This window comes from Providencia sp. PROV252, assembly GCF_033676005.1.
Lineage (GTDB): Bacteria > Pseudomonadota > Gammaproteobacteria > Enterobacterales > Enterobacteriaceae > Providencia > Providencia vermicola.
Window position 1 is genome coordinate 3,282,777 of record NZ_CP096294.1, and the last position, 54,361, is coordinate 3,337,137.

Consider the following 54,361-nt stretch of genomic DNA (forward strand, 5'->3'; position numbering starts at 1 on the left):
CAGGTTTTTGGCACTCTAATGCCATTTTTTCAATAATTGGCGTTAAAGTCGATAAACTTGAAGGCGGTAATTTCCAATGCCGAGATATTATCGGCTCATGGCTTAATGGTACATACTGTTCGATAGATTGTTTTATGAGAAACTCATTAGGCTTGTATAATATATTAACTAGCTTTAAATTATTTACAGAGTGATAGCCATGATAATCCTCCGCATTAATATAAAACAGATCTCCACAAGTAATTGGGTAATCAGAACCATTCCAATGATGTAAACCATTTCCTGAAAAAACAATAACAAACTCATTAAAATCATGACGATGAATAATAAAATCTTCCTGAGAATCTCGCTTTTCTATCGTCACAGTATTTTCAGGCCGAATAAAATAATCACCGCTGTTGAGAGACAGAATTTTTTGTATCATGGCCACCTCAGAAAAGAATATGGATGATCATGACGATCTTTGTTAATTGCTACAATGACGCAAGTCACGAGGTGTGAAATTATACTCGCTTTTAAAACACGTCGAAAAATACGCACTATCATTAAAACCATTTTCCAACGCAATATCCGTAATGGTTTTATCCGAAAAACGGATTTGATAATAAGCTTCTGATAACCGCAATTTTATTAAGTAATTTTGTGGCGATATACCTAAGTTATTTTTCATATAGCGATGAAAAGTCCGCAACGAGACCGAAAACTGAGTCGTTAAACTTTCCCAATCAATTTCTTCCGTAAAGTTTGCATTCAACCAGCGTAGCATTTGGATAATCCGTTGTTCATTATTCCCTTCACCTACATAGTTATAACGCCCCTCTTGCAGATTAACAATTAACTGCAAAAAAAGGCTCTCAGTATACGCAAGGTCAGAATCACTTTCATGGAGTTTAACGATGATCTGTTGCGCTCTATTGTAATGCTCTTTATTTAATAGCCAATGGGAAATGTTTTTTTCAGTATCCGCAGGGAAAAAATGACTGATATTATTTAAATAAGTAAAGCTGGAGTCTGAACGATATAACACGTTAGTTAAATTGAGATTAGAGACATTATCAAATAAGTGATAATCGCTGGATTTAATATAACACACCATACCTGGGCATAATGTATAAGGCCGCCCATTAAGTATATGTAGACCAATGCCCTGAGTTACCAAAAAAATCTCACTAAAATCATGTGTATGTTCAGGAAAAATAGGCTGAGGCACTCTTGGTTCAACCGTAATGTGCTGCTGTGGTGTGATAAAAAAATCTTCGCTATAGAGTTTCATGAAAGATCTCCGAGTAAACACTCCTCCCCCGTAGAACCTACCATGGACTTACTTATCATTCATTAGCCCATCGTAAATACCCTTATATCCCTATTCTAGCGTTCTCATCTAAAATCACCTTGAAATTACTACCAAGCAATCACAAGTTATTGGCTATATTTTCAAGAGTTCATCAAATAAATGTGCAAAATGTGACCTTGAATACACAAAGGCGACTTCATCTAAGATCGCAGTTTTGCAAAAGGGGACAATCACCAGCTAGTTAACTATCTGACTTATCAAAATAGGATTGGTTATCAATAAGCTGTAATCACATGAAAACATAACATTGTGTTTTCACTTTTCGAAATGGTGGCCTATGGCTTAGATGAGTGTAGAATTAATACTTTATAATCAGTCAATTACAGTCTATCTCAGTGTTCAAAAGCTACAAAGAAGATAAAGTAATTCAAAGTTGTTTAAAGTCGTTCAATCATATTCAAACTTGAACGTCACAACCACGTCCTATCATTCCCCTCTCATTTTTTGTATCACAATTTCGGCATAGCTCGTCACAGTAAATTAAACCTAGTAGTTAACAACGTACATATACTTAATTGATGATATATTAAATATCCCTTTAACTTCTAAAATATTGTCGTTACGTATCACTGCATCACCAAACCCGCCGAATCTAATATCAATTGCAATTGAGCACATCGTCCCCCTTCAACACAGGCAGCACATCGAAATTTGTCGTGTTTACTGGTGATAAAATTTCGCACTTCATCTGGTATTTAAACCAAAAACAGCCACTAAGGACTGTTTTAGTTTTATGTCATAGGCCGTGGTTACTCAATAAGAAAATTGACATCTAAACTTCCTCTATAACCCCCTGGTGCTATTTCCCCATTAACACATAAAGCAAAGTTTAGCCCTTGAATAAAATTTTTCCCTACCGTGCTATAAACTTGCTTGCTCTCTGTATATTTAATGGCCTGCGACGAGTCGGTAGTACAAACTTCATTACCTTTTGCTGCCGTTCCTACTGATGTAGCGATATAGGGCAAATCACCAGAATGGCCATCTAACGATTCTAATACCATGCCCGTTTGATTTCCGCTCACCAAAGCGTTATTTGGCTTAACAGACATGAAGTATTTACCTGTATTTGGGCAGCTTACATTAATTTGAGCAAGGGCATTCGCTAAATTTTTCGGGCTTGGATAGGTCCCCGCTAGCTGAGAACCAAAATTAATTTTAGTATTTGTAATTGGAGCAACTTTACATGTATCTACTGCAAATACACCTAAATCTTGATACTCATTAATGAATGTAGCATTCGATTGATTAACTGAAAAACCATCACCAGGGCCATCACGATGCGCCATGATTAACCTATCATCTGCAAAATAACGACCTTTTTTTAGTGGTTGAGGTGCATACGCAGAATAGCTCGTAATAATGCCTGTGAACTGCATAGGAGCAACTGAAGAATCTTGAATCCTATTAGCTAAATAGCCACTCACTCCGCTTTGAGGTTCCAGTCCAAAATTTAATGGATTTGGAAGCGAAGAACCAATAGGTACATGATACATTCTATCTGATGATGTCATTTTTGAGTTTTTCAGCGTAAAGGAAGCGCCTTCCCACATATAACCTGAATTTGCGTCACCAATAACTTTATACCGCAAATATTTCACACTAAATGTGCCATTTATCAGCAAGATTATTCTATTATTTTTGTCAAATTCATTAACTAGCGTAACGCCATATGCCCCTTCAGGTGGATAATAGGTGTATTCCCAGTTAGGGCTTCCTCCCTTCTTCCATGTTATCAATTCAATAAATGGGAAATTTGGATTGATCCTACTTGTTCCTGCTCGCTCTTGAAAATTAACCACCCTCAAAGGCGGTGAAACCTCTCCCAGATAACCTGTAGCTCCAACAGAAACGCGCAAATTATCTCCATACGAAACAGGAGCAAGCGCACTCATAGCGAGTACAGTCACACACACAAAATAACGTATTATCTTATTCATACCTTGCACCATAATTTTTAATCATTTTAAGTTGCATTAATCATATAACCCTTTTATTTATCTGAGTATGAAATACACGCATAAATTGTAACCAGAAATTACTCACACTAAGAGTTTAAAAGGAATTAAATGTCATCAATTGATTAAAAGTAGTGCATGTACTAAAAATAACAACTCTAATAAATAAATCTAACTTAACTCTCTTACCCATTAATAGACTGTGGGTATACACAGTAATACCTACTTAGTACGCATTGATACCTAAAAAACACCTATCTAGAATGAGAGTTTTTGAGGATAGGTGGCATGGAAAGAAAATATAAGCATCCGCAGATTAACCTCAGATTACTGACTGATTTAAAAGATAAAATTCAAGAGTTAGCTGAATGTAATAATCGGTCAGCAAATCAAAAAAATGGTCACAGCTATCGAATATTGGATATTGCGTCATTCTCATGTTGAAGTTTTAACGATTTCCGATGCGGCTGAGCTCATATTCCAACTTGAACGAGAGATGGAAGTCGTTAAGGAAAAATTAGGGATTAAGAAGTAGTCCCCACTATTGAGGGCTTTCTCTCACTCACGATAGTATTGATTTTTACGTCATTTGCGGCACACATGAGCGAGTTGGCTAATTCAGTCTGGCGTCCTACTTTCAGTTCTGCAAGAAATGGGCGGATGGGAGAGCATAGAAATGGTCAGAAGGTATGCACATCTTGCACCTAATCATTTAAGTGAGCACGCGAGACATATTGACACTATTTTTGATGATAACGACACAATTACGACACAAGGAGGAAATCAGGCAGGATTAAAATTAGCATAACTCATTGATTTTAAATGGTACCCCTACAGGATTCAATATAAATACATAATACACTGATTATAAACGCATTAAATTCATTCAATTTCGTATCATGCCCCCAATTATGCCCCCTTTTTATTTTGTGACTCAAAAATTAAGAGGTTCAGGCTTCAGTATTCCCAATGCCACCAGCATTGCATAAATATCATCAATGGCAATTTTATTGCAGATAATGAAACACCAACCAGAAATAACCTTACCCGTCTTTTCACGACTCCGTTTCAAACGGAACTGTAAAATTAACACTTGTGAGATTTAAATGACGGCAGTGATTATTTGCGCACCTCAATATGAGGTGTACAAAATAGAATAGGTAGGCTGGTGGACTTATTCGAACTGCCCCGATATTTTCGGGTTAGTTAAAGGTAGGCAACTAATTGTGGGTTAGCTTAAAGAGGTGAAATGCCCTCTTTAGATTTTTCGATTTCAAATCGACTTATTGATACTAACATTTACTAACCAGTAACTATCTGCGCCCCTGTTAGCTGATAACCATTAAACCATTCATAACGACCTGTAGCAGTTACTTTGTTTCCTTTCTGGCAGGTCATTAGCTCCAGCGCGTTAATATCGAATGCCACTATCTTTAATGGGTACGGGCTACGCTTGTCACTCTCAACCTGAATAGTCATTGTGGCCATAACTTTACCTGTGGCTGTTTTAACTCGCTCAGGGGCTTTTATTACCGTTCCTGATGAGGTGATCCTGATTGATTTTGCTTTTCTCATTTCTGGTTTATTCATCTTGATACCATCACAATATAAGCCAGTGGTTAAAATATAATGCTAGTGGGACTCTGGAAGATCGGATAATAATTCTAATTTCTAGGGGTGATCTAAACGTTAATTTATCCATGATGATACGGGATAATCCCGTATGTAGATATAAGCTGTTGATTATACTTAATTCCGTTAAATCGACGGAATCAAAATATAACTGATTGATAACATTTAATTCTGTCACAAAACCAGATTAACGCTCATTGGTCATCGTTTCAGTGACCAATGGTAATAGATGGCAACTCATTGTTTTTATTAAAAGTGGTCACAGTGACCTCTCGCCTTGCCACAACTCATTGATGTAACTACAAACGGTCAATTTGACCTCCTGAAATCTTAGCGTAACCTTAGTGTTAGTTTCCATTTGCTAAAGCGCGCTTTCACTGGAAACCATTGTGGAAACCTCCCCGTAACATCCCCGTTTAACCTTGCCGTAGTTCGTTATTGTCGCGACCTATCTTTCCCTCATTAGTGAGGGCAACATCAATTTTAAAATATTGCGGTAACATTTATTTTGGTTCCCTCATCAATGAGGGTAGCATAGTTTAAGTTATTGATATTTATTCAGAGTGATTATTTGCACTGTGGGATTAATCACCATCGGTAACCATTCCTGAGTGGTTACTTTTGGTGGTTACCAGAGTGGTTACTTTTATCTCATGGCCATGATTAGAATATTGCCAGCCAGTGACGAGCCTCCAATTTCAGAGCCTCATGACTCCTTAATCTCAAGGAGTCCTATTCGACCGCCTTAAGTGCCCTTGATTTCAAGGCAACCTATCATCGTTTCGGTGCTGGCTTAGTCCATTGGTAGGTTGGTGCTGTCATTCTGCGTCTGTGACGCTCTTTAGCCTGTATTGTCTGGGCTACACCTGTTCTAATTGCCAGCCTATCGCGTCCGTTAAGTGATTGCCCTTGCTGGTGGGCTAACTCCATCATAACGGCTTCTATTGCTTCACGTTGTAACATGGCTATACCTCAAAGGTGTTGTGATTATAGCTATACCTTGGTTGTGCTGAATTGGAACAATCAAAGCCCATCAATCCACTAGCATAAAACATGCTGTTTTGCTGGCAGCCAGAGTGGCAACCGTCAAAATGGCAACCACGCTCACAGGTTAAAATACGCTATCTCATGGCGAACCCAAAGTGACGGTCTCGGATAAATCAATAGGTTATGTTTTACAGTGGCAACCAAGTTATATCCGTCAAGACTAGTCAAAACTTATTCCCCTTGTTTTGCTGCGTACCATTCTGCGTACTTTTCCATAACATCATGATTTTATTTAATTATAGCGAAATGCGAGAATTAAACACATACCTACTGCGTACCTATTTAATTTTTGACGGGGCTTATAAATTTGTTTGACACGATGTCTGGTTTTGTCTGGTTCTGATGTCAACAATTGTCAACATTCAGTGGAGGGAGTATCCAGTAAAATATAGCCTTTTCGGTGGATACCAAAACGGATACCTTACAATCACTATAGCAACACCATAGTACCACCGTGGTTTATATTAGTACCATTTCGGTACGTTATTACTGCGATTCTTTTTGACATCAAAATAACTACACCGTGTTTTTTTTGGATGATTAGCTGTACAGGCTAATACTTAGCTACTTTGGCTAAAGGCACTAATTTGTGGTTTTGATATGAGAGCTTCATTTCAAGCTGTCCTCAGTATCAAGGGTAGCATTTCAACTGTCACCCTTTCCGACTATGGCCATAATCACAATCGTTAACCCTCCTCAATTTTGAGGGCATTGTTTCTATTGATAAATACAGGCTCAAAAATGAGCCGATTGATTCTATTGGTAAAATTATATTGCGCTCAAATTTGAGCTTTGCCATGTATTCAGTCAGTTACAAGACGCAATAATACGCTTTGCTTGTTTTACAGTAAGTTACCCTAACTTTGTTATATTAAGTTATACAATTACTCGTTAAATCCACCAGCAATTTTACATTTTCTAATCTGTATAACATCGTTATACGCTGATATAATAAACACTCACTGAGCTAATAACGGACTATTATCATGAGCAAATCTAATCTTATTGCCTTTCGTTTACCTGCTGAATTGCAAGCCCTGTTTAATGATGCTGTATCGAACTCTGGTACCGATAAAACAGCGTGGATAGTCTCAGCTATCAAAGAGAAGTTAAACCGCCCAGACAGTAATCCTGATGCTCGTATGCTGTCGCTGGTGGAACGCCTAGAATCGTCTGTGGCGTCTTTGATTGCTGGCAAGGCTGATATTCCACCTTATACCTATAATGAGTCTGCTGTCGTTTCTGTGGTTAATTTGGTGCTGTCAGAGGGTATAGATAACGGACGCATTATAGCTGAGCGAATTAACGAGGCTGGCTATCAGACTAAAGGCGGTAAAGCGTGGGATAAAGATATTTATTCAGCATGGAAGCGTCACAAGGATATTTCGTACAAGTTGAGTTTCTGATTGTTATAAGTAAATATTTATATCAAACATCTGTCACTTGTCTACTTGTAGCAACTTAAGGGATTCAAAATGAACAATACTGAAATCTATGGGATTGAAAAAATAAATAAAGCCTATCGTTTACGCCTACAAGAGATTGAGTCTTGCCATACTTCGGGGGAGAGAATGTCTCGGATAATGGCTTGGAATGCTTTTATCAATGACCAAGTTAGATTAGATGATACTAACTCTTCAACTGATAAAATAGCCAGTTTAAAGTATATGGAATCAATTGAGCTAAATGACGGAGATATTGGAATAAGTGAGCCTGAATTTATTAACTATTTTTTTGATGAAACTTGCGTTATCAATAAAAGGGTCACACAAAAGAAAGTTAAATTTGTATTTTACTTATTTCTTGCTTTAGCTGCTTATGGAATTTACGCCATCTTTTTTAAATAAAATCAACATCCGTAATTGCGTTTATTAACATCAAAGATAGTAATTTACTTGCGCACGAGACCTTATCAAAACTTATCATCTAGTGCGCAATTTACCGATACATTCCGATACATATCAAACTGCGAATGATTACTAAGTTTTACTAAGTTCAACGTGTAGTTTTATATAGTTGAAAACTGCGAACAACCTTAACATTTCTCAACAATGAACCATAACAATTGATAACAGGTCATCATTGAACAAAACCAGACAGAAAGCGGCTTTAATACTACATTCCCACTTCATGGCCAACTGGGAAATTCGCACTTTTGTTCGCAGTTTTAGTGCGCAATTTTGATATCAATTCGCAGTGTGATATTTCACTCAATATTATCTATTTATCGGTATGTTAGCTGCCATATCAATAAGTCTAAAACGTTAGGATTTGTTAGGATTAATGCGTGAGGTTTCGTGAGGTGGCATTGACTGAAATATGTTATCAAATGTTATCATTTACCCTTAAGAAACCTTAAGATTTTACCTGAAATAATCTTAGGATTTCTTAGGATTTTGGCATTAGAAAAACATTAAGAATTACTTTCGCGTTTAGCATCACCCATTGCTTTCTTAATTGCTGGTATTGCGCCTTCATAATTAAAATAGCCGCTAGATGGATGATACAAATAGGCTACTTTAACATTATCATTTAACGCAGTAACCCATTCACCTAACATAGAGCCTAACACTATAACTACATCGGGTTTCAATGATTCTACAACGGCTAAAAACGGTTTTTCTGCTGCTTCCCACATTTCAGTTGTTGGCCTAATTCGCCCTGACTCTCCAACAATACCCTGTACATAATTGTAGAAAGCTACATGTTCCCAAAAATTAGAACGTGTATCTTCTGATAGTTCATCTTCACTATATAGCCCTAATACAGCTTTAGTAATTTTAGTAAAAAACGCATTGGGATGATCTTGGGCATTATGTTTTATAACATGTTGAGTCCAGTCACTATCTGGCTCATCATCATTTTCAGCGTAATGTGACTCACCAAGTATGAGTATTTTTATACCAAACATACTGTTTTCATAATTAGCGCCAACCCAAGGATAGAAATTTACATTTTCCATTTTATTTATCACCCTAAAATCAAATAATTCTATCTACATTAGCACTCTCTACGATGTACATAAATCATCATTCCTAACGTGCCCGAAAATCATCATTCCTAGCGTGTCACTAAATCGTCAAAGGTTTACAGTCTCGCGTGCGCGTACTGCTCCGTTAATCATCAAAGTTCACGCTGTAGCTTCTCAATAATTGCTTGCCTCACAAACTCCGCACGATTGCCCCTAGTCACTCTATCGGCTCTAATGTGAATATCTACCATATCAATCACTGACTGCTCACACGTCACGATTAGGCGCGTTGTCGGCACATCATTAAAATAACGGTTGGTTTTCTTTTTGATTGTTTTCTGCATATTTCCCCCTCGCGCGTACTGGTATCTAAATCATCAAAGTTAACGCTTCAATTCTTCCTGAATATACTTAGCTAAATTGGGTAATTTTTCCTCTACACCTTTTTTCAGGAACTCTTTTTTAGCCGTTGGGCGCTTAAACTTCTGCTTAACTTTCGGGTCATGCACATACGCGGCATAGCTGGCGGAGTAACCAATACGCCCCGTTACTCTTGTGCCGTTAACTGTAACTGTACGAAATTGGCTATTAATCAATGTTGATGTATCGATAGGCGTATAGACTGCGGCTTGCGCTCCAGCATCGATAAGAAACCGCTGCATAGCGCGTGATACGCGTTGCTCTACATGTTGGCAATATTGCTGGAACGATTGATTACGACCTCTTCTCTTAGAGACTTTCACTTTTATCATTGCTGTACTCCAATAAAACTAAAGGGCAGAAATCTGCCCCATTAAAATTAAAAGCTGCCTCTTGCCTTTCTGCCTAACCCATAAGCATGACGTAAAGCATCATCTAATTTCCCACCGTTCATCACTTCATGAATAATTTCATCAAGCGTGATCGTGTTTGTCCTTGGGTCATATTGTGGCTGACCAAATTCAACCTGAGCACTCGCAACGGTGTTATTCACATTGATAACAACATTAGGCACACCACCGCCCCCAATATCACGATTAGGAATAACCTTACCGCCTTCTCCTGGTAAAAGGTAATTTCTCCCTGCGGCTTGGAATATTTCAGGCTTACCACCTTCACCAAATCGATACATTTTATTTGCATCGACCGCACCACCGTTATAACGCCCACCACCAAAGCCAATCATTGACATAGACGTAGCTTTCCCTGCGGCCTGTGCGGTTGTATAGGCTGATAATCCCGTTCCTGATGCGGCTCCGCCTGTTGCGATTGATGCCGCGATTGCTGCTGGTGTCCATGCCGCTAATGCTGCCGCCCCTCCTGCTGTTGCTGCCGCTGCGTTCGCTGCCTGTGAAGCAACGCCAATTGTTTTGGTCAGAATGAAGTTTTTAAGCATCTCCACACCAACCTGAGCAATGGAATTTACAACACTGTTTAGCATCGTATTACCTAACGAACGCAACGCCTCTGACGCATCCATTGAGCCAGTGATTAACCCTGTCATGACGTTTGAAACATTACCCGCCAGAGAATCAACCGCTGAAGCCAACATTTCATAGCCTAGGTTCTGCTGCCTCATTAGCTCCCATTGTGCCGCTAACTGCTGCTGTTGATACTCTTTCTCTGCTGCGGTTCTGAGTAGCTGATATTGTGCGTCAGTTGCCGCTTTGGATGCGGTGAACTGGTCATGGCTAATTTGTTGTTTTGCATAGGCTTCATTAAGTATTTGTAACTCTTGCGCCTTGTATTCTTTCATCATGGCCAACTTCTGAGTATGCTCATTAGCCAATGCCTGAATCGGGTCAAATTTAGCGCGGTTCTCCTCAATGTAATTCACTGAGGCATTGATTTTGATATCGGTCATTCCCTGATTAAATGACACCATCGCCTCACGCCCCATGCGCTCAAAATCTTCCTTGTTGATGAATCCCTCATCTAACAAACGCTTGAGGGTTTTCACTTCCTCACCAAAGGTATGCGCCAGTTTTAATTCTGGGGTGATTTCCTGAGCCGCAATAAAATCATTCACGCGCTGATTGAGGTCAAACAGTTCCGCTGCCTCTTTTGAGATAGCCGCTTTTTGTTTCTCTGTTGCCTGTGCTCCTAGTCGCTGAACAGCTTCATAGATTGCCATTTCGCGGTTAACATCGGCTGCGCCGCTTTCCAGTAATCCATAGCGTTTTTTCAGTGTGGCCAATTGCTCACTCTGACGTTTTATCGCTTCATTCGCTTGGTTGGCGGCTTTAGCTGACCTGTTACCTTTTGATTTACTGCTAAGTGCGGCTTCTTGGGCTTCACGTAACTTGCGTATGGCTTCAATAGCTTTCGGGAGTTCGGTATTGTAGGCTGCTGAACCTTGTTGTAATCCCATTTGCATAAGAAGTAACGAGGCGTTGTATTCATCCAGTGCCGGCTTACCGTCTTTCATGCCAATAGTGAGGGCTTGGGTGCGCTGCTCAATCTCAGTAAGCGAGTTAGCAAGGTTCAAACTGACCTTTTTATCAAACTCATCCGTTAATTCTTGGATTTTCTGTTTAAATATTTCAGAGTCTTTAACAAAGCCATCAGCAATCAATGCCTTTTCCAGCTCTTTGATAGCCTGCTCTTTCTTAACCGCTGCCTCGCTGCCTAATTCCAGTGATCGGGCTACTTGTTGGTTAGCATCAATAACGCCTTTAGCTTGGCGTTGGTAGATTAAATCGGCTCTGGTCAGTTCATCTGTTTGTTGCGCTCTAACCTTAGCAATATCAGCGGCTTTACCTTGCGATACCGTCCAGCGTCGAATATTTTGCTCACCTTCAGAAATAAGTAGCTCATATTGCTGCTGTTTTTTAGTCAGCTCCTTGATTGCGTCAACATAGCTGTCTAGCGCATAAGTAGAGCCTATTTCTCCATCTTGTTCTTTAAGTTTATTAACTGCCTTTTCAATTCTGCCAAGTTCTTCTCTATGGGCTCTGAGATCCACATTTACGGCTTCAAGGCTTTTTTTCTGTCCGTCTAACTCTGTGGTTGTTTCCGCTATTTTCTCGCCTAAGCGGTTAGCCACAACGCGCGCCTGTTTTGCTGACAGTTCGTCAATTTTGTCAATCCACTGATCTACCCTGTCGTTAAACTCTTTAGTTGCGGTGTCATCGTTCATGGCGTTATACAGCGCGTAAACACCTGCGGCAGCTAAAAAGAATACACCAGTAGGACCACCTAACAATCCCACTGCGCCCCGTAACCCTTGCATAGCGATAGACTGAGTTTTAGCGGCTTGTGCTGCGCGGTTATTGGCTACGGTCACTGCGTCCGTTGTGGTTGCTAGTGTGGCTTTCGCTTTTTGCTCTAATGCTAATGCCGCATTTAATTTATGGGTTGCGTTGGCTTCAACTTCTTTCGCTTTAGCAACTTGAGCCTCAACACGCGCAATTTCTTTCCCTGTTGTGGCTAAATGCGTTTTGATTTTGGTTTCTGTGGCGTGTAGGGCGTTGCTGGCTTTGGTGACGCGTTGTAGATTTTCCTCACTCGCTGCCATTTGATAGGTTATTTCGGCATCCTTGAGCTGTACCGCCTGCCGTGCTCTCAGTGACTCTAAATCACGCTGCTTGGCATCATTAGCTGCTTCTAGTGAATAAACGTGCTCTAACGCTGCCTGAGCCGCTTTTAACTCGGCTTGTGCGGATACTGTCAGATTTCTAGCGTTAATGACTTCTTGGGAGGCTGCGGCTTGTAATGCCTGTGCTTTCATTTGAATAGCGCGAGTATGTGAAACCTCGGCTTGTGTGGCGTTAATCGCCCCTTGAGTGTGCTGTAAGAGTGAAGAGGTCGCACTGCCAATGTTAGAAATATACCCCACACCTAATAACCCAGAGACATTACTAATTACCCCTGTAAACCGCGCATTCGCACTAGTCGCTCTATCTGTTGCGGCTGACGCTGCGCCAATTTGCCCCGTTAACTCGCTCATTTGACGTGATAATCGGTTAATTTCAGGCATTTTTAACGTACTGGAAACGGCCATTGCTGTTTTATCGAAACGGTAAAAGGCTTTCGACGTATCATCAGCCTGCTTACCCATTTCAGCCATTTTCCGCTTTGTTTCTCTAATCGCTTTATTCGCTTCAAGCAAGCTCTCAGTCTCACCATGTATGTCTATTGTATAACCTTCACCGTGATACGTCATAATTGTTCCCTCTAATTAATGCACGGCTGATAAGCCACTGACATTACCGTCACGTAATGCAAAACGTGTCATTTCGCCAATCACGTAAATACACTGATCTGTGATGGAGTATGGCTTAGTGAATACATTCAAATATGGGAGCAATAAATCACAGGCCTTACTCTCAACGTCGAACGACTCACCGCGAGACTTAACGATCGATACCGCATTATCAAATAGCCCTGCCGCCAGCAATTCAGGGATCACTTCGCCTGTAATGCCGTTATAAGTCACTAATGTTGTTCCCGTTTCCGCTTTTAGCCCATCAACATAAATCTGAGCTATGGTGCTTGCTAACTGCTGTAACTTTTCCATTAGAACCCCTCACGCTGTAAGGCATCACTTAATAGCCCTTGAATCAATTGGCTAATAGGCGCTCGTTGAATGAAAACATCTTTTTCACCCTGTTTTTCTTTAAATTTTTTAACGCGATCTACTATGTCGCTTTCAATTGACACTGCCTTGAAGGTTCTTTTTTGCTTATCCATGATTATTTACCCACCCTGTAATTATATACACTACAATTATAATCCAGAGCAAAAAATAAACAACAATATATTGCTATAAATAATCGAAAGTATAGAAATATTTCCTAATTATTTTGGCTTTGATGGTATTAAGACAACAAAAAAACCGACTCAAGGTCGGCTTTTGTTTTTTAGGTGTTTTCTAGTTTAGAGGTTTTGCATAGTTGGTTAGAATGGCTAATTTACCATCTTTATCTCTAATACCAACTGAAACTAACACTTTGTACCCTTCTTTGTCGTATTCAGCCTTTATCTTGCTACACCCTATTTTATTTAGGCAAGCAATAAAGTTTGATTCATCCTCAATTTTAATTATTTTATTTGTTGGATCACCATACGCTACATTCACCTCATCAACCGCATTGTTAAATTTCTTCATTACTTCTTGTTGGCTTGTTTCACCCAATGCCTCTGAGCGTAATACTTGAACCAACCCTAGTTTTTTATTAAATATTAAAACCGTTGATCCTGTAACTCCGCTTGGAGTATTGGTTACCTCACACACTGGGAACTTACATCCTTCACCATCTAAGTTTAGCTTTTGAATTTCCTCCACCGATTGCCCCCACTTAAATCCGTAGGGTGCTGGTGGACTGTTATCACATCCCGATAGAAACAAAGCCAATAGAGCCGTTATCATGATTTTTTTCATTTGGTGATCCCTTTAGTTGATAAGGCCAATTATACATAACCGCCTCGGCTTATGCTTTGGCGGTGTTCAACTAATAACTATCTGTAACGCCTAATCAGAGCCTTTCTAGCAATTTTGATTTGATCTGGCGTACCTGTAATAACCATGCGTCTAAAAATAAATCCTGAAGTTTTGACATTAACGTCAGCGATACGCCTGACGGCTTGCATGGCATATTTAATTTTATCAAGCTCAAAAATTGTATAAGCCAATTCAATTACATCTTGATTACCTTTGCTTCTGTAAATAATTTTCATAAGGCTCCTGTATCATTTCTTTAGCCACTCTATCAGTTTTTTCTCCGCTATGCTTTGTTGTTCTGGCGTAACCTCTCCGTTAGGTTGTCCGTGTATATCAAACCGATTGCCGCCCAGAGTAAGGGCTTTCAAATAAGCCTTGCGGCTGATGTATGACCGTAATCCCTGTTTAATGTGGCTCTCTGGGATATCCAGTCCTTTATCTTTAACCTCTGCAATCATGGCTTCCTTGATGCCAATCATTAGCGGCTTGGCTTCTAGTTCACTGAATAGCGTCCAATGCTTCGCTATACGGTCGATACGGTGTTGTTTCTTCTTCGCATGAACATCTGCCTTGTTTTTCTTCTTCGGTTGCTGTGGTGCTTCCTGTGGCGTTTTAGCTTGTATACTTTTTGATGCGTTCGTCGCTGGTGGATTTGTTACGTTATTGTTATTTTTTCTTAATGATAAAGTCACTCGGGTCATGATTTCTTTTTCCTCAAAAAAACTTTTCTATTAAATACGCGATCAGGTGTTGGTTCAGTCGGTTCAGTTGGTTCAATTTGTAAAGATGCTTGTTTTTAAAGTATTTATTTAAAAATACTGAACCAACATACCCATGATTTGAACCGACATTTTCTATGTATGAACCAACATCGAATTTAAAAATGCCATCCAGTGGAAAAACTCTTTAATTCTGTGTGTTGGTTCAAAATGCCACTTTGTCGGTTCAAAACAGCCTCTTGTTGGTTCAGTGTTGGTTCAATAAATGCTATTTTTCCCTTATAAATCAATAAAACTTATCTACTGAACCAACTGAACCGACACTAAAACGATAAAATCACGCACATGAAAAAAACATTATGAGATTTTCATCCCTCCGCTAGTTGTTGCTCAATTGTTATCTTCTTCTGTGCTATCTGGAGCGAACTGCAAAACGTAAACATTAAATTGCCGTCCGTCTATGCGTGGGCTTTTTCGTTGATAGCCTCTCCCACTGGTGGGTGGTGTTAACATGCCAGCCATTTTTAACGCCTCAGCAAATTGTTTGTAGTTAAACCCTGCCGCGATTTCTTTCTCAAAGGCGGACGGGAAGGTATAAAAGATTATCGGGTCATCCTCGTTACTGCCTTTCTTCCTATATCCTGCAAGGTCTCTAATAGGTAGATCCCTAACATCATAAGGAATTGGGGCAAATCGGCTTAATCCGTGAGCATTCAAAAACGCCTCAGCTTGTTCTTTGATTTGCTCATACTCTTTGTTTCCCGTGCCGAACTCTGCAACCCATACGTTAAATATTGCTTGAACTACATCCCTACAATCTTGTTCACTCCACCCCGTAATCACACGGCCCATAATCAAAGCGGCTTCAATCGTGGCGAATCGGTCGCTCGCTCGGTGTACCTGTTCCCCGTAGCTACTTGGAATTAACTTATTCCAGCGTTGCTGGGCGGCTCTGTAGGCTTCTTTAGCTTCGTCTTTATGATTCGATAGATACTCAATCCAATAACGTCCTGCTGCCCCGTAGCTATCACGACAATTCACCTTGATTAAATCCGCGTGGGCTTTCCCTGTTTCACATTCGTGTAGTTCGGTGGCGCGTTCTATGGGGATATTTAGTAATCGCACTAATTGCCCTGCGTTCACTTTCACACCTGAATTTAATAAAAAGGTTTCAATGTCTTTTTCCCCTGTACTAATGGCCACCGTCCGCCAGCTTTGAACCTGCCTATTGCCACCATCTTTCGCGCCTTGTATCTTGCCTTTGCCATTAAACAGCGTGTAAGCTGATTTATAGACGTGTTTAGGGTCTGCCCCTTGTCCAACTTCATCCAAATACAAAAGCCCGTCATTGTGCGCTACAGCCTCGTTAGTCATGCCGTATTCAGTGCCATACCACGTTAAACGCTGCAAATCGGGATCACCGTACAAGCTCACGGCCATATCTGCGGTGGTGCTTTTCCCTGCTGTCGATTGGGCGTAAATGTGAATACCAAAGCTGTCCGCCCCTGTGATACTCGTCATCGGTGCGGCTAAGGCTGCGCCAATCGCAAACATCATAAAACTATTACCGTTAGCCAATCGTGCAACATCATTCCGCCAGCTTTCTACTGTTCCGCTTGTCTGGTAGGCGGTAGCGGCTGCGCTTTGCCCGTTAAAAAATATCGGTTGCTCAGGTGTACCAATGATTGAGCCGTCTGGCATGATGTACGCGCCTTTGTGCCAGCCTGATTTATTGGTGATACTCCAATTCTCTTTGAATTTCTGGCGCAAGAGCCAATCAGATAAAGACTGTCTTAGCCCTGATTTAGTTGTCACAATTAGCCCTGCATTTTTAAGCGTTTTCCAGCCCTCACGCTCGCCAATATCCCCCATCGGAACAGCTTGAACGTTGTTATTGCCCCACTCGAAAATCAAATACTTTTGATTCAGGTCATTAACGCCTTTCGTAATGCGTTTTATGGCGTTAGATAACCATTGTTCATGATTGATGATCTCCCCTGTTTCTTTGTCCGCTTTAGGTGTAACCAGAAATACACCGTCGTCGCGTGATTCAATGCGTATTTTCATGGGGTCTGATTTAAGGGCTTTGTGGTTTACATCAATCTCAATCATTACCTTACTTCCTTGTTTATCCACTTCGGCATTAAATGCCTGTCTTGCTGCCTCAATGCCGTGTGATAAGCGATAATCATCCCAATCGGCTTTATCATCAGTAGGCGGTAAAACAGCAATACCATTAACCGCCTTAGCTGCCTTTTCAGCCGCTAGCTTTCCTGTGTTTGATTGGTCGGGTTTAATATCGTTGTCACCTGCAATGATAATCTGGCTCTCTGGGTACTTCGTCCGCATCACCTTAGCCACATGAATTAAGTTACCCGCATCAATTGCCGCTACTGTGTACGCTTCTGGTTGGATTAACTGGCACGTCATGGCGGTTGCCAATCCCTCAGCGATTATCACCGTAGAAACATTTACAGGCTCATTGATAGGGTAATAGCTGCCATTCTTCGCACTATCGAGTAATAGCCGTTTCTCGCCATTAGGTTTAATGGTCTGTGCGGCTGTGATTGTGCCGTCAGCGTCCATCAATGGAATAATTAGCGATCCATCTGTTAATAGGGTCACGGTGGTACTATCAAAGCCTTTAGTCTTGAGATAATCGGATTCACCCTGTTTAGCATTGGCAATTGTGCGGCTGTATCGCGCTGCAAAGCGTTTATGCTTCTCTACCTGCTCGTTAGCTTGGTTCTGGGCTTGCTGCGCTTTCAATGCGTCCTGTTGCGCTTTTACCTCATGGCTACGGTAGGCTGGTGGATTATCTGAACGGGTATCAATACCAATCATGCCAGCCACCTCATAAGCGGCTTCTGTCACGCTGCCCCCCAGAACACGCTGAACTAAGTCCAACCCATCACCCGAGCCGCACTGGTTACAAATAAACGTGCCGTTGCCGTCTTTGTCGTCAAATCTAAAACGGTCTTTACCGCCACAATGAGGGCAAGCGGTGTGCGTGTTTAGGGGCACTTCTGCCCCAAGGTTAGATAATATGTTTTGCCATTGTCCGTTAGCTTTCAGCTTCACCTCACGGATAACATCAATCGGTTTCATTGAAACGCCCCCTTATCGGCTAAAGAGTCGCCCATATCATTAATCATGCTTTGCCAAACCTCGCGCCCGTAACCCGTGATATAGCCATTAATCACGCACTGATCCATTAAACTAACGGCTGTTGTTTCCCACATAGGAACAGACTGTTTAAGTGCTTCCAGCAAATAACTATCGACGAGCATTCGAATACCTTTCACACCGTCAATAATGGCAACCTCAATGGCCTTATTGCCTACATTCATCGGAAACCAATCACCGCCATTACGTGTGGTTACATCGTGATAAATAGCGGCTGCGTAGCTATTCGCCAGTGAATTAACTTTAAAATTCTTCGTTATCATGTCATTACGTCCTTTTAATGAATGGTTACGGTGTTGCTAAACTCACCATCTTCTATCGCCCGAATGAGATCATCATGAAGAATAGATAATCCCTCGCGCCCTCGGTCTGATAGTCGGCAACCTTGTTTAGGCTCAAGATTGATAAAATCCCTATACATTCTTATGGCCATAGCAGGGGCATATCCTGATTCGTAATGCTCATAAGCTGCGCCCTCAACGTGGTTTGCCAATAACATACGTTCGCTTGCTGCATAAATAGTTAAGGCTGCGTGTTCATTGCGATACACTGCTGCGGTAATCTTTCCGCCTTTCCCGTTATCGGTTTGATGAAATCCGTTATTGTCGGCCTGTTCCATGACAAAAGAGGCGGCAACAATCCAACGCCAGAGAATGACGGTTTGCTCAATGGTGGATTTAAAAAAGCCTTCAACCTCACCTTTGCTAATGGCTAAAACCAACTCAAAACCCATTGATAAATGACCATCAAAACTACCGTCATTTAATGCGTCCAATGCCTCGGTATAGCTGATAGCTTCTTGGTTAGCTGCGTCAGTAATGAGAATTACACCGTGTTCGCTGTGCTCGAATGCGTTAATGTTTGTAATATTCATCGGTTCGCCTCCACTACCGCTAACTTATAAGCTCGCAACACATGCGAGGATTTACCTGTAATAACTGTTTTAATCACTAAACCGTGCTTTGTGCTGGCTCTTACATTGACTTTAAGTAGTACCGCATCCACAACCCGACGATGTTTTTTATATTGAAATAGATTGCTGGTTACGGTGATTTTGGCGACTGCGCCACTGTCAAAATAATTAAGTTTCATTATTTTCCCTCTGCCGCTTCGTTCATTTCATCCCTAATCGAATAAACAACAATCAACACTGCCCAGATCATGTTTCTGGTTTCGTCGCATTCCTCTGCGTCCAGCCACGTGGAAAGCAAGGTGATTAGCATTAATACTTTTGATTGGTGCGGCTCCAGTAACCTTTCCACTTCGCGTTTTTGTTCCTGCTTCATTACTTCACCTCACGCACATAGTTAATTCGGATATCGGTTAAACCGTCACGTTGCGCTTCTCGCATCACTTGCGATTGTGCGTCTTTCTGGGTGGTAGATATCACCTGCTTACAAATACCTAGCGTTAACCCTTTAGGTGTTGTGCCATATCCTGCGATTTGAAACGTTCTCATGAGCGATAATCCCCCATATCCTGAATGTGTAGCTGTGAGGCTTGCTCAATGGCAATTACCATTGGTTTAAGTGCTTTTTTCTCCTTACGACGTAGGTTCATGGCATAACTACCGCGCCTACCGTGACCTTGATAAGAGTCAGCTTCTAAACGGCTAATCAAGTTCTGAGCCTCACCAATTGGCATGGCTTCAAGTTCCGCCAGCGTGGGTATTTGAATGTGTTTAATTTCTGGGAATTCAGAGAGTCGGAAATAACTGTTAACCATTGAACGCTGAACCTGCCACGACAAATCATCAGTAAATGGCTTGGCAACCATCAAATAACCTGACTCAGTGATAAGCATTAGCTCTTTTGCTTTTCCGCCTATTTCCAGTTCGGGCAACTCGGTACGTATTACGTACTTAGTGAGCAAAAAGTAATCTACCCCATCAATGAAGTGCTTTTTATGCGTGTTGAATGTGCGCTTTGCTGTACCTTTCGGGCGTTGGTGTACCTCGTCAATCATGGCAAAGGTCACTACTCGCTTACCTTGATACATGAATGGGCTTAAGCTGGTGGCATTGATAGTGACCTGTCTCATTTCAGCACCTCCGCAAGCCTAGTGATTTCTTTCCCTTGAGCACATACAAGGCGATTAACTGCTCTCAGTAGAAAATGTGTATCTGTATCAGCCTCATTCTCTACAGCCGTTAACAGTGGGATTAACAACGCTTGGAGTTCTTCGTTGATATGCTCGACTTCTTCCAAGGTAGATAAGTGACCAACTTTTAATTTAATTGTTTTCATTTGGTCGCCTCCTCGAGGGATTCGCATATTTCTGCGTTGAAGTCATACGCAATAGAAACGAGGTCGATTAACTCACGCGAACAATCACTACTCACTTGCTCCAAGATAACGGCAAGCAATGAATTGTTTTGCTGCGCTTTGTATGCGGCTCTGTCTAATGGAATAGGCTTGCTCATGCTTCCCCCTCTGATACGGCTTCTTCTGCTGTCTTGCTGATAATTTCAATTAGCTGAATTTTTAGTTCTGCTTCATCACGTTGATTTGATAAAGACAAAGCGGCTTCTGCTAGGCGTTGGATTTTGTTCAATGCGTCAGATAGGCGTGAAATACTCATGCTTTCGCCTCCTGTGCCACAATTTCCTCTTGAAGAAATACACAAACATCACCTGATAACTTCGCCATAAGAGAAGCCAAAGTGGATATTTCACTGCCTTGTAACTGGTGAGGGTGTGATTCAATGAGTAGGTTAATTAACTCAACCTGATGCGCCTTTTCAGCGGCTTGATGAATAGTGATATCCGCCATAATTAAGCCCTCCCCGCATAGGTGTATTCGTTGCTGAACTGGCTTAATGGAACAATGACAGGACTATCAAAGCCGTCTCTCTGAAAGGTCACACGGTTGAATTGAACCGATAGAACTTTGACGGTTTCGCCATTATTTTTGTGAGTGTAGAAGTCATTAGGTTGAGGGTTACGCATGAGCCACCTCCTGAGCAGGTAAGCGACCAGCGAATGACAGAATGTAATCACGTACAAGCATCAGTCTTGCACTGTTCTCGTTCGGTGCTGTAACAGCAATGCGGCAAGGTTTAGCGGTAGTATCTGAGCGTTTAATGCTCAAAAACAGAAATTTGAATTGAGTTTGGGTAGGGGCTGCCATCATAACGATGATCTCCTTTAGTTTATCTAAGGAGTCACCACCAGAGGTGCAAATCTCTATAGGGGTGGTGACACTGACAGGGTTTGCACTACTGGTACTAAAGGAAACCAGCCAACCTTTCGGTTGCCCTGCCAGCATCACCATTGAATTTGGGCGATATAATACCGCAAATTGTAGGTGTGCATAGGCACAGACACAAAAAAAGACGCAAGGCGCGTCATGTGTCACCTTTAGTATATTCAGGGTGCAAATCCTGACACTAGATTTTGCTAGTGCGTTTTTACTATAGCCAAAAGTGAGTAGGAAAGTAAAGTGATTGTCATCAAAGTTTTTAACTAAGCATTCGTATTTATCTGTACTGACTGCAAAATGATCGCTATGTTGATAGTTCTCACTTGCTCGATATTCAATATCGACGTTTCCAAGGGTAGCCGATTGGCTGCCCTTTTTTATGGACTCCGAAAACTCAATTCTTTCGTTTTTTATGGTGTCTAATAACTCAATTCCGCCTCGTGTAGTGACCCAGATTAAACCTTGCCAATGAGGATAATTCTCCTCTTTAGAAAGGTGAGAAAAATCACCTTTAGCAAATGGTGTAAATTCTCCACGTTTTGAGTGACTCAAATTTGAGTAGCGCAAAATATCAGCGTATTTATAACCTGAGAAATATTCCCCAGATTTATTTCCCGTAAATTTGGGTGATTGATTGGCGTAAATTTTCGCTGATACATCGGCTAAAGTTTTAGCTGAGCACTGAGCCAAAATATTGACTGAGTAACCAGACGAAAGTTTGTCTGATTGACTATAACTTGAAGTTAGATTCAAGATGGATAAAAGGGCGTCCATTTTAACCGACTCCCCACCTGCCAGTAGGGGATCATTTGCTTGGTAGGTAATACCCTTTATTAAACATAGGGTAATCATTGCGCCACCTCTACACGTTGCGCTAACCACTTCTGAGATAAGCCGATTAACTTGTCCTTGCGTGCGTGATAGTCCATACCTAGCTCAATTAACGTTGTATTGGTCTGCTCAAGGTATGAAAGGTGCTCTAATTGCGTCTCGCTCATAGCATCACGAGGATTGCCAATAATACCGTTCTGTTTCGCCCATGCCTTAGCCGTAAGTCCACCTAATACAATACGGTTCAGCATGTTTGACTCAGTCGTGTAATGGTGCGGTAGTGTGTTTTTGCCTTGCTCCATACGTGCCAGCTCTAACGCTGAACACATCGGCTTAAAGTAACTGGCCACTTTTAGGCGTGATTTAAGTTGATGGCGTAATTGCTTGGTAATTGTTGGCGCGACTTTGTGTAGTGCTTCTTCACACTTGATAAAGTATTGACGGATTAAGCGGCCTTGTTCGGTACGCTCAACCATTGCTAATTCTTTAGCTGTATTTGTGGTAATCCAGTAATCAGACTCAGGGCGACCAACTTTATTAATTTCCACCCGTTCGGGTGTTAATTGGTCATTAATTGAACCATCACAATTAAAGTAATCAGTATTTTCTATAAATGTATATTGAGCCGTTCTGGATTTAAACCAGCTTGAAAATACACGTCCAACTCCTAACGCTTCATGTAATGAACGAGCACTAACTACGCTAGAAGATAATCCGCCTACTTTAATATGTGAAATAGGTAATAATTCAGCAAAAGATAATTCCTTAATATCGCTAGAGTGGTTTTCAGGGTGAGCGAATCCCTGACCCATTACGGTCATTTTATTTTTCATATTGTTATTTCCTTATTATTCGGTAGGGTACTGCGACAAAATTAATTCAGATTGTGATTTCGAAATGCCTTCATATCCGCCAGCATTGGCGCGTTGGTTGATGAGGTTAATTACCTTCTGCGCGTCTTTCTGGCTACGAATGCGATAACGATAATGTGATCCAATGCCGTCTGGGTTCGGTTCGTCAGTACGCTCTAAATTAATATCCAGCTTTCTTTCAAGTTCTGAAAAATAATTACGACCTGATGATAAGCGACAATATTTTAAAATATCATTTTCGGTAGAACCGTTATAAGCAGATAAAAAATATTTCCATGCTTTGATTTTTTTCGGTGGGTTCTTTGGTAGAATAGACAATGCTACGTTATTCTGAGAAGCCACCTGTGACGGGTGGTTTTTCTTTTCCATTATGCCACCTCACCAGTACGTGATTCAGCAATCTTATTTGCTACCCACTCATCCACTTCTGACTCAACGAAAGCAATAGAACGAGTACCGATTTTTACTGGCTTTGGAAATTCATTTCTTGCAATAAGTACATACAGCCACGCTTTAGCATAGCCTGTACGGCGCATTACTTCAGGTAAACGAATGAGATTTTCTTTTAAGGTTGTAATTGTTGGCATGATGCCCTCTGTTATCTAGTTAATGATACGCCTTAGTGGACGTCCGTAGATCTCAAGAGGGAATATACTTTTTTAGGTTGGAGGTTTTCGTAATATGACAAAAATAGTTCGTAATATTACGAATCAATATTTTTAAGCCAGCCAGAAACTGTATTTCCACTAGGCAAAGGAAGACCCTGAGCATCAAAATCTTTTCTTATTACCCCTACTGGACTTTCAATATGAGAGCGAGGGTTATCTGCAATATCTTTCCCGTATCTCACACAAGTTAATCCATATATATATTGAGCCATAGCATTAATAGTCTTAGGGGACTCTTTTTTATCTGCTTTACAGCCACCTTTATTTGTTAATTTTAAAATATTAGATTTTTTAATTACAGGCAATGCGCCACTCGGTACGCTTGTACAAGGCATAAGCTGATGAGCGTAATCGCCATTATTAACTAAATTGAGAAGATGTGTTAATTGCGCTATATGCTTGTCAACTAAGGGATTCAAACGATCTGCATGAGCTAATTTCATAGCCTCTACTATTTTTAAAGACTCACTAATATCAACTGGGGATAATACCTGATATAAGTCATTACCCTTGATTAATACAATCCCTCTTACGCCATATAAACTTCTCAGTGGTTCATTAAGCCCAACACCCTGGCTATAAAGGCATTCATTGAAGTGTTTAATTACACCGCAAAACATAGCATCCCACAGTCCATCAATTCTAACTATCTCATTATTTATTGGTATTGCATGCTGAATTAAAGTTTCTGGCATTACTGCGTCACTATTCAGCATTTCTAAATTAGCCTTTATCAATGCGTCAGGATCATCAAGTGCTACCGATAATGGAACAGTTTTCAATGAAACTTTTCTTGCGGGGGTGGGGGCTTGAAAATATATAGATGGGGAAATTGCTTCGTCTGCGACGAGCCTTGCGATATCACCAATAGATACTTGTATATCTTGTTTATCCGCTAAAAGCGTCACTATTTCTGAATAGCTTAACCATTCACGATATGCAGATATGTCCACGCCTCATCTCCCTGAGTTTCCATGTGGTCTATTACCGTCCACTAAATAATACTAAAGTAAAGTCTATCGTATATCTGCTTATTATCAAGTGTACTAATTAGATAGTAATTGTGGATAACTTCTGTAATATTTTAAATATTTTTTGTAATAACAAGCAGTTCCAACATAAAAAAACCAGACATTTTACTGTCTGGTTCAGTATTCGATCGCTGGCTACTTAAGCACGTTTAAAGTTACCGTGGACAACATTATCCCCGTTCTCTAATGCTCCCATGTAATCAGCGTACCATTGAAGCATTTCTCTACGTCCATCAATATACTGAGCATGGTTATACGTTCCACGAATAGAGTTCTTATCAACGTGTGCTAGCTGTGTCTCAATCCATGCTGTGTTATAACCTTGTTCATGTAGGATCGTGCTCATTGTGTGCCTGAATCCGTGGCCTGTGGCTCTACCATCATAACCAATACGTTTTATGACCTGATTTATTGCCGCTTCACTCATCGGCTTAGAGGCATCATTCCTGCCATGAAAGATATACTTAAACCGCCCTGTTAAGGTTTGTATTTCTCTGAATAATTCTAACGCCTGTGTAGAGAGTGGAACCATATGGGGACGACGCATTTTCATACGCTCTTTGGGGATTTCCCAAATAGCTTTATCAAAGTCAATTTCTGTCCATTCAGCGGCTCTAAGCTCAATAGTACGAACACCTGTTATCATTAATAGCTTTGTCGCAATTTGAGTGATCTTACTTCCACTACATACAGATAGTGCCTGTAAAAAATCAGGTAATTCATTAACGTTTAAATGGGGGAAGTGTTTTGCTTTTGGTGTAGACAGTGCGCCAGCTAATTCTGATGCAGGGTTATACTCCGCCCGCCCCGTCACAATTGCATAGCGGAATACTTGGTTACATGCCTGTCTTATCTTCTTTAGCTTATCTAACACACCACGCTTTTCTAATTTTCTAAGCACCTCTAGCATATCTAGCGGCTTAATTTCTGTAATGCTAGCTTTACCAATATAAGGGAAGATATCTTTCTGGAAGGCTTCTAATAAGTCATCAGCATAACCTTGCGACCAATTCGGCTTTTTATAGTCATGCCATTCAAGCGTGATTTTCTCAAAGCTATTATTGACCTGAGACTCTTTTTCTCGCTTTTCGGCTTTCTTTACCAACGATGGATCATCACCTAACGCTAATATGCGCTTGGCTTCTTCTCTTTTAGCCCTAGCTTGTGCGAGTGATATTGATGGATATACACCTAAAGCCAGCCTTTTCTCTTTACCAGCATATCTATATTTCATACGCCAATACTTAGAGCCATTTGGAGCAACTTCTAAATACATGCCCCCACCGTCAGAAAGTTTATAAGCTTTCTCTTTTGGCTTGGAAGTATCTACTTGTCTGGCTGTTAGCTTCATTTGGGGGCACCGATTTTCATTGAACGGGGTAATGCCCCCAATTATGCCCCCACATAGTTGTAGATTTCAATAGACGTGACTAGACCTTGGAATACTATGATTTCTTGTGATAACTGATTTTATAAGGGTTTTATAGACTGTTGTAGACTTTGAAATACTTGAGAATGGTACGCCCTACAGGATTCAATATAAATACATAATACACTGATTATAAACGCATTAAATTCATTCAATTTCGTATCATGCCCCCAATTATGCCCCCTTTTTATTTTGTGACTCAAAAATTAAGAGGTTCAGGCTTCAGTATTCCCAATGCCACCAGCATTGCATAAATATCATCAATGGCAATTTTATTGCAGATAATGAAACACCAACCAGAAATAACCTTACCCGTCTTTTCACGACTCCGTTTCAAACGGAACTGTAAAATTAACACTTGTGAGATTTAAATGACGGCAGTGATTATTTGCGCACCTCAATATGAGGTGTACAAAATAGAATAGGTAGGCTGGTGGACTTATTCGAACTGCCCCGATATTTTCGGGTTAGTTAAAGGTAGGCAACTAATTGTGGGTTAGCTTAAAGAGGTGAAATGCCCTCTTTAGATTTTTCGATTTCAAATCGACTTATTGATACTAACATTTACTAACCAGTAACTATCTGCGCCCCTGTTAGCTGATAACCATTAAACCATTCATAACGACCTGTAGCAGTTACTTTGTTTCCTTTCTGGCAGGTCATTAGCTCCAGCGCGTTAATATCGAATGCCACTATCTTTAATGGGTACGGGCTACGCTTGTCACTCTCAACCTGAATAGTCATTGTGGCCATAACTTTACCTGTGGCTGTTTTAACTCGCTCAGGGGCTTTTATTACCGTTCCTGATGAGGTGATCCTGATTGATTTTGCTTTTCTCATTTCTGGTTTATTCATCTTGATACCATCACAATATAAGCCAGTGGTTAAAATATAATGCTAGTGGGACTCTGGAAGATCGGATAATAATTCTAATTTCTAGGGGTGATCTAAACGTTAATTTATCCATGATGATACGGGATAATCCCGTATGTAGATATAAGCTGTTGATTATACTTAATTCCGTTAAATCGACGGAATCAAAATATAACTGATTGATAACATTTAATTCTGTCACAAAACCAGATTAACGCTCATTGGTCATCGTTTCAGTGACCAATGGTAATAGATGGCAACTCATTGTTTTTATTAAAAGTGGTCACAGTGACCTCTCGCCTTGCCACAACTCATTGATGTAACTACAAACGGTCAATTTGACCTCCTGAAATCTTAGCGTAACCTTAGTGTTAGTTTCCATTTGCTAAAGCGCGCTTTCACTGGAAACCATTGTGGAAACCTCCCCGTAACATCCCCGTTTAACCTTGCCGTAGTTCGTTATTGTCGCGACCTATCTTTCCCTCATTAGTGAGGGCAACATCAATTTTAAAATATTGCGGTAACATTTATTTTGGTTCCCTCATCAATGAGGGTAGCATAGTTTAAGTTATTGATATTTATTCAGAGTGATTATTTGCACTGTGGGATTAATCACCATCGGTAACCATTCCTGAGTGGTTACTTTTGGTGGTTACCAGAGTGGTTACTTTTATCTCATGGCCATGATTAGAATATTGCCAGCCAGTGACGAGCCTCCAATTTCAGAGCCTCATGACTCCTTAATCTCAAGGAGTCCTATTCGACCGCCTTAAGTGCCCTTGATTTCAAGGCAACCTATCATCGTTTCGGTGCTGGCTTAGTCCATTGGTAGGTTGGTGCTGTCATTCTGCGTCTGTGACGCTCTTTAGCCTGTATTGTCTGGGCTACACCTGTTCTAATTGCCAGCCTATCGCGTCCGTTAAGTGATTGCCCTTGCTGGTGGGCTAACTCCATCATAACGGCTTCTATTGCTTCACGTTGTAACATGGCTATACCTCAAAGGTGTTGTGATTATAGCTATACCTTGGTTGTGCTGAATTGGAACAATCAAAGCCCATCAATCCACTAGCATAAAACATGCTGTTTTGCTGGCAGCCAGAGTGGCAACCGTCAAAATGGCAACCACGCTCACAGGTTAAAATACGCTATCTCATGGCGAACCCAAAGTGACGGTCTCGGATAAATCAATAGGTTATGTTTTACAGTGGCAACCAAGTTATATCCGTCAAGACTAGTCAAAACTTATTCCCCTTGTTTTGCTGCGTACCATTCTGCGTACTTTTCCATAACATCATGATTTTATTTAATTATAGCGAAATGCGAGAATTAAACACATACCTACTGCGTACCTATTTAATTTTTGACGGGGCTTATAAATTTGTTTGACACGATGTCTGGTTTTGTCTGGTTCTGATGTCAACAATTGTCAACATTCAGTGGAGGGAGTATCCAGTAAAATATAGCCTTTTCGGTGGATACCAAAACGGATACCTTACAATCACTATAGCAACACCATAGTACCACCGTGGTTTATATTAGTACCATTTCGGTACGTTATTACTGCGATTCTTTTTGACATCAAAATAACTACACCGTGTTTTTTTTGGATGATTAGCTGTACAGGCTAATACTTAGCTACTTTGGCTAAAGGCACTAATTTGTGGTTTTGATATGAGAGCTTCATTTCAAGCTGTCCTCAGTATCAAGGGTAGCATTTCAACTGTCACCCTTTCCGACTATGGCCATAATCACAATCGTTAACCCTCCTCAATTTTGAGGGCATTGTTTCTATTGATAAATACAGGCTCAAAAATGAGCCGATTGATTCTATTGGTAAAATTATATTGCGCTCAAATTTGAGCTTTGCCATGTATTCAGTCAGTTACAAGACGCAATAATACGCTTTGCTTGTTTTACAGTAAGTTACCCTAACTTTGTTATATTAAGTTATACAATTACTCGTTAAATCCACCAGCAATTTTACATTTTCTAATCTGTATAACATCGTTATACGCTGATATAATAAACACTCACTGAGCTAATAACGGACTATTATCATGAGCAAATCTAATCTTATTGCCTTTCGTTTACCTGCTGAATTGCAAGCCCTGTTTAATGATGCTGTATCGAACTCTGGTACCGATAAAACAGCGTGGATAGTCTCAGCTATCAAAGAGAAGTTAAACCGCCCAGACAGTAATCCTGATGCTCGTATGCTGTCGCTGGTGGAACGCCTAGAATCGTCTGTGGCGTCTTTGATTGCTGGCAAGGCTGATATTCCACCTTATACCTATAATGAGTCTGCTGTCGTTTCTGTGGTTAATTTGGTGCTGTCAGAGGGTATAGATAACGGACGCATTATAGCTGAGCGAATTAACGAGGCTGGCTATCAGACTAAAGGCGGTAAAGCGTGGGATAAAGATATTTATTCAGCATGGAAGCGTCACAAGGATATTTCGTACAAGTTGAGTTTCTGATTGTTATAAGTAAATATTTATATCAAACATCTGTCACTTGTCTACTTGTAGCAACTTAAGGGATTCAAAATGAACAATACTGAAATCTATGGGATTGAAAAAATAAATAAAGCCTATCGTTTACGCCTACAAGAGATTGAGTCTTGCCATACTTCGGGGGAGAGAATGTCTCGGATAATGGCTTGGAATGCTTTTATCAATGACCAAGTTAGATTAGATGATACTAACTCTTCAACTGATAAAATAGCCAGTTTAAAGTATATGGAATCAATTGAGCTAAATGACGGAGATATTGGAATAAGTGAGCCTGAATTTATTAACTATTTTTTTGATGAAACTTGCGTTATCAATAAAAGGGTCACACAAAAGAAAGTTAAATTTGTATTTTACTTATTTCTTGCTTTAGCTGCTTATGGAATTTACGCCATCTTTTTTAAATAAAATCAACATCCGTAATTGCGTTTATTAACATCAAAGATAGTAATTTACTTGCGCACGAGACCTTATCAAAACTTATCATCTAGTGCGCAATTTACCGATACATTCCGATACATATCAAACTGCGAATGATTACTAAGTTTTACTAAGTTCAACGTGTAGTTTTATATAGTTGAAAACTGCGAACAACCTTAACATTTCTCAACAATGAACCATAACAATTGATAACAGGTCATCATTGAACAAAACCAGACAGAAAGCGGCTTTAATACTACATTCCCACTTCATGGCCAACTGGGAAATTCGCACTTTTGTTCGCAGTTTTAGTGCGCAATTTTGATATCAATTCGCAGTGTGATATTTCACTCAATATTATCTATTTATCGGTATGTTAGCTGCCATATCAATAAGTCTAAAACGTTAGGATTTGTTAGGATTAATGCGTGAGGTTTCGTGAGGTGGCATTGGACTGAAATATGTTATCAAATGTTATCATTTACCCTTAAGAAACCTTAAGATTTTACCTGAAATAATCTTAGGATTTCTTAGGATTTTGGCATTAGAAAAACATTAAGAATTACTTTCGCGTTTAGCATCACCCATTGCTTTCTTAATTGCTGGTATTGCGCCTTCATAATTAAAATAGCCGCTAGATGGATGATACAAATAGGCTACTTTAACATTATCATTTAACGCAGTAACCCATTCACCTAACATAGAGCCTAACACTATAACTACATCGGGTTTCAATGATTCTACAACGGCTAAAAACGGTTTTTTCTGCTGCTTCCCACATTTCAGTTGTTGGCCTAATTCGCCCTGACTCTCCAACAATACCCTGTACATAATTGTAGAAAGCTACATGTTCCCAAAAATTAGAACGTGTATCTTCTGATAGTTCATCTTCACTATATAGCCCTAATACAGCTTTAGTAATTTTAGTAAAAAACGCATTGGGGATGATCTTGGGCATTATGTTTTATAACATGTTGAGTCCAGTCACTATCTGGCTCATCATCATTTTCAGCGTAATGTGACTCACCAAGTATGAGTATTTTTATACCAAACATACTGTTTTCATAATTAGCGCCAACCCAAGGATAGAAATTTACATTTTCCATTTTATTTATCACCCTAAAATCAAATAATTCTATCTACATTAGCACTCTCTACGATGTACATAAATCATCATTCCTAACGTGCCCGAAAATCATCATTCCTAGCGTGTCACTAAATCGTCAAAGGTTTACAGTCTCGCGTGCGCGTACTGCTCCGTTAATCATCAAAGTTCACGCTGTAGCTTCTCAATAATTGCTTGCCTCACAAACTCCGCACGATTGCCCCTAGTCACTCTATCGGCTCTAATGTGAATATCTACCATATCAATCACTGACTGCTCACACGTCACGATTAGGCGCGTTGTCGGCACATCATTAAAAATAACGGTTGGTTTTCTTTTTGATTGTTTTCTGCATATTTCCCCCTCGCGCGTACTGGTATCTAAATCATCAAAGTTAACGCTTCAATTCTTCCTGAATATACTTAGCTAAATTGGGTAATTTTTCCTCTACACCTTTTTTCAGGAACTCTTTTTTAGCCGTTGGGCGCTTAAACTTCTGCTTAACTTTCGGGTCATGCACATACGCGGCATAGCTGGCGGAGTAACCAATACGCCCCGTTACTCTTGTGCCGTTAACTGTAACTGTACGAAATTGGCTATTAATCAATGTTGATGTATCGATAGGCGTATAGACTGCGGCTTGCGCTCCAGCATCGATAAGAAACCGCTGCATAGCGCGTGATACGCGTTGCTCTACATGTTGGCAATATTGCTGGAACGATTGATTACGACCTCTTCTCTTAGAGACTTTCACTTTTATCATTGCTGTACTCCAATAAAACTAAAGGGCAGAAATCTGCCCCATTAAAATTAAAAGCTGCCTCTTGCCTTTCTGCCTAACCCATAAGCATGACGTAAAGCATCATCTAATTTCCCACCGTTCATCACTTCATGAATAATTTCATCAAGCGTGATCGTGTTTGTCCTTGGGTCATATTGTGGCTGACCAAATTCAACCTGAGCACTCGCAACGGTGTTATTCACATTGATAACAACATTAGGCACACCACCGCCCCCAATATCACGATTAGGAATAACCTTACCGCCTTCTCCTGGTAAAAGGTAATTTCTCCCTGCGGCTTGGAATATTTCAGGCTTACCACCTTCACCAAATCGATACATTTTATTTGCATCGACCGCACCACCGTTATAACGCCCACCACCAAAGCCAATCATTGACATAGACGTAGCTTTCCCTGCGGCCTGTGCGGTTGTATAGGCTGATAATCCCGTTCCTGATGCGGCTCCGCCTGTTGCGATTGATGCCGCGATTGCTGCTGGTGTCCATGCCGCTAATGCTGCCGCCCCTCCTGCTGTTGCTGCCGCTGCGTTCGCTGCCTGTGAAGCAACGCCAATTGTTTTGGTCAGAATGAAGTTTTTAAGCATCTCCACACCAACCTGAGCAATGGAATTTACAACACTGTTTAGCATCGTATTACCTAACGAACGCAACGCCTCTGACGCATCCATTGAGCCAGTGATTAACCCTGTCATGACGTTTGAAACATTACCCGCCAGAGAATCAACCGCTGAAGCCAACATTTCATAGCCTAGGTTCTGCTGCCTCATTAGCTCCCATTGTGCCGCTAACTGCTGCTGTTGATACTCTTTCTCTGCTGCGGTTCTGAGTAGCTGATATTGTGCGTCAGTTGCCGCTTTGGATGCGGTGAACTGGTCATGGCTAATTTGTTGTTTTGCATAGGCTTCATTAAGTATTTGTAACTCTTGCGCCTTGTATTCTTTCATCATGGCCAACTTCTGAGTATGCTCATTAGCCAATGCCTGAATCGGGTCAAATTTAGCGCGGTTCTCCTCAATGTAATTCCACTGAGGCATTGATTTTGATATCGGTCATTCCCTGATTAAATGACACCATCGCCTCACGCCCCATGCGCTCAAAATCTTCCTTGTTGATGAATCCCTCATCTAACAAACGCTTGAGGGTTTTCACTTCCTCACCAAAGGTATGCGCCAGTTTTAATTCTGGGGTGATTTCCTGAGCCGCAATAAAAATCATTCACGCGCTGATTGAGGTCAAAACAGTTCCGCTGCCTCTTTTGAGATAGCCGCTTTTTGTTTCTCTGTTGCCTGTGCTCCTAGTCGCTGAACAGCTTCATAGATTGCCATTTCGCGGTTAACATCGGCTGCGCCGCTTTCCAGTAATCCATAGCGTTTTTTCAGTGTGGCCCAATTGCTCACTCTGACGTTTTATCGCTTCATTCGCTTGGTTGGCGGCTTTAGCTGACCTGTTACCTTTTGATTTACTGCTAAGTGCGGCTTCTTGGGCTTCACGTAACTTGCGTATGGCTTCAATAGCTTTCGGGAGTTCGGTATTGTAGGCTGCTGAACCTTGTTGTAATCCCATTTGCATAAGAAGTAACGAGGCGTTGTATTCATCCAGTGCCGGCTTACCGTCTTTCATGCCAATAGTGAGGGCTTGGGTGCGCTGCTCAATCTCAGTAAGCGAGTTAGCAAGGTTCAAACTGACCTTTTTATCAAACTCATCCGTTAATTCTTGGATTTTCTGTTTAAATATTTCAGAGTCTTTAACAAAGCCATCAGCAATCAATGCCTTTTCCAGCTCTTTGATAGCCTGCTCTTTCTTAACCGCTGCCTCGCTGCCTAATTCCAGTGATCGGGCTACTTGTTGGTTAGCATCAATAACGCCTTTAGCTTGGCGTTGGTAGATTAAATCGGCTCTGGTCAGTTCATCTGTTTGTTGCGCTCTAACCTTAGCAATATCAGCGGCTTTACCTTGCGATACCGTCCAGCGTCGAATATTTTGCTCACCTTCAGAAATAAGTAGCTCATATTGCTGCTGTTTTTTAGTCAGCTCCTTGATTGCGTCAACATAGCTGTCTAGCGCATAAGTAGAGCCTATTTCTCCATCTTGTTCTTTAAGTTTATTAACTGCCTTTTCAATTCTGCCAAGTTCTTCTCTATGGGCTCTGAGATCCACATTTACGGCTTCAAGGCTTTTTTTCTGTCCGTCTAACTCTGTGGTTGTTTCCGCTATTTTCTCGCCTAAGCGGTTAGCCACAACGCGCGCCTGTTTTGCTGACAGTTCGTCAATTTTGTCAATCCACTGATCTACCCTGTCGTTAAACTCTTTAGTTGCGGTGTCATCGTTCATGGCGTTATACAGCGCGTAAACACCTGCGGCAGCTAAAAAGAATACACCAGTAGGACCACCTAACAATCCCACTGCGCCCCGTAACCCTTGCATAGCGATAGACTGAGTTTTAGCGGCTTGTGCTGCGCGGTTATTGGCTACGGTCACTGCGTCCGTTGTGGTTGCTAGTGTGGCTTTCGCTTTTTGCTCTAATGCTAATGCCGCATTTAATTTATGGGTTGCGTTGGCTTCAACTTCTTTCGCTTTAGCAACTTGAGCCTCAACACGCGCAATTTCTTTCCCTGTTGTGGCTAAATGCGTTTTGATTTTGGTTTCTGTGGCGTGTAGGGCGTTGCTGGCTTTGGTGACGCGTTGTAGATTTTCCTCACTCGCTGCCATTTGATAGGTTATTTCGGCATCCTTGAGCTGTACCGCCTGCCGTGCTCTCAGTGACTCTAAATCACGCTGCTTGGCATCATTAGCTGCTTCTAGTGAATAAACGTGCTCTAACGCTGCCTGAGCCGCTTTTAACTCGGCTTGTGCGGATACTGTCAGATTTCTAGCGTTAATGACTTCTTGGGAGGCTGCGGCTTGTAATGCCTGTGCTTTCATTTGAATAGCGCGAGTATGTGAAACCTCGGCTTGTGTGGCGTTAATCGCCCCTTGAGTGTGCTGTAAGAGTGAAGAGGTCGCACTGCCAATGTTAGAAATATACCCCACACCTAATAACCCAGAGACATTACTAATTACCCCTGTAAACCGCGCATTCGCACTAGTCGCTCTATCTGTTGCGGCTGACGCTGCGCCAATTTGCCCCGTTAACTCGCTCATTTGACGTGATAATCGGTTAATTTCAGGCATTTTTAACGTACTGGAAACGGCCATTGCTGTTTTATCGAAACGGTAAAAGGCTTTCGACGTATCATCAGCCTGCTTACCCATTTCAGCCATTTTCCGCTTTGTTTCTCTAATCGCTTTATTCGCTTCAAGCAAGCTCTCAGTCTCACCATGTATGTCTATTGTATAACCTTCACCGTGATACGTCATAATTGTTCCCTCTAATTAATGCACGGCTGATAAGCCACTGACATTACCGTCACGTAATGCAAAACGTGTCATTTCGCCAATCACGTAAATACACTGATCTGTGATGGAGTATGGCTTAGTGAATACATTCAAATATGGGAGCAATAAATCACAGGCCTTACTCTCAACGTCGAACGACTCACCGCGAGACTTAACGATCGATACCGCATTATCAAATAGCCCTGCCGCCAGCAATTCAGGGATCACTTCGCCTGTAATGCCGTTATAAGTCACTAATGTTGTTCCCGTTTCCGCTTTTAGCCCATCAACATAAATCTGAGCTATGGTGCTTGCTAACTGCTGTAACTTTTCCATTAGAACCCCTCACGCTGTAAGGCATCACTTAATAGCCCTTGAATCAATTGGCTAATAGGCGCTCGTTGAATGAAAACATCTTTTTCACCCTGTTTTTCTTTAAATTTTTTAACGCGATCTACTATGTCGCTTTCAATTGACACTGCCTTGAAGGTTCTTTTTTGCTTATCCATGATTATTTACCCACCCTGTAATTATATACACTACAATTATAATCCAGAGCAAAAAATAAACAACAATATATTGCTATAAATAATCGAAAGTATAGAAATATTTCCTAATTATTTTGGCTTTGATGGTATTAAGACAACAAAAAAACCGACTCAAGGTCGGCTTTTGTTTTTTAGGTGTTTTCTAGTTTAGAGGTTTTGCATAGTTGGTTAGAATGGCTAATTTACCATCTTTATCTCTAATACCAACTGAAACTAACACTTTGTACCCTTCTTTGTCGTATTCAGCCTTTATCTTGCTACACCCTATTTTATTTAGGCAAGCAATAAAGTTTGATTCATCCTCAATTTTAATTATTTTATTTGTTGGATCACCATACGCTACATTCACCTCATCAACCGCATTGTTAAATTTCTTCATTACTTCTTGTTGGCTTGTTTCACCCAATGCCTCTGAGCGTAATACTTGAACCAACCCTAGTTTTTTATTAAATATTAAAACCGTTGATCCTGTAACTCCGCTTGGAGTATTGGTTACCTCACACACTGGGAACTTACATCCTTCACCATCTAAGTTTAGCTTTTGAATTTCCTCCACCGATTGCCCCCACTTAAATCCGTAGGGTGCTGGTGGACTGTTATCACATCCCGATAGAAACAAAGCCAATAGAGCCGTTATCATGATTTTTTTCATTTGGTGATCCCTTTAGTTGATAAGGCCAATTATACATAACCGCCTCGGCTTATGCTTTGGCGGTGTTCAACTAATAACTATCTGTAACGCCTAATCAGAGCCTTTCTAGCAATTTTGATTTGATCTGGCGTACCTGTAATAACCATGCGTCTAAAAATAAATCCTGAAGTTTTGACATTAACGTCAGCGATACGCCTGACGGCTTGCATGGCATATTTAATTTTATCAAGCTCAAAAATTGTATAAGCCAATTCAATTACATCTTGATTACCTTTGCTTCTGTAAATAATTTTCATAAGGCTCCTGTATCATTTCTTTAGCCACTCTATCAGTTTTTCTCCGCTATGCTTTGTTGTTCTGGCGTAACCTCTCCGTTAGGTTGTCCGTGTATATCAAACCGATTGCCGCCCAGAGTAAGGGCTTTCAAATAAGCCTTGCGGCTGATGTATGACCGTAATCCCTGTTTAATGTGGCTCTCTGGGATATCCAGTCCTTTATCTTTAACCTCTGCAATCATGGCTTCCTTGATGCCAATCATTAGCGGCTTGGCTTCTAGTTCACTGAATAGCGTCCAATGCTTCGCTATACGGTCGATACGGTGTTGTTTCTTCTTCGCATGAACATCTGCCTTGTTTTTCTTCTTCGGTTGCTGTGGTGCTTCCTGTGGCGTTTTAGCTTGTATACTTTTTGATGCGTTCGTCGCTGGTGGATTTGTTACGTTATTGTTATTTTTTCTTAATGATAAAGTCACTCGGGTCATGATTTCTTTTTCCTCAAAAAAACTTTTCTATTAAATACGCGATCAGGTGTTGGTTCAGTCGGTTCAGTTGGTTCAATTTGTAAAGATGCTTGTTTTTAAAGTATTTATTTAAAAATACTGAACCAACATACCCATGATTTGAACCGACATTTTCTATGTATGAACCAACATCGAATTTAAAAATGCCATCCAGTGGAAAAACTCTTTAATTCTGTGTGTTGGTTCAAAATGCCACTTTGTCGGTTCAAAACAGCCTCTTGTTGGTTCAGTGTTGGTTCAATAAATGCTATTTTTCCCTTATAAATCAATAAAACTTATCTACTGAACCAACTGAACCGACACTAAAACGATAAAATCACGCACATGAAAAAAACATTATGAGATTTTCATCCCTCCGCTAGTTGTTGCTCAATTGTTATCTTCTTCTGTGCTATCTGGAGCGAACTGCAAAACGTAAACATTAAATTGCCGTCCGTCTATGCGTGGGCTTTTTCGTTGATAGCCTCTCCCACTGGTGGGTGGTGTTAACATGCCAGCCATTTTTAACGCCTCAGCAAATTGTTTGTAGTTAAACCCTGCCGCGATTTCTTTCTCAAAGGCGGACGGGAAGGTATAAAAGATTATCGGGTCATCCTCGTTACTGCCTTTCTTCCTATATCCTGCAAGGTCTCTAATAGGTAGATCCCTAACATCATAAGGAATTGGGGCAAATCGGCTTAATCCGTGAGCATTCAAAAACGCCTCAGCTTGTTCTTTGATTTGCTCATACTCTTTGTTTCCCGTGCCGAACTCTGCAACCCATACGTTAAATATTGCTTGAACTACATCCCTACAATCTTGTTCACTCCACCCCGTAATCACACGGCCCATAATCAAAGCGGCTTCAATCGTGGCGAATCGGTCGCTCGCTCGGTGTACCTGTTCCCCGTAGCTACTTGGAATTAACTTATTCCAGCGTTGCTGGGCGGCTCTGTAGGCTTCTTTAGCTTCGTCTTTATGATTCGATAGATACTCAATCCAATAACGTCCTGCTGCCCCGTAGCTATCACGACAATTCACCTTGATTAAATCCGCGTGGGCTTTCCCTGTTTCACATTCGTGTAGTTCGGTGGCGCGTTCTATGGGGATATTTAGTAATCGCACTAATTGCCCTGCGTTCACTTTCACACCTGAATTTAATAAAAAGGTTTCAATGTCTTTTTCCCCTGTACTAATGGCCACCGTCCGCCAGCTTTGAACCTGCCTATTGCCACCATCTTTCGCGCCTTGTATCTTGCCTTTGCCATTAAACAGCGTGTAAGCTGATTTATAGACGTGTTTAGGGTCTGCCCCTTGTCCAACTTCATCCAAATACAAAAGCCCGTCATTGTGCGCTACAGCCTCGTTAGTCATGCCGTATTCAGTGCCATACCACGTTAAACGCTGCAAATCGGGATCACCGTACAAGCTCACGGCCATATCTGCGGTGGTGCTTTTCCCTGCTGTCGATTGGGCGTAAATGTGAATACCAAAGCTGTCCGCCCCTGTGATACTCGTCATCGGTGCGGCTAAGGCTGCGCCAATCGCAAACATCATAAAACTATTACCGTTAGCCAATCGTGCAACATCATTCCGCCAGCTTTCTACTGTTCCGCTTGTCTGGTAGGCGGTAGCGGCTGCGCTTTGCCCGTTAAAAAATATCGGTTGCTCAGGTGTACCAATGATTGAGCCGTCTGGCATGATGTACGCGCCTTTGTGCCAGCCTGATTTATTGGTGATACTCCAATTCTCTTTGAATTTCTGGCGCAAGAGCCAATCAGATAAAGACTGTCTTAGCCCTGATTTAGTTGTCACAATTAGCCCTGCATTTTTAAGCGTTTTCCAGCCCTCACGCTCGCCAATATCCCCCATCGGAACAGCTTGAACGTTGTTATTGCCCCACTCGAAAATCAAATACTTTTGATTCAGGTCATTAACGCCTTTCGTAATGCGTTTTATGGCGTTAGATAACCATTGTTCATGATTGATGATCTCCCCTGTTTCTTTGTCCGCTTTAGGTGTAACCAGAAATACACCGTCGTCGCGTGATTCAATGCGTATTTTCATGGGGTCTGATTTAAGGGCTTTGTGGTTTACATCAATCTCAATCATTACCTTACTTCCTTGTTTATCCACTTCGGCATTAAATGCCTGTCTTGCTGCCTCAATGCCGTGTGATAAGCGATAATCATCCCAATCGGCTTTATCATCAGTAGGCGGTAAAACAGCAATACCATTAACCGCCTTAGCTGCCTTTTCAGCCGCTAGCTTTCCTGTGTTTGATTGGTCGGGTTTAATATCGTTGTCACCTGCAATGATAATCTGGCTCTCTGGGTACTTCGTCCGCATCACCTTAGCCACATGAATTAAGTTACCCGCATCAATTGCCGCTACTGTGTACGCTTCTGGTTGGATTAACTGGCACGTCATGGCGGTTGCCAATCCCTCAGCGATTATCACCGTAGAAACATTTACAGGCTCATTGATAGGGTAATAGCTGCCATTCTTCGCACTATCGAGTAATAGCCGTTTCTCGCCATTAGGTTTAATGGTCTGTGCGGCTGTGATTGTGCCGTCAGCGTCCATCAATGGAATAATTAGCGATCCATCTGTTAATAGGGTCACGGTGGTACTATCAAAGCCTTTAGTCTTGAGATAATCGGATTCACCCTGTTTAGCATTGGCAATTGTGCGGCTGTATCGCGCTGCAAAGCGTTTATGCTTCTCTACCTGCTCGTTAGCTTGGTTCTGGGCTTGCTGCGCTTTCAATGCGTCCTGTTGCGCTTTTACCTCATGGCTACGGTAGGCTGGTGGATTATCTGAACGGGTATCAATACCAATCATGCCAGCCACCTCATAAGCGGCTTCTGTCACGCTGCCCCCCAGAACACGCTGAACTAAGTCCAACCCATCACCCGAGCCGCACTGGTTACAAATAAACGTGCCGTTGCCGTCTTTGTCGTCAAATCTAAAACGGTCTTTACCGCCACAATGAGGGCAAGCGGTGTGCGTGTTTAGGGGCACTTCTGCCCCAAGGTTAGATAATATGTTTTGCCATTGTCCGTTAGCTTTCAGCTTCACCTCACGGATAACATCAATCGGTTTCATTGAAACGCCCCCTTATCGGCTAAAGAGTCGCCCATATCATTAATCATGCTTTGCCAAACCTCGCGCCCGTAACCCGTGATATAGCCATTAATCACGCACTGATCCATTAAACTAACGGCTGTTGTTTCCCACATAGGAACAGACTGTTTAAGTGCTTCCAGCAAATAACTATCGACGAGCATTCGAATACCTTTCACACCGTCAATAATGGCAACCTCAATGGCCTTATTGCCTACATTCATCGGAAACCAATCACCGCCATTACGTGTGGTTACATCGTGATAAATAGCGGCTGCGTAGCTATTCGCCAGTGAATTAACTTTAAAATTCTTCGTTATCATGTCATTACGTCCTTTTAATGAATGGTTACGGTGTTGCTAAACTCACCATCTTCTATCGCCCGAATGAGATCATCATGAAGAATAGATAATCCCTCGCGCCCTCGGTCTGATAGTCGGCAACCTTGTTTAGGCTCAAGATTGATAAAATCCCTATACATTCTTATGGCCATAGCAGGGGCATATCCTGATTCGTAATGCTCATAAGCTGCGCCCTCAACGTGGTTTGCCAATAACATACGTTCGCTTGCTGCATAAATAGTTAAGGCTGCGTGTTCATTGCGATACACTGCTGCGGTAATCTTTCCGCCTTTCCCGTTATCGGTTTGATGAAATCCGTTATTGTCGGCCTGTTCCATGACAAAAGAGGCGGCAACAATCCAACGCCAGAGAATGACGGTTTGCTCAATGGTGGATTTAAAAAAGCCTTCAACCTCACCTTTGCTAATGGCTAAAACCAACTCAAAACCCATTGATAAATGACCATCAAAACTACCGTCATTTAATGCGTCCAATGCCTCGGTATAGCTGATAGCTTCTTGGTTAGCTGCGTCAGTAATGAGAATTACACCGTGTTCGCTGTGCTCGAATGCGTTAATGTTTGTAATATTCATCGGTTCGCCTCCACTACCGCTAACTTATAAGCTCGCAACACATGCGAGGATTTACCTGTAATAACTGTTTTAATCACTAAACCGTGCTTTGTGCTGGCTCTTACATTGACTTTAAGTAGTACCGCATCCACAACCCGACGATGTTTTTTATATTGAAATAGATTGCTGGTTACGGTGATTTTGGCGACTGCGCCACTGTCAAAATAATTAAGTTTCATTATTTTCCCTCTGCCGCTTCGTTCATTTCATCCCTAATCGAATAAACAACAATCAACACTGCCCAGATCATGTTTCTGGTTTCGTCGCATTCCTCTGCGTCCAGCCACGTGGAAAGCAAGGTGATTAGCATTAATACTTTTGATTGGTGCGGCTCCAGTAACCTTTCCACTTCGCGTTTTTGTTCCTGCTTCATTACTTCACCTCACGCACATAGTTAATTCGGATATCGGTTAAACCGTCACGTTGCGCTTCTCGCATCACTTGCGATTGTGCGTCTTTCTGGGTGGTAGATATCACCTGCTTACAAATACCTAGCGTTAACCCTTTAGGTGTTGTGCCATATCCTGCGATTTGAAACGTTCTCATGAGCGATAATCCCCCATATCCTGAATGTGTAGCTGTGAGGCTTGCTCAATGGCAATTACCATTGGTTTAAGTGCTTTTTTCTCCTTACGACGTAGGTTCATGGCATAACTACCGCGCCTACCGTGACCTTGATAAGAGTCAGCTTCTAAACGGCTAATCAAGTTCTGAGCCTCACCAATTGGCATGGCTTCAAGTTCCGCCAGCGTGGGTATTTGAATGTGTTTAATTTCTGGGAATTCAGAGAGTCGGAAATAACTGTTAACCATTGAACGCTGAACCTGCCACGACAAATCATCAGTAAATGGCTTGGCAACCATCAAATAACCTGACTCAGTGATAAGCATTAGCTCTTTTGCTTTTCCGCCTATTTCCAGTTCGGGCAACTCGGTACGTATTACGTACTTAGTGAGCAAAAAGTAATCTACCCCATCAATGAAGTGCTTTTTATGCGTGTTGAATGTGCGCTTTGCTGTACCTTTCGGGCGTTGGTGTACCTCGTCAATCATGGCAAAGGTCACTACTCGCTTACCTTGATACATGAATGGGCTTAAGCTGGTGGCATTGATAGTGACCTGTCTCATTTCAGCACCTCCGCAAGCCTAGTGATTTCTTTCCCTTGAGCACATACAAGGCGATTAACTGCTCTCAGTAGAAAATGTGTATCTGTATCAGCCTCATTCTCTACAGCCGTTAACAGTGGGATTAACAACGCTTGGAGTTCTTCGTTGATATGCTCGACTTCTTCCAAGGTAGATAAGTGACCAACTTTTAATTTAATTGTTTTCATTTGGTCGCCTCCTCGAGGGATTCGCATATTTCTGCGTTGAAGTCATACGCAATAGAAACGAGGTCGATTAACTCACGCGAACAATCACTACTCACTTGCTCCAAGATAACGGCAAGCAATGAATTGTTTTGCTGCGCTTTGTATGCGGCTCTGTCTAATGGAATAGGCTTGCTCATGCTTCCCCCTCTGATACGGCTTCTTCTGCTGTCTTGCTGATAATTTCAATTAGCTGAATTTTTAGTTCTGCTTCATCACGTTGATTTGATAAAGACAAAGCGGCTTCTGCTAGGCGTTGGATTTTGTTCAATGCGTCAGATAGGCGTGAAATACTCATGCTTTCGCCTCCTGTGCCACAATTTCCTCTTGAAGAAATACACAAACATCACCTGATAACTTCGCCATAAGAGAAGCCAAAGTGGATATTTCACTGCCTTGTAACTGGTGAGGGTGTGATTCAATGAGTAGGTTAATTAACTCAACCTGATGCGCCTTTTCAGCGGCTTGATGAATAGTGATATCCGCCATAATTAAGCCCTCCCCGCATAGGTGTATTCGTTGCTGAACTGGCTTAATGGAACAATGACAGGACTATCAAAGCCGTCTCTCTGAAAGGTCACACGGTTGAATTGAACCGATAGAACTTTGACGGTTTCGCCATTATTTTTGTGAGTGTAGAAGTCATTAGGTTGAGGGTTACGCATGAGCCACCTCCTGAGCAGGTAAGCGACCAGCGAATGACAGAATGTAATCACGTACAAGCATCAGTCTTGCACTGTTCTCGTTCGGTGCTGTAACAGCAATGCGGCAAGGTTTAGCGGTAGTATCTGAGCGTTTAATGCTCAAAAACAGAAATTTGAATTGAGTTTGGGTAGGGGCTGCCATCATAACGATGATCTCCTTTAGTTTATCTAAGGAGTCACCACCAGAGGTGCAAATCTCTATAGGGGTGGTGACACTGACAGGGTTTGCACTACTGGTACTAAAGGAAACCAGCCAACCTTTCGGTTGCCCTGCCAGCATCACCATTGAATTTGGGCGATATAATACCGCAAATTGTAGGTGTGCATAGGCACAGACACAAAAAAAGACGCAAGGCGCGTCATGTGTCACCTTTAGTATATTCAGGGTGCAAATCCTGACACTAGATTTTGCTAGTGCGTTTTTACTATAGCCAAAAGTGAGTAGGAAAGTAAAGTGATTGTCATCAAAGTTTTTAACTAAGCATTCGTATTTATCTGTACTGACTGCAAAATGATCGCTATGTTGATAGTTCTCACTTGCTCGATATTCAATATCGACGTTTCCAAGGGTAGCCGATTGGCTGCCCTTTTTTATGGACTCCGAAAACTCAATTCTTTCGTTTTTTATGGTGTCTAATAACTCAATTCCGCCTCGTGTAGTGACCCAGATTAAACCTTGCCAATGAGGATAATTCTCCTCTTTAGAAAGGTGAGAAAAATCACCTTTAGCAAATGGTGTAAATTCTCCACGTTTTGAGTGACTCAAATTTGAGTAGCGCAAAATATCAGCGTATTTATAACCTGAGAAATATTCCCCAGATTTATTTCCCGTAAATTTGGGTGATTGATTGGCGTAAATTTTCGCTGATACATCGGCTAAAGTTTTAGCTGAGCACTGAGCCAAAATATTGACTGAGTAACCAGACGAAAGTTTGTCTGATTGACTATAACTTGAAGTTAGATTCAAGATGGATAAAAGGGCGTCCATTTTAACCGACTCCCCACCTGCCAGTAGGGGATCATTTGCTTGGTAGGTAATACCCTTTATTAAACATAGGGTAATCATTGCGCCACCTCTACACGTTGCGCTAACCACTTCTGAGATAAGCCGATTAACTTGTCCTTGCGTGCGTGATAGTCCATACCTAGCTCAATTAACGTTGTATTGGTCTGCTCAAGGTATGAAAGGTGCTCTAATTGCGTCTCGCTCATAGCATCACGAGGATTGCCAATAATACCGTTCTGTTTCGCCCATGCCTTAGCCGTAAGTCCACCTAATACAATACGGTTCAGCATGTTTGACTCAGTCGTGTAATGGTGCGGTAGTGTGTTTTTGCCTTGCTCCATACGTGCCAGCTCTAACGCTGAACACATCGGCTTAAAGTAACTGGCCACTTTTAGGCGTGATTTAAGTTGATGGCGTAATTGCTTGGTAATTGTTGGCGCGACTTTGTGTAGTGCTTCTTCACACTTGATAAAGTATTGACGGATTAAGCGGCCTTGTTCGGTACGCTCAACCATTGCTAATTCTTTAGCTGTATTTGTGGTAATCCAGTAATCAGACTCAGGGCGACCAACTTTATTAATTTCCACCCGTTCGGGTGTTAATTGGTCATTAATTGAACCATCACAATTAAAGTAATCAGTATTTTCTATAAATGTATATTGAGCCGTTCTGGATTTAAACCAGCTTGAAAATACACGTCCAACTCCTAACGCTTCATGTAATGAACGAGCACTAACTACGCTAGAAGATAATCCGCCTACTTTAATATGTGAAATAGGTAATAATTCAGCAAAAGATAATTCCTTAATATCGCTAGAGTGGTTTTCAGGGTGAGCGAATCCCTGACCCATTACGGTCATTTTATTTTTCATATTGTTATTTCCTTATTATTCGGTAGGGTACTGCGACAAAATTAATTCAGATTGTGATTTCGAAATGCCTTCATATCCGCCAGCATTGGCGCGTTGGTTGATGAGGTTAATTACCTTCTGCGCGTCTTTCTGGCTACGAATGCGATAACGATAATGTGATCCAATGCCGTCTGGGTTCGGTTCGTCAGTACGCTCTAAATTAATATCCAGCTTTCTTTCAAGTTCTGAAAAATAATTACGACCTGATGATAAGCGACAATATTTTAAAATATCATTTTCGGTAGAACCGTTATAAGCAGATAAAAAATATTTCCATGCTTTGATTTTTTTCGGTGGGTTCTTTGGTAGAATAGACAATGCTACGTTATTCTGAGAAGCCACCTGTGACGGGTGGTTTTTCTTTTCCATTATGCCACCTCACCAGTACGTGATTCAGCAATCTTATTTGCTACCCACTCATCCACTTCTGACTCAACGAAAGCAATAGAACGAGTACCGATTTTTACTGGCTTTGGAAATTCATTTCTTGCAATAAGTACATACAGCCACGCTTTAGCATAGCCTGTACGGCGCATTACTTCAGGTAAACGAATGAGATTTTCTTTTAAGGTTGTAATTGTTGGCATGATGCCCTCTGTTATCTAGTTAATGATACGCCTTAGTGGACGTCCGTAGATCTCAAGAGGGAATATACTTTTTTAGGTTGGAGGTTTTCGTAATATGACAAAAATAGTTCGTAATATTACGAATCAATATTTTTAAGCCAGCCAGAAACTGTATTTCCACTAGGCAAAGGAAGACCCTGAGCATCAAAATCTTTTCTTATTACCCCTACTGGACTTTCAATATGAGAGCGAGGGTTATCTGCAATATCTTTCCCGTATCTCACACAAGTTAATCCATATATATATTGAGCCATAGCATTAATAGTCTTAGGGGACTCTTTTTTATCTGCTTTACAGCCACCTTTATTTGTTAATTTTAAAATATTAGATTTTTTAATTACAGGCAATGCGCCACTCGGTACGCTTGTACAAGGCATAAGCTGATGAGCGTAATCGCCATTATTAACTAAATTGAGAAGATGTGTTAATTGCGCTATATGCTTGTCAACTAAGGGATTCAAACGATCTGCATGAGCTAATTTCATAGCCTCTACTATTTTTAAAGACTCACTAATATCAACTGGGGATAATACCTGATATAAGTCATTACCCTTGATTAATACAATCCCTCTTACGCCATATAAACTTCTCAGTGGTTCATTAAGCCCAACACCCTGGCTATAAAGGCATTCATTGAAGTGTTTAATTACACCGCAAAACATAGCATCCCACAGTCCATCAATTCTAACTATCTCATTATTTATTGGTATTGCATGCTGAATTAAAGTTTCTGGCATTACTGCGTCACTATTCAGCATTTCTAAATTAGCCTTTATCAATGCGTCAGGATCATCAAGTGCTACCGATAATGGAACAGTTTTCAATGAAACTTTTCTTGCGGGGGTGGGGGCTTGAAAATATATAGATGGGGAAATTGCTTCGTCTGCGACGAGCCTTGCGATATCACCAATAGATACTTGTATATCTTGTTTATCCGCTAAAAGCGTCACTATTTCTGAATAGCTTAACCATTCACGATATGCAGATATGTCCACGCCTCATCTCCCTGAGTTTCCATGTGGTCTATTACCGTCCACTAAATAATACTAAAGTAAAGTCTATCGTATATCTGCTTATTATCAAGTGTACTAATTAGATAGTAATTGTGGATAACTTCTGTAATATTTTAAATATTTTTTGTAATAACAAGCAGTTCCAACATAAAAAAACCAGACATTTTACTGTCTGGTTCAGTATTCGATCGCTGGCTACTTAAGCACGTTTAAAGTTACCGTGGACAACATTATCCCCGTTCTCTAATGCTCCCATGTAATCAGCGTACCATTGAAGCATTTCTCTACGTCCATCAATATACTGAGCATGGTTATACGTTCCACGAATAGAGTTCTTATCAACGTGTGCTAGCTGTGTCTCAATCCATGCTGTGTTATAACCTTGTTCATGTAGGATCGTGCTCATTGTGTGCCTGAATCCGTGGCCTGTGGCTCTACCATCATAACCAATACGTTTTATGACCTGATTTATTGCCGCTTCACTCATCGGCTTAGAGGCATCATTCCTGCCATGAAAGATATACTTAAACCGCCCTGTTAAGGTTTGTATTTCTCTGAATAATTCTAACGCCTGTGTAGAGAGTGGAACCATATGGGGACGACGCATTTTCATACGCTCTTTGGGGATTTCCCAAATAGCTTTATCAAAGTCAATTTCTGTCCATTCAGCGGCTCTAAGCTCAATAGTACGAACACCTGTTATCATTAATAGCTTTGTCGCAATTTGAGTGATCTTACTTCCACTACATACAGATAGTGCCTGTAAAAAATCAGGTAATTCATTAACGTTTAAATGGGGGAAGTGTTTTGCTTTTGGTGTAGACAGTGCGCCAGCTAATTCTGATGCAGGGTTATACTCCGCCCGCCCCGTCACAATTGCATAGCGGAATACTTGGTTACATGCCTGTCTTATCTTCTTTAGCTTATCTAACACACCACGCTTTTCTAATTTTCTAAGCACCTCTAGCATATCTAGCGGCTTAATTTCTGTAATGCTAGCTTTACCAATATAAGGGAAGATATCTTTCTGGAAGGCTTCTAATAAGTCATCAGCATAACCTTGCGACCAATTCGGCTTTTTATAGTCATGCCATTCAAGCGTGATTTTCTCAAAGCTATTATTGACCTGAGACTCTTTTTCTCGCTTTTCGGCTTTCTTTACCAACGATGGATCATCACCTAACGCTAATATGCGCTTGGCTTCTTCTCTTTTAGCCCTAGCTTGTGCGAGTGATATTGATGGATATACACCTAAAGCCAGCCTTTTCTCTTTACCAGCATATCTATATTTCATACGCCAATACTTAGAGCCATTTGGAGCAACTTCTAAATACATGCCCCCACCGTCAGAAAGTTTATAAGCTTTCTCTTTTGGCTTGGAAGTATCTACTTGTCTGGCTGTTAGCTTCATTTGGGGGCACCGATTTTCATTGAACGGGGTAATGCCCCCAATTATGCCCCCACATAGTTGTAGATTTCAATAGACGTGACTAGACCTTGGAATACTATGATTTCTTGTGATAACTGATTTTATAAGGGTTTTATAGACTGTTGTAGACTTTGAAATACTTGAGAATGGTACGCCCTACAGGATTCGAACCTGTGACCTACGGCTTAGAAGGCCGTTGCTCTATCCAACTGAGCTAAGGGCGCATTGTTAATGCAGGCAGCCTATCTGGCTGATGGCGTTGAATTATACGGTTGCTGAGCGCTGAGTCAATGGCTTTTCGCTACTAAAATAGCTATATGCTCATTTTATGTAACAGTTTGAACTGACAATGACGTTAACTTCTGACAAAATAGAGCCATCACCGTGTCTCATATATGGATTAAGTTACAGATGTTAGCAAAAATTATTGATGGGAAAACGATTGCGCAGACAATTAGGCAGGAAGTTGCCCAAAAAGTACAGTTACGTTTAGAACAAGGAAAACGTGCTCCAGGTCTCGCCGTCATTTTAGTTGGTGCGAACCCTGCTTCCCAAATTTACGTCGGCAGTAAACGCCGTGCTTGTGAAGAAGTAGGCTTTATTTCACGCTCTTATGATTTACCCGACACCACCACAGAAGCTGAACTTCTGAAACTGATTGACGATTTAAATCAAGATGTTGAAATTGATGGTATTTTAGTCCAGTTACCCTTACCTGCTGGTATTGATAATGTTAAAGTGATTGAACGTATTCATCCAGATAAAGACGTTGATGGCTTCCACCCTTATAATGTAGGCCGGTTGTGCCAACGTGCGCCTCGTTTGCGCCCTTGTACACCACGTGGGATTGTCACACTGCTTGAACGCTATGACATCAATACTTATGGCCTCAATGCCGTCATTATTGGTGCATCAAATATTGTCGGACGCCCAATGAGCCTTGAATTATTATTAGCGGGCTGTACAACAACTGTTACCCATCGATTTACTAAAGACTTAGAACAGCATGTACGCAATGCGGACTTGCTGGTTGTCGCTGTCGGTAAACCTAATTTTATTCCTGGAGAATGGATTAAACCTGGTGCAATTGTCGTTGATGTGGGTATTAACCGCTTAGAAAATGGCAAAGTGACAGGCGATGTGGACTTTGATGAAGCATCAAAACGTGCTGCGTGGATCACCCCTGTTCCAGGTGGTGTAGGCCCAATGACTGTCGCAACACTGATTCAAAACACGCTGCAAGCGTGTGAAGAGTATCACGATATTTAATGTATTTTGGAGTAATTAATGGAAATTTTCAATCTTGAAGGGCACCCACACGTTGAACTGTGTGATTTGCTAAAAATTCAAGGCTGGGCAGAAAGCGGCGCAATGGCTAAAGCCATGATCGCTGAAGGTTTAGTACAGGTTGACGGTGTGGTAGAAACCCGTAAACGCTGTAAAATTTTGGCAGGTAAAGTTGTCTCCATGGGCGACGAAAAAGTCAAAATCGCTGAGTAAGATTTTGGGTAAATAGGCTAGCCTATTTACCCATCTTTCAATCAAGCTTATCCCCTTGATTGACCTAGTTTATTATCAACTCGAATACTATCAAATAAATCCTTCGGCACCCTTTCCCCAAAAGCAAACTGTGAGATACCACCAGCCACTTTATCTGACTGATTTTGGTAATTGTTTCTATTTGGGTATGAACTCAAGGTACTCCGCAGATCCATTAATTCAAACATACGGTTAGTCAGCCCTGCTTTTTCATTTGGCTGCAATTTAATTTCTTCAGACCAATTCGTTACATACATGGCTGGTACTGAATATTGTTGATTATTATGGGTAATTGTTAGGTTATAACAATCCAGATTCAAGTTCCCAATGCACTTCGTCACTGCAGTTTTAAATGAACGTGTTTTCAAATCACCAAACTGTTGCTCTTTAACCCCCTCAGAAAATAGTGTTTTTCCTTGTTTTTCTTGCTGCTGCGCTGATGACCAAACAACAACCACTTGGGGTTTATTTTGTCTAATTTCATTGAGAAATTGTTCAACGGGTGGCGCTTTGGGCTTGCTTGATTCAATCTCTGCGACAACGACCTTTTGATCGTTTTTTATCGGAACTTGGCTTGTATTACTAGACGCTATAGTACTCTCAGAGGGTATCTTACTTGAAATATACCAAGTTGCAGTGGGGATATTCGCTGGTTGCCTTTTAATCCCTACTAGTTTTTGTAAAAAGTTGATAACACTTTTTTTAATCGATGTTGGAGACCATAAACTTCTAACTGAGGTGCTGATTGGTGATGGCATAATTATTCCCCTTATTTCAAATAATAGTGCCACCGTATTGTGCGTACTTTGATGGCTGCTGTTGTTCATTAATTGAACTTATTATTTGATGAAAAAAATAATTATTTCTTGCAAATTTAGCCACTAAATAGAAAAACGGCCAGAATTGTATCAATCAATACCTAGCCGTTTAATTTTATCAAACTCTAACTTTTTAACACGCTCAATACGCTAAATAGTTCGTGTTGTGGCTAGGCGCCGAACGCGGATAGCTTGGGGAGCATACACTAGTATGTGACCCAAGTAGCCAAGTGATGGCAACACCGCCACAACGCGAAATAATGTTCATATCAAATAGAAAAACAGCCAGATATTGTATCAATCAATACCTAGCCGTTTAATTTTATCAAACTCTAACTTTTTAACGCGCTCAATACGCTAAATAGTTCGTGTTGTGGCTAGGCGCCGAACGCGGATAGCTTGGGGAGCATACACTAGTATGTGACCCAAGTAGCCAAGTGATGGCAACACCGCCACAGCGCGAAATAATGTTCATATCAAATAGAAAAACGGCCAGATATTGTATCAATCAATATCTAGCCGTTTAATTTTATCAAACTCTAACTTTTTAACGCGCTCAATACGCTAAATAGTTCGTGTTGTGGCTAGGCGCCGAACGCGGATAGCTTGGGGAGCATACACTAGTATGTGACCCAAGTAGCCAAGTGATGGCAACACCGCCACAGCGCGAAATATGACGCGTAGGTGTTTATTTACGGCGCCACGTTGTCCCCGCAGATGAATCCTCCAGCACAATCCCCATCGCTGTCAGCTCATCACGCGCAGCATCGGCTTGTGCCCAATCTTTATTTTGACGTGCATCTAATCGCTGTTGAATTAACGCTTCGATTTTTGCGACTTCCGCATCATCTTCACCTTGAGCGCCGCCTTTTAGGAAGTTTTCTGGATCTTGTTCTAGTAAACCGAGCACGCCTGCTAGTTCACGCAGTTCTGCAGCCATCCCATTAGCAGCGGCCATATCTTCCGCTTTCAAACGATTGATTTCACGTACCATGTCAAATAGCACAGAATAGGCTTCTGGTGTATTAAAATCATCGTTCATGGCTTCAACGAAACGGGCTTTAAAGGCTTCTCCGCCCGCTGGTTTTGCAGATTTTTCTGTGCCACGTAATGCAGTGTACATACGCTCTAACGCGGTGCGCGCTTGCTTCAGGTTTTCTTCCGTATAATTCAGTTGGCTACGATAATGGCCTGAAAGCAGGAAATAACGCACGGTTTCGGCATCGTAATACTCAAGCACATCACGAATGGTGAAGAAGTTATTGAGAGACTTCGACATTTTCTCTCTGTCTACCATGACCATGCCTGAGTGCATCCAATAGTTCACATACGGGCCATCATGCGCACAAGTGGATTGAGCAATCTCATTTTCATGATGCGGGAACATTAAATCTGAGCCGCCGCCATGAATATCAAAATGATTACCCAATGTTTTGCTGTTCATCGCCGAACATTCAATGTGCCAGCCTGGACGACCTAAACCCCAAGGTGACTCCCAGCTTGGCTCACCTTCTTTGGACATTTTCCAAAGCACGAAGTCCATTGGATTGCGTTTAACATCCGCCACTTCAACACGCGCACCCGCTTGAAGTTGTTCTAAATCTTGGCGAGATAGCAAGCCGTAATTTGGGTCAGTTTTCACTTCGAACATCACATCGCCGTTATCTGCCACGTAAGCATGACCACGTTCAATTAAGCTTTCAGTCAGCTCAATAATTTCGCTGATATGCCGCGTTGCACGTGGCTCGCTATCAGGGCGAAGAATATTCAACGCATCGAAATCTTTGTGCATTTCCGCTAACATGCGAGTGGTGAGTTCTTCAACACTTTCCTTATTTTCCGCGGCACGTTTAATGATTTTGTCATCAATATCCGTGACGTTACGGACATAATTCAAATCATAGCCCAAATAGCGCAAATAGCGGCTAATTGCATCAAATGCCACAAATGTCCGGCCATGGCCGATATGACACAAGTCGTAGATAGTGATGCCACACACATACATCCCAATCTTTCCTGCGTGGATGGGCTTAAACTCTTCTTTTTGACGACTTAGTGTATTAAAAATTTGTAGCATCTGGACTTTTCCATGTAAGTGAAAAATGATTATCGATTTCTATCGGTAAAATACCATGTTATTGAACCCCGATCACCTTAAGAATGCAAGGGTTTACCCTGCCTTTTATTGTTGAATTCAACAGGCATTTAATACACACCTATTATGCTATAAACCACCTGCAAAACGCACTGTCGCTTCAAGTCAGGTTTTATCTGTGATATAAACGTGCAGATCTCAACGCTTTCGCAAGATAGCGCACAAAAAACAATTATTCAGGATAGCTATTATGGTTACATTTCATACCAATCACGGCGACATTGTTATCAAAACATTTGACGATAAAGCGCCAGTCACAGTCGAAAACTTTTTAACTTACTGCCGTGAAGGTTTCTACAATAATACCATTTTCCACCGTGTTATTAACGGCTTCATGATCCAAGGCGGTGGTTTTGAGCCGGGCATGGAACAAAAAAACACGAAAGCGCCTATTAAAAACGAAGCAAACAACGGTGTAAAAAATACCCGTGGCACACTAGCAATGGCTCGTACTAACGACCCACACTCTGCCACTGCACAATTCTTTATCAACGTCGTTGATAATGACTTCTTAAACTTCCGTTCAGAGCGCCCAGATGGTTGGGGTTACTGCGTATTTGCTGAAGTTGTTGAAGGTATGGACGTGGTTGATAAAATCAAAGGCGTTTCAACTGGCCGTAGCGGTTTCCACCAAGACGTTCCTCGTGAAGATGTGGTGATCGAAAAAGTGACTGTCAGCGAGTAATCCTGTCTCTATGTCTACTTACATCATTGCAGATCTGCATTTGAGTGAAGATGAACCGGCGATCACCGCCGGTTTTATCAATTTTATTCAACAACGAGCCATCCACGCCGATAGCCTGTATATCCTCGGTGATTTTTTCAATTATTGGGTGGGCGATGATGATGATAACCCGCTTCATCAGCGCGTTGCGAACGAGCTAAAACAACTCACAGCCAAAGGTATTCCTTGTTACTTTATACATGGCAACCGTGATTTTTTAATTGGTAAACGCTATGCCAAGCAGTGTGGAATGACGATTTTACCCCAAGAAACTGTTCTCGATATTTATGATAAGCGCATTTTAATTCTACACGGTGATACCTTATGCACTGATGATATGGCTTATCAAAACTACCGTAAAAAAGTTCACACGCCTTGGATACAACGTATTTTTCTCACGCTCCCTCTGTTTATTCGCCGCCGAATAGCACAGAAAATGCGTAAAAATAGCCAGTACGCCAGTAGCATGAAAACCGAGTCTATCATGGATGTTAATCCACAAACGGTTGTTAATGCGCTACAAAGACACCAAGCGCAGTGGATGATTCATGGCCATACCCACCGCCCAGCCATTCATGAAATCAA

At 41.4% G+C, this 54,361-nt stretch carries 74 protein-coding genes, 1 tRNA gene and 1 pseudogene (2 of these 76 only partly in view); 10 read left to right on the plus strand and 66 right to left on the minus strand.

Going from position 1 to position 54,361, the window contains the following annotated elements:
- From M1F05_RS15120 to M1F05_RS15130, 3 genes are all read right to left on the minus strand, one after another.
- Positions 1–424, minus strand: the start of a protein-coding gene (locus M1F05_RS15120) for a helix-turn-helix domain-containing protein (RefSeq protein WP_206082889.1). It extends 434 nt beyond the left edge of the window; only the first 424 of its 858 coding nucleotides appear in the window; the start codon lies at positions 422–424; its stop codon lies off the left edge, out of view.
- A gap of 42 nt (positions 425–466) precedes the next feature.
- Positions 467–1,273 (minus strand): HTH-type transcriptional activator RhaS, encoded by an 807-nt coding sequence (gene rhaS, locus M1F05_RS15125; protein ID WP_206082890.1) that lies wholly within the window; start codon positions 1,271–1,273, stop codon positions 467–469.
- Between the two features lie 830 nt (positions 1,274–2,103).
- Complete coding sequence (locus tag M1F05_RS15130) at positions 2,104–3,294, minus strand: hypothetical protein (protein ID WP_206082891.1); 1,191 nt, start codon at positions 3,292–3,294, stop codon at positions 2,104–2,106.
- A gap of 306 nt (positions 3,295–3,600) precedes the next feature.
- Between M1F05_RS15130 and M1F05_RS15135 the strand changes: the two genes are divergently transcribed.
- Together M1F05_RS15135 and M1F05_RS15140 are read left to right on the plus strand one after the other, a co-directional pair.
- Positions 3,601–3,756, plus strand: coding sequence for an Arc family DNA-binding protein (locus M1F05_RS15135; protein WP_241016786.1), 156 nt, complete (start codon positions 3,601–3,603; stop codon positions 3,754–3,756).
- A gap of 160 nt (positions 3,757–3,916) precedes the next feature.
- Positions 3,917–4,120: pseudogene (locus M1F05_RS15140) on the plus strand (tyrosine-type recombinase/integrase); the annotation flags it as partial.
- Between the two features lie 494 nt (positions 4,121–4,614).
- On the opposite strand, the gene M1F05_RS15145 reads toward M1F05_RS15140, so the two are convergent.
- Positions 4,615–4,902, minus strand: a complete 288-nt coding sequence (locus M1F05_RS15145) for a hypothetical protein (protein ID WP_318825874.1) — start codon at positions 4,900–4,902, stop codon at positions 4,615–4,617.
- A gap of 816 nt (positions 4,903–5,718) precedes the next feature.
- Entirely contained in the window at positions 5,719–5,907 is a 189-nt protein-coding gene (locus tag M1F05_RS15150) for a hypothetical protein (RefSeq protein WP_036960459.1), read from the minus strand.
- 1,070 nt (positions 5,908–6,977) lie between these two features.
- Between M1F05_RS15150 and M1F05_RS15155 the strand changes: the two genes are divergently transcribed.
- Together M1F05_RS15155 and M1F05_RS15160 are read left to right on the plus strand one after the other, a co-directional pair.
- Complete coding sequence (locus M1F05_RS15155) at positions 6,978–7,397, plus strand: hypothetical protein (protein WP_318825875.1); 420 nt, start codon at positions 6,978–6,980, stop codon at positions 7,395–7,397.
- 69 nt (positions 7,398–7,466) lie between these two features.
- Positions 7,467–7,838 (plus strand): hypothetical protein, encoded by a 372-nt coding sequence (locus tag M1F05_RS15160; protein WP_126436657.1) that lies wholly within the window; start codon positions 7,467–7,469, stop codon positions 7,836–7,838.
- Between the two features lie 566 nt (positions 7,839–8,404).
- Here the strand turns inward: M1F05_RS15160 and M1F05_RS15165 are convergent.
- The 29 genes from M1F05_RS15165 to M1F05_RS15305 form a co-directional block, all read right to left on the minus strand.
- Positions 8,405–8,953, minus strand: a complete 549-nt coding sequence (locus M1F05_RS15165; protein WP_318825876.1) for a hypothetical protein — start codon at positions 8,951–8,953, stop codon at positions 8,405–8,407.
- Positions 8,954–9,114: 161 nt separating this feature from the next.
- Positions 9,115–9,306 carry a hypothetical protein gene (locus tag M1F05_RS15170; RefSeq protein ID WP_004255159.1) on the minus strand — a complete coding sequence of 64 codons (192 nt, stop codon included), beginning with the start codon at positions 9,304–9,306 and terminating at the stop codon, positions 9,115–9,117.
- 39 nt (positions 9,307–9,345) lie between these two features.
- Positions 9,346–9,714, minus strand: coding sequence for an HK97 gp10 family phage protein (locus tag M1F05_RS15175; protein WP_239407323.1), 369 nt, complete (start codon positions 9,712–9,714; stop codon positions 9,346–9,348).
- Positions 9,715–9,761: 47 nt separating this feature from the next.
- On the minus strand, positions 9,762–13,106 hold the full coding sequence (locus M1F05_RS15180; protein ID WP_318825877.1) for a hypothetical protein: 3,345 nt from the start codon (positions 13,104–13,106) through the stop codon (positions 9,762–9,764).
- 15 nt (positions 13,107–13,121) lie between these two features.
- Positions 13,122–13,460, minus strand: a complete 339-nt coding sequence (locus tag M1F05_RS15185; RefSeq protein WP_004906508.1) for a hypothetical protein — start codon at positions 13,458–13,460, stop codon at positions 13,122–13,124.
- The gene (locus tag M1F05_RS15190) at positions 13,460–13,633 is read right to left on the minus strand and encodes a hypothetical protein (RefSeq protein WP_004255410.1); all 174 of its coding nucleotides are present in this window, start codon (positions 13,631–13,633) and stop codon (positions 13,460–13,462) included. Before M1F05_RS15190 ends, M1F05_RS15185 begins: the two co-directional genes overlap by 1 nt.
- A 181-nt stretch (positions 13,634–13,814) precedes the next feature.
- Positions 13,815–14,324, minus strand: a complete 510-nt coding sequence (locus tag M1F05_RS15195; RefSeq protein ID WP_230233016.1) for a hypothetical protein — start codon at positions 14,322–14,324, stop codon at positions 13,815–13,817.
- A gap of 77 nt (positions 14,325–14,401) precedes the next feature.
- Complete coding sequence (locus M1F05_RS15200; protein WP_137019060.1) at positions 14,402–14,620, minus strand: tryptophan synthase subunit alpha; 219 nt, start codon at positions 14,618–14,620, stop codon at positions 14,402–14,404.
- Positions 14,621–14,632: 12 nt separating this feature from the next.
- Positions 14,633–15,085, minus strand: coding sequence for a ProQ/FINO family protein (locus tag M1F05_RS15205; RefSeq protein ID WP_239407320.1), 453 nt, complete (start codon positions 15,083–15,085; stop codon positions 14,633–14,635).
- A 408-nt stretch (positions 15,086–15,493) separates the two neighbouring features.
- On the minus strand, positions 15,494–18,211 hold the full coding sequence (locus M1F05_RS15210) for a TOPRIM and DUF927 domain-containing protein (RefSeq protein ID WP_239407319.1): 2,718 nt from the start codon (positions 18,209–18,211) through the stop codon (positions 15,494–15,496).
- Positions 18,208–18,552: a hypothetical protein gene (locus M1F05_RS15215; RefSeq protein ID WP_172767324.1), complete on the minus strand. Its 345-nt coding sequence runs from the start codon at positions 18,550–18,552 to the stop codon at positions 18,208–18,210. Before M1F05_RS15215 ends, M1F05_RS15210 begins: the two co-directional genes overlap by 4 nt.
- 14 nt (positions 18,553–18,566) lie before the next feature.
- Positions 18,567–19,163: a hypothetical protein gene (locus M1F05_RS15220; protein WP_239407318.1), complete on the minus strand. Its 597-nt coding sequence runs from the start codon at positions 19,161–19,163 to the stop codon at positions 18,567–18,569.
- The gene (locus M1F05_RS15225; RefSeq protein WP_239407317.1) at positions 19,160–19,381 is read right to left on the minus strand and encodes a hypothetical protein; all 222 of its coding nucleotides are present in this window, start codon (positions 19,379–19,381) and stop codon (positions 19,160–19,162) included. Before M1F05_RS15225 ends, M1F05_RS15220 begins: the two co-directional genes overlap by 4 nt.
- The gene (locus M1F05_RS15230) at positions 19,381–19,575 is read right to left on the minus strand and encodes a hypothetical protein (protein ID WP_004265067.1); all 195 of its coding nucleotides are present in this window, start codon (positions 19,573–19,575) and stop codon (positions 19,381–19,383) included. The genes M1F05_RS15225 and M1F05_RS15230 overlap by 1 nt, the downstream gene beginning before the upstream one ends.
- Entirely contained in the window at positions 19,575–19,748 is a 174-nt protein-coding gene (locus tag M1F05_RS15235; protein ID WP_004265069.1) for a hypothetical protein, read from the minus strand. Before M1F05_RS15235 ends, M1F05_RS15230 begins: the two co-directional genes overlap by 1 nt.
- Entirely contained in the window at positions 19,745–20,329 is a 585-nt protein-coding gene (locus M1F05_RS15240; RefSeq protein WP_137019073.1) for an ORF6N domain-containing protein, read from the minus strand. The genes M1F05_RS15235 and M1F05_RS15240 overlap by 4 nt, the downstream gene beginning before the upstream one ends.
- A complete protein-coding gene (locus M1F05_RS15245) occupies positions 20,326–20,535 on the minus strand; it encodes a hypothetical protein (RefSeq protein ID WP_181489827.1) in 210 nt (69 codons plus the stop codon). Before M1F05_RS15245 ends, M1F05_RS15240 begins: the two co-directional genes overlap by 4 nt.
- A complete protein-coding gene (locus tag M1F05_RS15250; protein ID WP_004255431.1) occupies positions 20,532–20,711 on the minus strand; it encodes a hypothetical protein in 180 nt (59 codons plus the stop codon). Before M1F05_RS15250 ends, M1F05_RS15245 begins: the two co-directional genes overlap by 4 nt.
- Positions 20,708–20,869, minus strand: a complete 162-nt coding sequence (locus M1F05_RS15255) for a hypothetical protein (RefSeq protein ID WP_004255433.1) — start codon at positions 20,867–20,869, stop codon at positions 20,708–20,710. Before M1F05_RS15255 ends, M1F05_RS15250 begins: the two co-directional genes overlap by 4 nt.
- Entirely contained in the window at positions 20,866–21,060 is a 195-nt protein-coding gene (locus M1F05_RS15260; RefSeq protein WP_239407316.1) for a hypothetical protein, read from the minus strand. Before M1F05_RS15260 ends, M1F05_RS15255 begins: the two co-directional genes overlap by 4 nt.
- A gap of 2 nt (positions 21,061–21,062) precedes the next feature.
- Entirely contained in the window at positions 21,063–21,236 is a 174-nt protein-coding gene (locus M1F05_RS15265; protein WP_004265088.1) for a DUF4222 domain-containing protein, read from the minus strand.
- Entirely contained in the window at positions 21,229–22,341 is a 1,113-nt protein-coding gene (locus M1F05_RS15270) for a host cell division inhibitor Icd-like protein (RefSeq protein ID WP_272574680.1), read from the minus strand. The genes M1F05_RS15265 and M1F05_RS15270 overlap by 8 nt, the downstream gene beginning before the upstream one ends.
- Positions 22,338–23,153, minus strand: a complete 816-nt coding sequence (locus M1F05_RS15275) for an antA/AntB antirepressor family protein (RefSeq protein ID WP_247047692.1) — start codon at positions 23,151–23,153, stop codon at positions 22,338–22,340. Before M1F05_RS15275 ends, M1F05_RS15270 begins: the two co-directional genes overlap by 4 nt.
- Positions 23,154–23,168: 15 nt before the next feature.
- On the minus strand, positions 23,169–23,561 hold the full coding sequence (locus M1F05_RS15280; protein WP_318825878.1) for a hypothetical protein: 393 nt from the start codon (positions 23,559–23,561) through the stop codon (positions 23,169–23,171).
- Positions 23,561–23,779, minus strand: coding sequence for a helix-turn-helix transcriptional regulator (locus tag M1F05_RS15285; protein WP_318825879.1), 219 nt, complete (start codon positions 23,777–23,779; stop codon positions 23,561–23,563). Before M1F05_RS15285 ends, M1F05_RS15280 begins: the two co-directional genes overlap by 1 nt.
- Before the next feature lie 116 nt (positions 23,780–23,895).
- A complete protein-coding gene (locus M1F05_RS15290; RefSeq protein WP_318825880.1) occupies positions 23,896–24,813 on the minus strand; it encodes a hypothetical protein in 918 nt (305 codons plus the stop codon).
- A gap of 217 nt (positions 24,814–25,030) precedes the next feature.
- Positions 25,031–26,242 (minus strand): tyrosine-type recombinase/integrase, encoded by a 1,212-nt coding sequence (locus tag M1F05_RS15295; protein ID WP_102139360.1) that lies wholly within the window; start codon positions 26,240–26,242, stop codon positions 25,031–25,033.
- A 645-nt stretch (positions 26,243–26,887) separates the two neighbouring features.
- On the minus strand, positions 26,888–27,175 hold the full coding sequence (locus M1F05_RS15300; protein ID WP_318825874.1) for a hypothetical protein: 288 nt from the start codon (positions 27,173–27,175) through the stop codon (positions 26,888–26,890).
- An 816-nt stretch (positions 27,176–27,991) separates the two neighbouring features.
- Positions 27,992–28,180, minus strand: coding sequence for a hypothetical protein (locus M1F05_RS15305; protein WP_036960459.1), 189 nt, complete (start codon positions 28,178–28,180; stop codon positions 27,992–27,994).
- 1,070 nt (positions 28,181–29,250) lie between these two features.
- Between M1F05_RS15305 and M1F05_RS15310 the strand changes: the two genes are divergently transcribed.
- Positions 29,251–29,670 carry a hypothetical protein gene (locus M1F05_RS15310; protein WP_318825875.1) on the plus strand — a complete coding sequence of 140 codons (420 nt, stop codon included), beginning with the start codon at positions 29,251–29,253 and terminating at the stop codon, positions 29,668–29,670.
- A 69-nt stretch (positions 29,671–29,739) separates the two neighbouring features.
- Entirely contained in the window at positions 29,740–30,111 is a 372-nt protein-coding gene (locus M1F05_RS15315) for a hypothetical protein (protein ID WP_126436657.1), read from the plus strand.
- A gap of 567 nt (positions 30,112–30,678) precedes the next feature.
- On the opposite strand, the gene M1F05_RS15320 is transcribed toward M1F05_RS15315, so the two are convergent.
- The 30 genes from M1F05_RS15320 to M1F05_RS15465 form a co-directional block, all read right to left on the minus strand.
- Entirely contained in the window at positions 30,679–30,939 is a 261-nt protein-coding gene (locus tag M1F05_RS15320) for a hypothetical protein (RefSeq protein WP_318825881.1), read from the minus strand.
- 107 nt (positions 30,940–31,046) lie between these two features.
- Positions 31,047–31,229 (minus strand): hypothetical protein, encoded by a 183-nt coding sequence (locus M1F05_RS15325; RefSeq protein WP_318825882.1) that lies wholly within the window; start codon positions 31,227–31,229, stop codon positions 31,047–31,049.
- Between the two features lie 393 nt (positions 31,230–31,622).
- Entirely contained in the window at positions 31,623–31,991 is a 369-nt protein-coding gene (locus M1F05_RS15330; RefSeq protein ID WP_239407323.1) for an HK97 gp10 family phage protein, read from the minus strand.
- A 47-nt stretch (positions 31,992–32,038) separates the two neighbouring features.
- On the minus strand, positions 32,039–32,977 hold the full coding sequence (locus M1F05_RS15335) for a hypothetical protein (protein WP_318825883.1): 939 nt from the start codon (positions 32,975–32,977) through the stop codon (positions 32,039–32,041).
- A gap of 64 nt (positions 32,978–33,041) precedes the next feature.
- On the minus strand, positions 33,042–33,245 hold the full coding sequence (locus M1F05_RS15340; protein ID WP_318825884.1) for a hypothetical protein: 204 nt from the start codon (positions 33,243–33,245) through the stop codon (positions 33,042–33,044).
- Positions 33,246–33,362: 117 nt separating this feature from the next.
- Positions 33,363–35,387, minus strand: coding sequence for a hypothetical protein (locus M1F05_RS15345; RefSeq protein ID WP_318825885.1), 2,025 nt, complete (start codon positions 35,385–35,387; stop codon positions 33,363–33,365).
- Between the two features lie 15 nt (positions 35,388–35,402).
- Positions 35,403–35,741: a hypothetical protein gene (locus tag M1F05_RS15350; protein WP_004906508.1), complete on the minus strand. Its 339-nt coding sequence runs from the start codon at positions 35,739–35,741 to the stop codon at positions 35,403–35,405.
- Positions 35,741–35,914 carry a hypothetical protein gene (locus M1F05_RS15355; RefSeq protein ID WP_004255410.1) on the minus strand — a complete coding sequence of 58 codons (174 nt, stop codon included), beginning with the start codon at positions 35,912–35,914 and terminating at the stop codon, positions 35,741–35,743. The genes M1F05_RS15350 and M1F05_RS15355 overlap by 1 nt, the downstream gene beginning before the upstream one ends.
- A gap of 181 nt (positions 35,915–36,095) precedes the next feature.
- Positions 36,096–36,605 (minus strand): hypothetical protein, encoded by a 510-nt coding sequence (locus M1F05_RS15360; protein ID WP_230233016.1) that lies wholly within the window; start codon positions 36,603–36,605, stop codon positions 36,096–36,098.
- A gap of 77 nt (positions 36,606–36,682) precedes the next feature.
- Positions 36,683–36,901 (minus strand): tryptophan synthase subunit alpha, encoded by a 219-nt coding sequence (locus M1F05_RS15365; protein WP_137019060.1) that lies wholly within the window; start codon positions 36,899–36,901, stop codon positions 36,683–36,685.
- 32 nt (positions 36,902–36,933) lie between these two features.
- Positions 36,934–37,365 carry a ProQ/FINO family protein gene (locus M1F05_RS15370; protein WP_318825886.1) on the minus strand — a complete coding sequence of 144 codons (432 nt, stop codon included), beginning with the start codon at positions 37,363–37,365 and terminating at the stop codon, positions 36,934–36,936.
- Positions 37,366–37,773: 408 nt separating this feature from the next.
- Positions 37,774–40,491, minus strand: coding sequence for a TOPRIM and DUF927 domain-containing protein (locus M1F05_RS15375; RefSeq protein WP_239407319.1), 2,718 nt, complete (start codon positions 40,489–40,491; stop codon positions 37,774–37,776).
- Positions 40,488–40,832 (minus strand): hypothetical protein, encoded by a 345-nt coding sequence (locus M1F05_RS15380; protein ID WP_172767324.1) that lies wholly within the window; start codon positions 40,830–40,832, stop codon positions 40,488–40,490. The genes M1F05_RS15375 and M1F05_RS15380 overlap by 4 nt, the downstream gene beginning before the upstream one ends.
- A 14-nt stretch (positions 40,833–40,846) precedes the next feature.
- Positions 40,847–41,443, minus strand: coding sequence for a hypothetical protein (locus M1F05_RS15385; protein WP_239407318.1), 597 nt, complete (start codon positions 41,441–41,443; stop codon positions 40,847–40,849).
- Positions 41,440–41,661: a hypothetical protein gene (locus M1F05_RS15390; protein WP_239407317.1), complete on the minus strand. Its 222-nt coding sequence runs from the start codon at positions 41,659–41,661 to the stop codon at positions 41,440–41,442. Before M1F05_RS15390 ends, M1F05_RS15385 begins: the two co-directional genes overlap by 4 nt.
- Positions 41,661–41,855 (minus strand): hypothetical protein, encoded by a 195-nt coding sequence (locus M1F05_RS15395; RefSeq protein ID WP_004265067.1) that lies wholly within the window; start codon positions 41,853–41,855, stop codon positions 41,661–41,663. The genes M1F05_RS15390 and M1F05_RS15395 overlap by 1 nt, the downstream gene beginning before the upstream one ends.
- Positions 41,855–42,028, minus strand: coding sequence for a hypothetical protein (locus M1F05_RS15400; RefSeq protein WP_004265069.1), 174 nt, complete (start codon positions 42,026–42,028; stop codon positions 41,855–41,857). Before M1F05_RS15400 ends, M1F05_RS15395 begins: the two co-directional genes overlap by 1 nt.
- Positions 42,025–42,609: an ORF6N domain-containing protein gene (locus tag M1F05_RS15405; RefSeq protein WP_137019073.1), complete on the minus strand. Its 585-nt coding sequence runs from the start codon at positions 42,607–42,609 to the stop codon at positions 42,025–42,027. The genes M1F05_RS15400 and M1F05_RS15405 overlap by 4 nt, the downstream gene beginning before the upstream one ends.
- The gene (locus M1F05_RS15410) at positions 42,606–42,815 is read right to left on the minus strand and encodes a hypothetical protein (protein ID WP_181489827.1); all 210 of its coding nucleotides are present in this window, start codon (positions 42,813–42,815) and stop codon (positions 42,606–42,608) included. Before M1F05_RS15410 ends, M1F05_RS15405 begins: the two co-directional genes overlap by 4 nt.
- Positions 42,812–42,991: a hypothetical protein gene (locus M1F05_RS15415; RefSeq protein ID WP_004255431.1), complete on the minus strand. Its 180-nt coding sequence runs from the start codon at positions 42,989–42,991 to the stop codon at positions 42,812–42,814. The genes M1F05_RS15410 and M1F05_RS15415 overlap by 4 nt, the downstream gene beginning before the upstream one ends.
- Positions 42,988–43,149, minus strand: a complete 162-nt coding sequence (locus M1F05_RS15420) for a hypothetical protein (RefSeq protein ID WP_004255433.1) — start codon at positions 43,147–43,149, stop codon at positions 42,988–42,990. Before M1F05_RS15420 ends, M1F05_RS15415 begins: the two co-directional genes overlap by 4 nt.
- A complete protein-coding gene (locus tag M1F05_RS15425; protein WP_239407316.1) occupies positions 43,146–43,340 on the minus strand; it encodes a hypothetical protein in 195 nt (64 codons plus the stop codon). Before M1F05_RS15425 ends, M1F05_RS15420 begins: the two co-directional genes overlap by 4 nt.
- A gap of 2 nt (positions 43,341–43,342) precedes the next feature.
- A complete protein-coding gene (locus M1F05_RS15430; protein ID WP_004265088.1) occupies positions 43,343–43,516 on the minus strand; it encodes a DUF4222 domain-containing protein in 174 nt (57 codons plus the stop codon).
- The gene (locus M1F05_RS15435; RefSeq protein WP_272574680.1) at positions 43,509–44,621 is read right to left on the minus strand and encodes a host cell division inhibitor Icd-like protein; all 1,113 of its coding nucleotides are present in this window, start codon (positions 44,619–44,621) and stop codon (positions 43,509–43,511) included. The genes M1F05_RS15430 and M1F05_RS15435 overlap by 8 nt, the downstream gene beginning before the upstream one ends.
- Positions 44,618–45,433, minus strand: coding sequence for an antA/AntB antirepressor family protein (locus M1F05_RS15440; RefSeq protein WP_247047692.1), 816 nt, complete (start codon positions 45,431–45,433; stop codon positions 44,618–44,620). The genes M1F05_RS15435 and M1F05_RS15440 overlap by 4 nt, the downstream gene beginning before the upstream one ends.
- Before the next feature lie 15 nt (positions 45,434–45,448).
- Complete coding sequence (locus tag M1F05_RS15445; protein ID WP_318825878.1) at positions 45,449–45,841, minus strand: hypothetical protein; 393 nt, start codon at positions 45,839–45,841, stop codon at positions 45,449–45,451.
- On the minus strand, positions 45,841–46,059 hold the full coding sequence (locus M1F05_RS15450; RefSeq protein WP_318825879.1) for a helix-turn-helix transcriptional regulator: 219 nt from the start codon (positions 46,057–46,059) through the stop codon (positions 45,841–45,843). Before M1F05_RS15450 ends, M1F05_RS15445 begins: the two co-directional genes overlap by 1 nt.
- A gap of 116 nt (positions 46,060–46,175) precedes the next feature.
- Positions 46,176–47,093 (minus strand): hypothetical protein, encoded by a 918-nt coding sequence (locus M1F05_RS15455; RefSeq protein WP_318825880.1) that lies wholly within the window; start codon positions 47,091–47,093, stop codon positions 46,176–46,178.
- Positions 47,094–47,310: 217 nt separating this feature from the next.
- Positions 47,311–48,522 (minus strand): tyrosine-type recombinase/integrase, encoded by a 1,212-nt coding sequence (locus M1F05_RS15460; RefSeq protein WP_102139360.1) that lies wholly within the window; start codon positions 48,520–48,522, stop codon positions 47,311–47,313.
- A 165-nt stretch (positions 48,523–48,687) separates the two neighbouring features.
- Positions 48,688–48,764: transfer RNA gene (locus M1F05_RS15465), tRNA-Arg, on the minus strand.
- 187 nt (positions 48,765–48,951) lie between these two features.
- Between M1F05_RS15465 and folD the strand changes: the two genes are divergently transcribed.
- A complete protein-coding gene (folD, locus tag M1F05_RS15470; protein WP_206082892.1) occupies positions 48,952–49,809 on the plus strand; it encodes a bifunctional methylenetetrahydrofolate dehydrogenase/methenyltetrahydrofolate cyclohydrolase FolD in 858 nt (285 codons plus the stop codon).
- 18 nt (positions 49,810–49,827) lie between these two features.
- Complete coding sequence (ybcJ, locus tag M1F05_RS15475) at positions 49,828–50,040, plus strand: ribosome-associated protein YbcJ (RefSeq protein ID WP_206082893.1); 213 nt, start codon at positions 49,828–49,830, stop codon at positions 50,038–50,040.
- A gap of 47 nt (positions 50,041–50,087) precedes the next feature.
- Here ybcJ and M1F05_RS15480 read toward each other — a convergent pair whose 3' ends face one another.
- Together M1F05_RS15480 and cysS are read right to left on the minus strand one after the other, a co-directional pair.
- Positions 50,088–50,837 (minus strand): hypothetical protein, encoded by a 750-nt coding sequence (locus M1F05_RS15480; RefSeq protein WP_206082894.1) that lies wholly within the window; start codon positions 50,835–50,837, stop codon positions 50,088–50,090.
- Between the two features lie 748 nt (positions 50,838–51,585).
- The gene (gene cysS, locus M1F05_RS15485) at positions 51,586–52,974 is read right to left on the minus strand and encodes a cysteine--tRNA ligase (protein WP_206082895.1); all 1,389 of its coding nucleotides are present in this window, start codon (positions 52,972–52,974) and stop codon (positions 51,586–51,588) included.
- A gap of 268 nt (positions 52,975–53,242) precedes the next feature.
- Here cysS and ppiB point away from each other — a divergent pair, with 268 nt between their 5' ends.
- Together ppiB and lpxH are read left to right on the plus strand one after the other, a co-directional pair.
- Positions 53,243–53,737, plus strand: a complete 495-nt coding sequence (gene ppiB, locus M1F05_RS15490) for a peptidylprolyl isomerase B (protein WP_047756161.1) — start codon at positions 53,243–53,245, stop codon at positions 53,735–53,737.
- A gap of 10 nt (positions 53,738–53,747) precedes the next feature.
- Positions 53,748–54,361, plus strand: partial view of a UDP-2,3-diacylglucosamine diphosphatase gene (gene lpxH / locus M1F05_RS15495; protein ID WP_206082896.1) — the 5' portion only. The gene runs 112 nt beyond the window's last position; only the first 614 of its 726 coding nucleotides appear in the window; it begins with the start codon at positions 53,748–53,750; its stop codon lies beyond the right edge, outside the window.

Coding starts and splice junctions, on each gene's coding strand:
- M1F05_RS15245 (WP_181489827.1), bottom strand. CDS start 20,535: ATGAAAACAATTAAATTAAAAGTTGGTCACTTATCTACCTTGGAAGAA.
- ppiB (WP_047756161.1), top strand. CDS start 53,243: ATGGTTACATTTCATACCAATCACGGCGACATTGTTATCAAAACATTT.
- M1F05_RS15220 (WP_239407318.1), bottom strand. CDS start 19,163: ATGAATATTACAAACATTAACGCATTCGAGCACAGCGAACACGGTGTA.
- M1F05_RS15370 (WP_318825886.1), bottom strand. CDS start 37,365: ATGACCCGAGTGACTTTATCATTAAGAAAAAATAACAATAACGTAACA.
- M1F05_RS15425 (WP_239407316.1), bottom strand. CDS start 43,340: ATGGCGGATATCACTATTCATCAAGCCGCTGAAAAGGCGCATCAGGTT.
- M1F05_RS15380 (WP_172767324.1), bottom strand. CDS start 40,832: ATGATAACGAAGAATTTTAAAGTTAATTCACTGGCGAATAGCTACGCA.
- M1F05_RS15210 (WP_239407319.1), bottom strand. CDS start 18,211: ATGAAACCGATTGATGTTATCCGTGAGGTGAAGCTGAAAGCTAACGGA.
- M1F05_RS15250 (WP_004255431.1), bottom strand. CDS start 20,711: ATGAGCAAGCCTATTCCATTAGACAGAGCCGCATACAAAGCGCAGCAA.
- M1F05_RS15415 (WP_004255431.1), bottom strand. CDS start 42,991: ATGAGCAAGCCTATTCCATTAGACAGAGCCGCATACAAAGCGCAGCAA.
- M1F05_RS15310 (WP_318825875.1), top strand. CDS start 29,251: ATGAGCAAATCTAATCTTATTGCCTTTCGTTTACCTGCTGAATTGCAA.
- M1F05_RS15195 (WP_230233016.1), bottom strand. CDS start 14,324: ATGAAAAAAATCATGATAACGGCTCTATTGGCTTTGTTTCTATCGGGA.
- M1F05_RS15410 (WP_181489827.1), bottom strand. CDS start 42,815: ATGAAAACAATTAAATTAAAAGTTGGTCACTTATCTACCTTGGAAGAA.
- M1F05_RS15395 (WP_004265067.1), bottom strand. CDS start 41,855: ATGAAGCAGGAACAAAAACGCGAAGTGGAAAGGTTACTGGAGCCGCAC.
- M1F05_RS15390 (WP_239407317.1), bottom strand. CDS start 41,661: ATGAAACTTAATTATTTTGACAGTGGCGCAGTCGCCAAAATCACCGTA.
- M1F05_RS15355 (WP_004255410.1), bottom strand. CDS start 35,914: ATGGATAAGCAAAAAAGAACCTTCAAGGCAGTGTCAATTGAAAGCGAC.
- M1F05_RS15185 (WP_004906508.1), bottom strand. CDS start 13,460: ATGGAAAAGTTACAGCAGTTAGCAAGCACCATAGCTCAGATTTATGTT.
- M1F05_RS15295 (WP_102139360.1), bottom strand. CDS start 26,242: ATGAAGCTAACAGCCAGACAAGTAGATACTTCCAAGCCAAAAGAGAAA.
- M1F05_RS15300 (WP_318825874.1), bottom strand. CDS start 27,175: ATGAATAAACCAGAAATGAGAAAAGCAAAATCAATCAGGATCACCTCA.
- M1F05_RS15460 (WP_102139360.1), bottom strand. CDS start 48,522: ATGAAGCTAACAGCCAGACAAGTAGATACTTCCAAGCCAAAAGAGAAA.
- M1F05_RS15335 (WP_318825883.1), bottom strand. CDS start 32,977: ATGATGAAAGAATACAAGGCGCAAGAGTTACAAATACTTAATGAAGCC.
- M1F05_RS15145 (WP_318825874.1), bottom strand. CDS start 4,902: ATGAATAAACCAGAAATGAGAAAAGCAAAATCAATCAGGATCACCTCA.
- M1F05_RS15200 (WP_137019060.1), bottom strand. CDS start 14,620: ATGAAAATTATTTACAGAAGCAAAGGTAATCAAGATGTAATTGAATTG.
- M1F05_RS15420 (WP_004255433.1), bottom strand. CDS start 43,149: ATGAGTATTTCACGCCTATCTGACGCATTGAACAAAATCCAACGCCTA.
- M1F05_RS15225 (WP_239407317.1), bottom strand. CDS start 19,381: ATGAAACTTAATTATTTTGACAGTGGCGCAGTCGCCAAAATCACCGTA.
- M1F05_RS15255 (WP_004255433.1), bottom strand. CDS start 20,869: ATGAGTATTTCACGCCTATCTGACGCATTGAACAAAATCCAACGCCTA.
- M1F05_RS15175 (WP_239407323.1), bottom strand. CDS start 9,714: ATGATAAAAGTGAAAGTCTCTAAGAGAAGAGGTCGTAATCAATCGTTC.
- M1F05_RS15280 (WP_318825878.1), bottom strand. CDS start 23,561: ATGGAAAAGAAAAACCACCCGTCACAGGTGGCTTCTCAGAATAACGTA.
- M1F05_RS15305 (WP_036960459.1), bottom strand. CDS start 28,180: ATGTTACAACGTGAAGCAATAGAAGCCGTTATGATGGAGTTAGCCCAC.
- M1F05_RS15330 (WP_239407323.1), bottom strand. CDS start 31,991: ATGATAAAAGTGAAAGTCTCTAAGAGAAGAGGTCGTAATCAATCGTTC.
- M1F05_RS15190 (WP_004255410.1), bottom strand. CDS start 13,633: ATGGATAAGCAAAAAAGAACCTTCAAGGCAGTGTCAATTGAAAGCGAC.
- M1F05_RS15285 (WP_318825879.1), bottom strand. CDS start 23,779: ATGCCAACAATTACAACCTTAAAAGAAAATCTCATTCGTTTACCTGAA.
- M1F05_RS15435 (WP_272574680.1), bottom strand. CDS start 44,621: ATGATTACCCTATGTTTAATAAAGGGTATTACCTACCAAGCAAATGAT.
- M1F05_RS15340 (WP_318825884.1), bottom strand. CDS start 33,245: ATGATTTTTATTGCGGCTCAGGAAATCACCCCAGAATTAAAACTGGCG.
- M1F05_RS15480 (WP_206082894.1), bottom strand. CDS start 50,837: ATGCCATCACCAATCAGCACCTCAGTTAGAAGTTTATGGTCTCCAACA.
- M1F05_RS15440 (WP_247047692.1), bottom strand. CDS start 45,433: ATGAAAAATAAAATGACCGTAATGGGTCAGGGATTCGCTCACCCTGAA.
- M1F05_RS15350 (WP_004906508.1), bottom strand. CDS start 35,741: ATGGAAAAGTTACAGCAGTTAGCAAGCACCATAGCTCAGATTTATGTT.
- M1F05_RS15260 (WP_239407316.1), bottom strand. CDS start 21,060: ATGGCGGATATCACTATTCATCAAGCCGCTGAAAAGGCGCATCAGGTT.
- M1F05_RS15430 (WP_004265088.1), bottom strand. CDS start 43,516: ATGCGTAACCCTCAACCTAATGACTTCTACACTCACAAAAATAATGGC.
- M1F05_RS15400 (WP_004265069.1), bottom strand. CDS start 42,028: ATGAGAACGTTTCAAATCGCAGGATATGGCACAACACCTAAAGGGTTA.
- M1F05_RS15265 (WP_004265088.1), bottom strand. CDS start 21,236: ATGCGTAACCCTCAACCTAATGACTTCTACACTCACAAAAATAATGGC.
- ybcJ (WP_206082893.1), top strand. CDS start 49,828: ATGGAAATTTTCAATCTTGAAGGGCACCCACACGTTGAACTGTGTGAT.
- M1F05_RS15405 (WP_137019073.1), bottom strand. CDS start 42,609: ATGAGACAGGTCACTATCAATGCCACCAGCTTAAGCCCATTCATGTAT.
- M1F05_RS15365 (WP_137019060.1), bottom strand. CDS start 36,901: ATGAAAATTATTTACAGAAGCAAAGGTAATCAAGATGTAATTGAATTG.
- M1F05_RS15270 (WP_272574680.1), bottom strand. CDS start 22,341: ATGATTACCCTATGTTTAATAAAGGGTATTACCTACCAAGCAAATGAT.
- M1F05_RS15135 (WP_241016786.1), top strand. CDS start 3,601: ATGGAAAGAAAATATAAGCATCCGCAGATTAACCTCAGATTACTGACT.
- M1F05_RS15235 (WP_004265069.1), bottom strand. CDS start 19,748: ATGAGAACGTTTCAAATCGCAGGATATGGCACAACACCTAAAGGGTTA.
- M1F05_RS15155 (WP_318825875.1), top strand. CDS start 6,978: ATGAGCAAATCTAATCTTATTGCCTTTCGTTTACCTGCTGAATTGCAA.
- M1F05_RS15275 (WP_247047692.1), bottom strand. CDS start 23,153: ATGAAAAATAAAATGACCGTAATGGGTCAGGGATTCGCTCACCCTGAA.
- cysS (WP_206082895.1), bottom strand. CDS start 52,974: ATGCTACAAATTTTTAATACACTAAGTCGTCAAAAAGAAGAGTTTAAG.
- M1F05_RS15240 (WP_137019073.1), bottom strand. CDS start 20,329: ATGAGACAGGTCACTATCAATGCCACCAGCTTAAGCCCATTCATGTAT.
- M1F05_RS15325 (WP_318825882.1), bottom strand. CDS start 31,229: ATGGAAAATGTAAATTTCTATCCTTGGGTTGGCGCTAATTATGAAAAC.
- M1F05_RS15150 (WP_036960459.1), bottom strand. CDS start 5,907: ATGTTACAACGTGAAGCAATAGAAGCCGTTATGATGGAGTTAGCCCAC.
- M1F05_RS15205 (WP_239407320.1), bottom strand. CDS start 15,085: ATGACCCGAGTGACTTTATCATTAAGAAAAAATAACAATAACGTAACA.
- M1F05_RS15160 (WP_126436657.1), top strand. CDS start 7,467: ATGAACAATACTGAAATCTATGGGATTGAAAAAATAAATAAAGCCTAT.
- M1F05_RS15130 (WP_206082891.1), bottom strand. CDS start 3,294: ATGAATAAGATAATACGTTATTTTGTGTGTGTGACTGTACTCGCTATG.
- M1F05_RS15360 (WP_230233016.1), bottom strand. CDS start 36,605: ATGAAAAAAATCATGATAACGGCTCTATTGGCTTTGTTTCTATCGGGA.
- M1F05_RS15165 (WP_318825876.1), bottom strand. CDS start 8,953: ATGGAAAATGTAAATTTCTATCCTTGGGTTGGCGCTAATTATGAAAAC.
- M1F05_RS15230 (WP_004265067.1), bottom strand. CDS start 19,575: ATGAAGCAGGAACAAAAACGCGAAGTGGAAAGGTTACTGGAGCCGCAC.
- M1F05_RS15375 (WP_239407319.1), bottom strand. CDS start 40,491: ATGAAACCGATTGATGTTATCCGTGAGGTGAAGCTGAAAGCTAACGGA.
- M1F05_RS15450 (WP_318825879.1), bottom strand. CDS start 46,059: ATGCCAACAATTACAACCTTAAAAGAAAATCTCATTCGTTTACCTGAA.
- M1F05_RS15445 (WP_318825878.1), bottom strand. CDS start 45,841: ATGGAAAAGAAAAACCACCCGTCACAGGTGGCTTCTCAGAATAACGTA.
- M1F05_RS15385 (WP_239407318.1), bottom strand. CDS start 41,443: ATGAATATTACAAACATTAACGCATTCGAGCACAGCGAACACGGTGTA.
- M1F05_RS15345 (WP_318825885.1), bottom strand. CDS start 35,387: ATGACGTATCACGGTGAAGGTTATACAATAGACATACATGGTGAGACT.
- M1F05_RS15215 (WP_172767324.1), bottom strand. CDS start 18,552: ATGATAACGAAGAATTTTAAAGTTAATTCACTGGCGAATAGCTACGCA.
- folD (WP_206082892.1), top strand. CDS start 48,952: ATGTTAGCAAAAATTATTGATGGGAAAACGATTGCGCAGACAATTAGG.
- M1F05_RS15315 (WP_126436657.1), top strand. CDS start 29,740: ATGAACAATACTGAAATCTATGGGATTGAAAAAATAAATAAAGCCTAT.
- M1F05_RS15170 (WP_004255159.1), bottom strand. CDS start 9,306: ATGCAGAAAACAATCAAAAAGAAAACCAACCGTTATTTTAATGATGTG.
- rhaS (WP_206082890.1), bottom strand. CDS start 1,273: ATGAAACTCTATAGCGAAGATTTTTTTATCACACCACAGCAGCACATT.
- M1F05_RS15180 (WP_318825877.1), bottom strand. CDS start 13,106: ATGACGTATCACGGTGAAGGTTATACAATAGACATACATGGTGAGACT.